This is a genomic window from Enteroscipio rubneri, assembly GCF_002899715.1.
Lineage (GTDB): Bacteria > Actinomycetota > Coriobacteriia > Coriobacteriales > Eggerthellaceae > Enteroscipio > Enteroscipio rubneri.
The window spans coordinates 1-57,671 of record NZ_PPEK01000009.1 but is presented as its reverse complement, the minus strand read 5'-3'; the positions used below and the strand labels follow the sequence as shown (position 1 = coordinate 57,671).

General features: G+C 61.5%; 48 protein-coding genes, 3 tRNA genes and 1 other RNA gene (1 of these 52 running past the window's edge). 40 read left to right on the top strand and 12 right to left on the bottom strand.

The window, feature by feature from the left end:
- The 16 genes from secA to C2L71_RS08090 form a co-directional block, all read left to right on the top strand.
- Window positions 1-2,280 carry the 3' portion of a preprotein translocase subunit SecA gene (secA, locus tag C2L71_RS08165; RefSeq protein WP_103265278.1) on the top strand. It extends 531 nt beyond the left edge of the window, so the window shows 2,280 of its 2,811 coding nt (coding positions 532-2,811); its start codon lies off the left edge, out of view; the stop codon is at window positions 2,278-2,280.
- A 7-nt stretch (window positions 2,281-2,287) separates the two neighbouring features.
- A complete protein-coding gene (prfB, locus tag C2L71_RS08160; protein WP_103265277.1) occupies window positions 2,288-3,382 on the top strand; it encodes a peptide chain release factor 2 in 1,095 nt (364 codons plus the stop codon).
- Window positions 3,383-3,396: 14 nt separating this feature from the next.
- Complete coding sequence (locus tag C2L71_RS08155) at window positions 3,397-4,236, top strand: transketolase (protein ID WP_103265276.1); 840 nt, start codon at window positions 3,397-3,399, stop codon at window positions 4,234-4,236.
- Window positions 4,229-5,203 carry a transketolase family protein gene (locus C2L71_RS08150; RefSeq protein WP_103265275.1) on the top strand — a complete coding sequence of 325 codons (975 nt, stop codon included), beginning with the start codon at window positions 4,229-4,231 and terminating at the stop codon, window positions 5,201-5,203. Before C2L71_RS08155 ends, C2L71_RS08150 begins: the two co-directional genes overlap by 8 nt.
- 47 nt (window positions 5,204-5,250) lie before the next feature.
- Complete coding sequence (gene ftsE, locus C2L71_RS08145) at window positions 5,251-6,093, top strand: cell division ATP-binding protein FtsE (RefSeq protein ID WP_103265274.1); 843 nt, start codon at window positions 5,251-5,253, stop codon at window positions 6,091-6,093.
- Complete coding sequence (ftsX, locus tag C2L71_RS08140) at window positions 6,086-6,991, top strand: permease-like cell division protein FtsX (RefSeq protein ID WP_103265273.1); 906 nt, start codon at window positions 6,086-6,088, stop codon at window positions 6,989-6,991. The genes ftsE and ftsX overlap by 8 nt, the downstream gene beginning before the upstream one ends.
- 15 nt (window positions 6,992-7,006) lie before the next feature.
- Window positions 7,007-8,290 (top strand): S41 family peptidase, encoded by a 1,284-nt coding sequence (locus tag C2L71_RS08135; RefSeq protein WP_103265272.1) that lies wholly within the window; start codon window positions 7,007-7,009, stop codon window positions 8,288-8,290.
- A 1-nt stretch (window position 8,291) separates the two neighbouring features.
- Window positions 8,292-10,463, top strand: coding sequence for a ribonuclease R family protein (locus tag C2L71_RS08130; protein WP_103265271.1), 2,172 nt, complete (start codon window positions 8,292-8,294; stop codon window positions 10,461-10,463).
- 102 nt (window positions 10,464-10,565) lie between these two features.
- Window positions 10,566-11,036, top strand: coding sequence for a MarR family winged helix-turn-helix transcriptional regulator (locus C2L71_RS08125; protein WP_103265270.1), 471 nt, complete (start codon window positions 10,566-10,568; stop codon window positions 11,034-11,036).
- 385 nt (window positions 11,037-11,421) lie between these two features.
- Window positions 11,422-11,640 (top strand): acyl carrier protein, encoded by a 219-nt coding sequence (locus C2L71_RS08120; protein ID WP_103265269.1) that lies wholly within the window; start codon window positions 11,422-11,424, stop codon window positions 11,638-11,640.
- Window positions 11,641-11,757: 117 nt separating this feature from the next.
- Window positions 11,758-12,729 (top strand): nitronate monooxygenase, encoded by a 972-nt coding sequence (locus C2L71_RS08115; protein ID WP_103265268.1) that lies wholly within the window; start codon window positions 11,758-11,760, stop codon window positions 12,727-12,729.
- A gap of 9 nt (window positions 12,730-12,738) precedes the next feature.
- A complete protein-coding gene (gene fabD / locus C2L71_RS08110) occupies window positions 12,739-13,821 on the top strand; it encodes an ACP S-malonyltransferase (RefSeq protein WP_476729635.1) in 1,083 nt (360 codons plus the stop codon).
- A gap of 14 nt (window positions 13,822-13,835) precedes the next feature.
- Window positions 13,836-14,600, top strand: a complete 765-nt coding sequence (gene fabG / locus C2L71_RS08105; RefSeq protein ID WP_103265267.1) for a 3-oxoacyl-[acyl-carrier-protein] reductase — start codon at window positions 13,836-13,838, stop codon at window positions 14,598-14,600.
- Window positions 14,597-15,886 (top strand): beta-ketoacyl-ACP synthase II, encoded by a 1,290-nt coding sequence (gene fabF / locus C2L71_RS08100; protein WP_103265266.1) that lies wholly within the window; start codon window positions 14,597-14,599, stop codon window positions 15,884-15,886. The genes fabG and fabF overlap by 4 nt, the downstream gene beginning before the upstream one ends.
- A 188-nt stretch (window positions 15,887-16,074) precedes the next feature.
- Complete coding sequence (gene fabZ / locus C2L71_RS08095) at window positions 16,075-16,524, top strand: 3-hydroxyacyl-ACP dehydratase FabZ (protein WP_103265319.1); 450 nt, start codon at window positions 16,075-16,077, stop codon at window positions 16,522-16,524.
- Between the two features lie 46 nt (window positions 16,525-16,570).
- Window positions 16,571-19,075, top strand: coding sequence for an acetyl-CoA carboxylase carboxyltransferase subunit alpha (locus tag C2L71_RS08090; protein ID WP_103265265.1), 2,505 nt, complete (start codon window positions 16,571-16,573; stop codon window positions 19,073-19,075).
- A gap of 91 nt (window positions 19,076-19,166) precedes the next feature.
- Here C2L71_RS08090 and C2L71_RS08085 read toward each other — a convergent pair whose 3' ends face one another.
- Entirely contained in the window at window positions 19,167-19,742 is a 576-nt protein-coding gene (locus C2L71_RS08085) for an NUDIX hydrolase (protein WP_103265264.1), read from the bottom strand.
- 546 nt (window positions 19,743-20,288) lie between these two features.
- On the opposite strand from C2L71_RS08085, the gene C2L71_RS08080 reads away from it, so the two are divergent.
- The 10 genes from C2L71_RS08080 to C2L71_RS08035 all read left to right on the top strand — a co-directional run bounded on the left by C2L71_RS08080 (window position 20,289) and on the right by C2L71_RS08035 (window position 30,476).
- Window positions 20,289-22,520 carry a CRISPR-associated helicase/endonuclease Cas3 gene (locus C2L71_RS08080; RefSeq protein WP_103265263.1) on the top strand — a complete coding sequence of 744 codons (2,232 nt, stop codon included), beginning with the start codon at window positions 20,289-20,291 and terminating at the stop codon, window positions 22,518-22,520.
- A 155-nt stretch (window positions 22,521-22,675) separates the two neighbouring features.
- Window positions 22,676-23,341: a type I-C CRISPR-associated protein Cas5c gene (gene cas5c / locus C2L71_RS08075; RefSeq protein WP_103265262.1), complete on the top strand. Its 666-nt coding sequence runs from the start codon at window positions 22,676-22,678 to the stop codon at window positions 23,339-23,341.
- Entirely contained in the window at window positions 23,338-25,125 is a 1,788-nt protein-coding gene (gene cas8c, locus C2L71_RS08070; RefSeq protein WP_103265261.1) for a type I-C CRISPR-associated protein Cas8c/Csd1, read from the top strand. Before cas5c ends, cas8c begins: the two co-directional genes overlap by 4 nt.
- A 2-nt stretch (window positions 25,126-25,127) precedes the next feature.
- Window positions 25,128-26,021 carry a type I-C CRISPR-associated protein Cas7/Csd2 gene (gene cas7c / locus C2L71_RS08065; protein ID WP_103265260.1) on the top strand — a complete coding sequence of 298 codons (894 nt, stop codon included), beginning with the start codon at window positions 25,128-25,130 and terminating at the stop codon, window positions 26,019-26,021.
- A 3-nt stretch (window positions 26,022-26,024) separates the two neighbouring features.
- On the top strand, window positions 26,025-26,687 hold the full coding sequence (gene cas4, locus C2L71_RS08060; protein WP_103265259.1) for a CRISPR-associated protein Cas4: 663 nt from the start codon (window positions 26,025-26,027) through the stop codon (window positions 26,685-26,687).
- A complete protein-coding gene (cas1, locus tag C2L71_RS08055; protein ID WP_239926522.1) occupies window positions 26,684-27,532 on the top strand; it encodes a CRISPR-associated endonuclease Cas1 in 849 nt (282 codons plus the stop codon). The genes cas4 and cas1 overlap by 4 nt, the downstream gene beginning before the upstream one ends.
- A gap of 189 nt (window positions 27,533-27,721) precedes the next feature.
- Complete coding sequence (cas2, locus tag C2L71_RS08050; protein WP_170042473.1) at window positions 27,722-28,012, top strand: CRISPR-associated endonuclease Cas2; 291 nt, start codon at window positions 27,722-27,724, stop codon at window positions 28,010-28,012.
- Between the two features lie 496 nt (window positions 28,013-28,508).
- On the top strand, window positions 28,509-29,546 hold the full coding sequence (locus C2L71_RS08045; protein ID WP_239926520.1) for a GNAT family N-acetyltransferase: 1,038 nt from the start codon (window positions 28,509-28,511) through the stop codon (window positions 29,544-29,546).
- The gene (locus C2L71_RS08040; protein WP_103265256.1) at window positions 29,536-30,045 is read left to right on the top strand and encodes a hypothetical protein; all 510 of its coding nucleotides are present in this window, start codon (window positions 29,536-29,538) and stop codon (window positions 30,043-30,045) included. The genes C2L71_RS08045 and C2L71_RS08040 overlap by 11 nt, the downstream gene beginning before the upstream one ends.
- Before the next feature lie 71 nt (window positions 30,046-30,116).
- Complete coding sequence (locus C2L71_RS08035; RefSeq protein ID WP_239926518.1) at window positions 30,117-30,476, top strand: GIY-YIG nuclease family protein; 360 nt, start codon at window positions 30,117-30,119, stop codon at window positions 30,474-30,476.
- 135 nt (window positions 30,477-30,611) lie between these two features.
- Here the strand turns inward: C2L71_RS08035 and C2L71_RS08030 are convergent, their stop codons facing one another.
- Entirely contained in the window at window positions 30,612-32,828 is a 2,217-nt protein-coding gene (locus tag C2L71_RS08030) for a bifunctional alpha,alpha-trehalose-phosphate synthase (UDP-forming)/trehalose-phosphatase (protein WP_103265255.1), read from the bottom strand.
- 209 nt (window positions 32,829-33,037) lie between these two features.
- Between C2L71_RS08030 and C2L71_RS08025 the strand changes: the two genes are divergently transcribed.
- The 4 genes from C2L71_RS08025 (at window position 33,038) to C2L71_RS08010 (ending at window position 36,094) form a co-directional block, all read left to right on the top strand.
- On the top strand, window positions 33,038-33,319 hold the full coding sequence (locus C2L71_RS08025; protein ID WP_103265254.1) for a hypothetical protein: 282 nt from the start codon (window positions 33,038-33,040) through the stop codon (window positions 33,317-33,319).
- 172 nt (window positions 33,320-33,491) lie between these two features.
- The gene (locus C2L71_RS08020) at window positions 33,492-34,658 is read left to right on the top strand and encodes a M42 family metallopeptidase (RefSeq protein WP_103265253.1); all 1,167 of its coding nucleotides are present in this window, start codon (window positions 33,492-33,494) and stop codon (window positions 34,656-34,658) included.
- Between the two features lie 6 nt (window positions 34,659-34,664).
- Entirely contained in the window at window positions 34,665-35,129 is a 465-nt protein-coding gene (gene smpB, locus C2L71_RS08015; RefSeq protein WP_103265252.1) for an SsrA-binding protein SmpB, read from the top strand.
- A 56-nt stretch (window positions 35,130-35,185) separates the two neighbouring features.
- Entirely contained in the window at window positions 35,186-36,094 is a 909-nt protein-coding gene (locus tag C2L71_RS08010; protein WP_103265251.1) for a hypothetical protein, read from the top strand.
- Window positions 36,095-36,190: 96 nt separating this feature from the next.
- Here C2L71_RS08010 and ssrA read toward each other — a convergent pair.
- Window positions 36,191-36,559, bottom strand: a transfer-messenger RNA (tmRNA) gene (ssrA, locus tag C2L71_RS08005).
- Between the two features lie 436 nt (window positions 36,560-36,995).
- Between ssrA and C2L71_RS08000 the strand changes: the two genes are divergently transcribed.
- Complete coding sequence (locus C2L71_RS08000; protein ID WP_239926516.1) at window positions 36,996-38,717, top strand: L,D-transpeptidase family protein; 1,722 nt, start codon at window positions 36,996-36,998, stop codon at window positions 38,715-38,717.
- Between the two features lies 1 nt (window position 38,718).
- Here the strand turns inward: C2L71_RS08000 and ybaK are convergent, their stop codons facing one another.
- Window positions 38,719-39,204: a Cys-tRNA(Pro) deacylase gene (gene ybaK, locus C2L71_RS07995; RefSeq protein ID WP_103265250.1), complete on the bottom strand. Its 486-nt coding sequence runs from the start codon at window positions 39,202-39,204 to the stop codon at window positions 38,719-38,721.
- 212 nt (window positions 39,205-39,416) lie between these two features.
- Here ybaK and murI point away from each other — a divergent pair, with 212 nt between their 5' ends.
- The 3 genes from murI to C2L71_RS07980 all read left to right on the top strand — a co-directional run bounded on the left by murI (window position 39,417) and on the right by C2L71_RS07980 (window position 41,105).
- Window positions 39,417-40,283, top strand: coding sequence for a glutamate racemase (gene murI, locus C2L71_RS07990; protein WP_338065896.1), 867 nt, complete (start codon window positions 39,417-39,419; stop codon window positions 40,281-40,283).
- Window positions 40,284-40,341: 58 nt separating this feature from the next.
- On the top strand, window positions 40,342-40,968 hold the full coding sequence (gene rdgB, locus C2L71_RS07985) for an RdgB/HAM1 family non-canonical purine NTP pyrophosphatase (protein ID WP_103265248.1): 627 nt from the start codon (window positions 40,342-40,344) through the stop codon (window positions 40,966-40,968).
- A gap of 60 nt (window positions 40,969-41,028) precedes the next feature.
- Window positions 41,029-41,105 (top strand) — tRNA-Pro (locus C2L71_RS07980).
- Window positions 41,106-41,221: 116 nt separating this feature from the next.
- Here the strand turns inward: C2L71_RS07980 and ligD are convergent.
- The 4 genes from ligD to C2L71_RS07955 form a co-directional block, all read right to left on the bottom strand.
- Window positions 41,222-43,930 carry a non-homologous end-joining DNA ligase gene (gene ligD / locus C2L71_RS12320; RefSeq protein ID WP_239926514.1) on the bottom strand — a complete coding sequence of 903 codons (2,709 nt, stop codon included), beginning with the start codon at window positions 43,928-43,930 and terminating at the stop codon, window positions 41,222-41,224.
- A gap of 330 nt (window positions 43,931-44,260) precedes the next feature.
- Window positions 44,261-44,334, bottom strand: a tRNA-Gly gene (locus C2L71_RS07965).
- Between the two features lie 225 nt (window positions 44,335-44,559).
- Complete coding sequence (locus tag C2L71_RS07960; RefSeq protein WP_103265247.1) at window positions 44,560-44,805, bottom strand: glutaredoxin family protein; 246 nt, start codon at window positions 44,803-44,805, stop codon at window positions 44,560-44,562.
- Window positions 44,806-45,088: 283 nt separating this feature from the next.
- Window positions 45,089-45,164, bottom strand: a tRNA-Arg gene (locus tag C2L71_RS07955).
- A gap of 549 nt (window positions 45,165-45,713) precedes the next feature.
- Between C2L71_RS07955 and arcA the strand changes: the two genes are divergently transcribed.
- From arcA to C2L71_RS07935, 4 genes are all read left to right on the top strand, one after another.
- Window positions 45,714-46,934, top strand: coding sequence for an arginine deiminase (gene arcA / locus C2L71_RS07950; protein WP_103265246.1), 1,221 nt, complete (start codon window positions 45,714-45,716; stop codon window positions 46,932-46,934).
- A gap of 170 nt (window positions 46,935-47,104) precedes the next feature.
- Complete coding sequence (gene argF, locus C2L71_RS07945) at window positions 47,105-48,100, top strand: ornithine carbamoyltransferase (RefSeq protein WP_103265245.1); 996 nt, start codon at window positions 47,105-47,107, stop codon at window positions 48,098-48,100.
- A 27-nt stretch (window positions 48,101-48,127) separates the two neighbouring features.
- Window positions 48,128-49,081, top strand: coding sequence for a carbamate kinase (gene arcC, locus C2L71_RS07940; RefSeq protein ID WP_103265244.1), 954 nt, complete (start codon window positions 48,128-48,130; stop codon window positions 49,079-49,081).
- Window positions 49,082-49,296: 215 nt separating this feature from the next.
- A complete protein-coding gene (locus tag C2L71_RS07935) occupies window positions 49,297-50,910 on the top strand; it encodes a YfcC family protein (protein WP_103265243.1) in 1,614 nt (537 codons plus the stop codon).
- A gap of 208 nt (window positions 50,911-51,118) precedes the next feature.
- Here the strand turns inward: C2L71_RS07935 and C2L71_RS07930 are convergent, their stop codons facing one another.
- Window positions 51,119-51,553, bottom strand: coding sequence for a GNAT family N-acetyltransferase (locus tag C2L71_RS07930; protein ID WP_103265242.1), 435 nt, complete (start codon window positions 51,551-51,553; stop codon window positions 51,119-51,121).
- 258 nt (window positions 51,554-51,811) lie between these two features.
- On the opposite strand from C2L71_RS07930, the gene argS reads away from it, so the two are divergent.
- Window positions 51,812-53,539, top strand: a complete 1,728-nt coding sequence (argS, locus tag C2L71_RS07925) for an arginine--tRNA ligase (protein ID WP_103265241.1) — start codon at window positions 51,812-51,814, stop codon at window positions 53,537-53,539.
- A gap of 180 nt (window positions 53,540-53,719) precedes the next feature.
- Here the strand turns inward: argS and C2L71_RS07920 are convergent, their stop codons facing one another.
- Entirely contained in the window at window positions 53,720-55,768 is a 2,049-nt protein-coding gene (locus C2L71_RS07920) for a Na+/H+ antiporter (protein WP_103265240.1), read from the bottom strand.
- 167 nt (window positions 55,769-55,935) lie between these two features.
- Window positions 55,936-56,469, bottom strand: a complete 534-nt coding sequence (locus C2L71_RS07915) for a DUF1836 domain-containing protein (RefSeq protein ID WP_103265239.1) — start codon at window positions 56,467-56,469, stop codon at window positions 55,936-55,938.
- A gap of 158 nt (window positions 56,470-56,627) precedes the next feature.
- On the opposite strand from C2L71_RS07915, the gene C2L71_RS07910 reads away from it, so the two are divergent.
- Complete coding sequence (locus tag C2L71_RS07910; RefSeq protein WP_103265238.1) at window positions 56,628-57,482, top strand: DegV family protein; 855 nt, start codon at window positions 56,628-56,630, stop codon at window positions 57,480-57,482.
- 20 nt (window positions 57,483-57,502) lie between these two features.
- On the opposite strand, the gene C2L71_RS12470 is transcribed toward C2L71_RS07910, so the two are convergent.
- Window positions 57,503-57,671, bottom strand: a 169-nt coding sequence (locus tag C2L71_RS12470) for an ATP-binding protein (protein ID WP_129588492.1), incomplete at its 5' end; no start/stop codon positions are given.

Below are 57,671 nucleotides of genomic sequence, written 5' to 3'. Positions count from 1 at the left end.
AATAGCGAATTCGGCTTCGACTACCTGCGCGACAACATGGTTACGCGCGCGGAGGCCCGCGTGCAGCGCGGCCACCATTTCGCCATCGTCGACGAGGTGGACTCCATCCTCATCGACGAGGCGCGCACCCCGCTTATCATCTCGGGCGCCGGCACGCAGGCGGCCGAGACGTACAACAAGTTTGCTCGCGTCATGCCCCGCCTGCGCCTCGACGAGGATTTCGAGATGGACGAGGCGAAGAAAACCATCAACGCCACCGAAAGCGGCTTGGAGAAGATCGAGGCGATGCTCGGCATCGACGACATCTACGCAGATCCGTCGGGCCAGTTGGCGAACCACCTCCAGCAGGCCCTGAAGGCGCAGTTCCTGTTCCATCGCGACGTGGACTATGTCGTGACGAACGGCGAAGTGAAGATCGTCGATGAGTTCACCGGGCGCATCATGGAAGGCCGGCGCTGGTCGGAGGGCTTACACCAGGCTGTGGAAGCCAAAGAAAAGGTGCTGGTGCGCGAAGAAAACCAAACGCTTGCTACCATCACGCTGCAGAACTACTTCCGTCTCTACGAAAAGCTTTCGGGTATGACGGGCACCGCCATGACCGAAGACGCCGAGTTCCGCCAGATCTATAAACTGCCGGTCGTGGCCATTCCGCCGAACCGGCCTGTAGCCCGTCGGGACGAGGACGACCTCATCTACCGCACCGTGGAAGCCAAGTTCAACGCCGTGGCTGACGATGTGGCTGAACGCAATGCGAAGGGCCAGCCCTGCCTCATCGGCACCGTTTCCATCGAGAGTTCCGAGAAGCTTTCGCGCCTGCTCGACAAGCGCGGTATCAAGCACGAGACCCTGAACGCGAAAAACCACGAGCGTGAAGCACACATCATCGCGCAGGCGGGACGCGTGGGGGCCGTGACCATCGCCACGAACATGGCCGGCCGCGGTACCGACATCCTTTTGGGAGGCAACCCCGACGTGCTGGCCGACGACGTGCTGCGCGCCCAGGGCTTCGATCCCGAACTCAAGGAGGACGCGGAGACCGAGGAAGGCGAAGCGTGCGCTCCGTCTGTGGACGACCGTGCCGCCGCGCTCGCCGAGGCGCAGCGCACGTGCGCCGACGAGCACGACCGGGTGATCGCCGCGGGTGGTCTCACGGTTATCGGCACCGAACGCCACGAGTCGCGCCGTATCGACAACCAGCTGCGCGGACGCGCCGGCCGCCAGGGCGATCCGGGCACCACCCAGTTCTATCTGTCTCTTGAGGACGATCTCATGCGCCTGTTCGGCGGCAATCGCATGGACTCCATCGCGCGCATGATGGAGAAGACCGATATGCCCGAAGACATGCCCATTCAGGCCGGCATGGTATCCAAGGCCATTGAAGGCGCCCAGCGCCAGGTCGAGAGTATGCACTTCGCAGCCCGTAAGAATGTGCTGGAGTACGATGACGTGATGAACCTGCAGCGCGTCGCCATCTACGACGAGCGCAATGCCATTCTCGACGGCAAGGACATGGACGAGCGCATCCCCGGGATCATCCGCGACGCGGTCGAGGCCGTCGTTGAGGAGAACTGCCCCGACAAGACGCCGAGCGACGACTGGGATCTCAAGGCGGTCGACGTCTGGGTCGCAAACATGACGGGCCGCTCGGACTTCTCTGCGGAAGCCGCCGATCATGAGGACGATCCGGTGCTCTTGGCCGATGCGGTCGTCGAGCATCTGGAGACCGTCTTTTCCGAGAAAGCCGAGCAGCTGGGCGAGCCGATCGTGAAAATGCTCGAGAGTCAGGTGATGCTGCGTATAATCGATACGCGCTGGATGGCGCACCTCTCCGAGATGGATTACCTCAAAGCCGGCATCGGTTTGCGTGCCTTCGGGCAGCGCGACCCGCTTGTCGAGTATAAGAACGAGGCGTACAACGCCTTCCAAAGCCTTACGGCCTCCATGTACGAGGACTATCTGCGCACGCTGCTTCGTCTGCAGGTAGCCGTCAAGCAGGAGCAGCCTGCGCTTGCCGAGGAGAAGAGCCCCCTCGACGGCAAGGTGAGCTATTCGTCTCCCGAGCAGGCGCTCGAGCAAACGGGAGTCGCTGCTGCGCGCGCCCAGGCACCTGCCCAGGCTTCGAATGCCGGCGCCGACCAGACGCCGCCGAAGCCGGCACCCGCGAAGCCTCAGACCTATGTCAAAGACAAGGACGATCCGTTCGCCAACGTGGGGCGCAACGATCCGTGCCCGTGTGGCTCCGGGCTGAAGTTCAAGAAGTGCCACGGAAGAGATATGTAGGTCGACGATGGCTGACAGGGACGAGAAGGATGTGGAGTCGGCGGCCCGGCGCGTGAGCGACGCCGGCGTCTTTCTGCATATCGAAGATAAAAGAGCCGCGCTTGCCGCGCTCGATAAGGAGATTGCAGCTCCCGGGTTCTGGGACGACGCTTCGCATGCGCAGAGCGTTTCGAAGCAGGCAAGCGTGCTGCGTGAGACCATCGCCGAATACGAGGACGCCGTGGCGCTCCTCGATGACGCACGCGCTGCCTTCGAGCTCGCGGACGAGGACGAGGCCTTCGCCGAAGAGGCGTCGAATGCGCTTGCACATCTCGACGGGCTGCTCGACTCCCTTGAGATCAGCTCGTGGTTCTCGGAGCGTTTCGACGGGGGCGACGCCATCCTTACGGTGAACCCCGGCTCAGGCGGCCTGGAAGCCCAGGATTGGACCGAGATGCTCTACCGCATGTACACGCGCTACGCCGAGAACAAGGGATGGAAGGTTCAGATCCTCGACGTGGTGCCCGGCGAGGGCATAGGCCTCGACAAGGCCACCATCCAGATCGAGGGCCGCAACGCCTTCGGCATGCTGAAGAGTGAGAACGGCGTGCACCGCCTCGTGCGCATCAGCCCCACCGACGACAAGAAGCGCCGCCACACCACGTTCGCGGGTGTGGAGGTGCTGCCGGTTCTGCCCGACGACATCGAAGTGGACCTCAATCCCGCCGACGTGCGCGTGGACGTGTACCGCTCGAGCGGCCCCGGCGGCCAGTGTGTGAACACCACCGACTCGGCCGTGCGCCTCACGCACATCCCCACGAACATCGTGGTGACGTGCCAGAACGAGAAGTCCCAGTTGCAGAACAAGGAAGCGGCGTTCCGCGTGCTCAAAGCCAAGCTCTATGAGCTTGAGGAGCAGAAGCGGGCGGAGGAGCTCGCGCAGCTGCGCGGCGAGCGCATGGACTCTACGTTCGGCAGCCAGATCCGCAACTACGTGCTGTATCCCTACCAGTTGGTAAAGGATGTGCGCAGCGGCGTGGAGACGGGCAATGTGGACGCCGTCCTCGACGGCGACCTGGAGGAGTTCGTGATAGGCTACCACAAATGGAGGGTGTCCCAATAATGGAAGGAACCGGTATGACCGAGCTTGAACGACGGGCGAACGAGATGCGCGTCGACATCGTGCGCATGATCGCGGAGGCGGGCAGCGGGCACCCGGGCGGGTCGCTATCGTGTGCCGACATCCTCTGCGCGCTGTACTTCGGAGGTGTGCTCGAGCACGATCCCGAGCGTCCCGACTGGGAAGAGCGCGATCGCTTCATCTTGGCCAAGGGGCATGCGGCGCCTGCGCTTTACGCCGTGCTCGCCGAGGCCGGCTACTTCCCGCGCGAAGAGCTGCTTACGCTGCGCAAGCTGGGCACGCGCCTGCAGGGCCATCCGGATTCCAACCAGCTGCCTGGCGTGGAAGTGTCCACGGGTTCGCTCGGTCAAGGGCTTTCCATCGCCGCGGGCGCTGCTGCCGGTCTCGAACTGGACGGAAAACCGCAGGCCGTGTTTGCGCTCCTTGGCGACGGCGAGTGCCAGGAGGGTCAGGTGTGGGAGGCGGCCATGTTCGCAGCCCATCGAGGCCTTGACAACCTCGTGGCCATCGTGGATCGCAACGGACTGCAGATTGACGGCTGCACTGCCGACGTGTGTGACCCCGGCGACATGCGTGCCAAGTTCGAGGCGTTCGGCTGGGACGTGCACGAGGTGGACGGCCACGATATTCCCGTTCTCGTTAAGACGCTCGCAGCGGCAAAAGCCGACCGTTCAGGTAGGCCGCATGCGGTTATCGCGCGCACGGTAAAAGGCAAGGGCGTGTCGTTTATGGAAAACCAGGCGGGCTGGCATGGCAAGGCGCCGAACGGGGAGCAAACCAAGGAGGCGCTCGCTGAGCTGGCTGGGCGCACGGGAGAGGAGGTCGGCCGTGATTAAGCTGGCAGACGAGAAGCAGGCTCAGGTTAAGCGCGCCACGCGCGCCGCCTTCGGCGCAACGCTCGCCGAGCTTGCCGCTGAGGGTGCGCCGGTGGTTGCAGTGGATGCCGACCTCACAGGGTCCACCACCACGAAGAAGCTCGCCGACGCTGGCTATCCGGATCGCCTGTTCAACTGCGGCATCGCCGAGCAGAACATGGTCGACGTGGCTGCGGGGCTGGCAGTTACCGGCCACGTGGCCTTCACCGGCTCCTTCGCCGTGTTCGGCACGGGACGCGCCTACGATCAGATACGAAACACCGTGTGCTACAGCAACCTGGACGTGAAGATAGCCCCCACGCACGCCGGCATCTCGGTGGGTCCGGACGGGGGCAGCCACCAGATGCTTGAGGACGTCTCCCTCATGCGGGGCCTTCCGAACATGCGCGTGCTCGTGCCGGCCGACTATGCGGCTGCCTGTGCCGCCATCCGCTTGGCTGCAGCAACGCCAGGCCCGTTGTATGTGCGCATGGGACGTGCGAGCGTGCCGGCGGTTTACGCCGACGATGTGGAGCTCGAGCTCGGTCGCGCCTACGTGCTGCGCGAGGGTGCCGACGTCACGATCGTCGCCTGCGGCGTAGAAGTGGAGCAGGCGCTTAAGGCCGCCGAAGCGCTGGCTGCCGAAGGCATAGAGGCCGAGGTGATCGACGCGTTCAGCGTGAAGCCGCTCGACGAGAGGACGATCGTCGCCTCTGCGCGCAAGACCGGATGCGTTGTCGCTGCCGAGGAGCACAGCGTGATGGGCGGCCTTGGATCAGCCGTTGCAGAGACGCTCGCGCGCGAACTGCCGACGCCTGTCGAGTTCGTGGGCATGCGCGATATGTTCGGCAAATCGGGCGAATTCGAGGAGCTCATGGGGTACTTTGCCCTCGATGCGAGCGCGATTGTCGAAGCTGTGAAGAACGTCATCGCCCGAAAGCAAGTCTGATAAAATTCGAACAGTCTCAGTACATCACTATTCGAACGGAGCATTCTGTGACGAACGACATCAGCCAAGGGGCTCCTGCGCGTCCTTCGCGGCGCGGCGGCGCTCATGCGGCCTCCGCGCGGCAGACGACGTCTCAGCTGTCTGCTTCGCTGCCGGTGCTGGAAGTCGAGGACATTCCCCAGCAGACGGGCACCCCTGTCATTACGTTTGACCATGTGACGAAAGTGTACCCGGCACAACCGAACAAGCCGGCTTTGAACGACATCTCTTTGCAGATCTACGCGGGCGAGTTCATCTTCCTCGTGGGCCATTCTGGCTCCGGCAAGTCCACGTTCATCCGCATGCTCATCCGCGAGGTGAAGCCTTCGCAGGGTCACATCTACGTGGCCGACGAGGATCTGACCACCATGCGCAACTGGCGCGTGCCCTATCTGCGCCGTAACATCGGCTGCGTGTTCCAGGACTTCAAACTGCTGCCGAACAAGACCGTGTTTGAGAACGTGGCGTTCGCGCTCGAGGTTATCGGCAAGAGCCGCCATGTCATCAAGACGCAAGTGCCCGAGGTTCTGCGGCTCGTCGGGCTCCAGGACAAGCTCAACAAGCGCCCTGACCAGCTGTCCGGCGGCGAGCAGCAGCGCGTATCCATCGCGCGCGCCATCGTGAACCGCCCGCCGCTGCTGGTGTGCGACGAGCCGACAGGCAACCTCGACCCGCAGACGTCGCGCGGCATCATGGACTTGCTCGAGCGCATCAACCGCACGGGAACAACGGTGCTCGTGGCCACGCACGACCGCGAGATGGTGGACAATATGCGCCGGCGCGTCATCGCGCTCGACCGCGGCAATCTGACCCGCGATCAGGACCGGGGGGTGTACGGCTTCGATGTCTAGTTTTGCGTACTTCATCAAGGAGTCTTTGACGGGCTTCACGCGCAACCTCTCGACGGCGCTCGGCTCCATCGTGACCATTTTTCTATCGCTGCTCATCATCGGAACCTTTCTTGTTGGCGGCTCCGTTGTGGAACGGGTGGTGTCGTCGGTGGAAAGCGAGGTTTCCATTACGGCATACGTCGCCGACGATGCTTCGCAAAACGATATCGACTCGGTCATGAGCTTCGTGCGGGGTCTCGAGGGCGTGCAGACGGTTTCGTTCACGACGAAGGACCAGGCGCTTGAGAAATTCTCCCAGTCGTCGGGTTCCGAGATCATCGATACGCTCGATGGGCAGAATCCGCTGCCGGCTTCTATCGACGTAGAGCTCTCTGATCCTCAGCTGGTCGAGCAGGTGGCTGATTCGCTGCGCGGCAACTCTACCTACGCGGGCATCGCCGATGACGACGATCCTTCCGAGTCGATCAAGTACGGGCAGAAATCAGTAGAGCGCTTGTTCACGCTTACAAACTACGTGCGCTATATCGGCATTGCGCTCATCGCGCTGCTCATCTTTATAGCGATGGTGTTCATAAACAACACCATCCGCCTGGCTATCCTCGCACGTCGCAAGGAGATTGCGATCATGCGCCTCGTGGGAGCGTCGAACGGCTTCATTCGCGGGCCCTTCCTTATGGAAGGCGCGCTGCATGCCGTGATCGGGGCGCTGCTGGCCGTGGGCGCGCTGGAGCTCTTGCGCAATCTTGTCTTGCCTCGGTTGCAGGAGGGTATCCCATTTCTGTCGTTCGATATCGGTGCGAGCACGTTTTTGCTCATATACGTGCTCTTGGCGGTTTCGGGCCTGTTAATCGGCCTGATCGGCTCGGCCTTTGCCATGCGCCGCTATCTCAAGGTGTAACGGCGCCGGAAGGCCATGGTCGCAAAGCATTGCGATAACAAGCAGGTTGCGGCATCCGCGCGTAAAGCGCGGACCCGCAACCTGCGTCTTCTCAAGGCATTCCTCGCCGTTATCGCGGTATGCGGCGCATTCGCGATAGGCTTCTTCGTGAGAGGGGACTCCCCGCTGCTCGAATCGCTTGGATTCTCCTCCCTCGTGGTCGATGTCGATCGCAATCCTGGCTCCACGACTTCGGGCGATACCTATAATTCGCTCGGCGCTCGCGTTGAGGAAGTCGAAGGCATTCTCGATGAGGAGAGCTTGGATTCCTACGATTTGGGCATGGCTACCTCCAGCGTGCTCGATGCGTTCTCAGACACGACCAAGGATCCATATCTGCGTTATTACGATTCGAGCCGCTATGCCGCTCTGCTCCAGGATAGTTCGGGCACCTATGCGGGAGTAGGGGTGCTTTTCTCCGAGTTCAACGGCCGCGCCTATGCCGTCGACGTGTTTGAGGGGTCTGCAGCGCAGGTTGCCGACGTGAGAACAGGCGATTTCGTCGTGGCGATCGACGGCGATCGCGAGCACGATTGGACGATGACGGAAGTGGTTTCCGCTCTCAAACGCGACGAGGGCGAGAGTGTCGTTATCACCTGGAGACGAGCCGAAACGCTCGACGACGAAGGTGGCGACGAGTTCACAACAACCCTCGAATGCTCTGACTACCAGGCTAGAAACGTAGAGTCGGAGCTGATAGACGAGGTGGGCTATATCCGGCTCAAGCAGATCACTCAGAACGCGGCGGGGCTGGTAAAGTCTGCCGTTTCGGATCTTGAATCGCAGGGCGCCAGCTCGTTCGTACTCGATATTCGCGACAATCCAGGCGGCTTCCTCACGCAGTCGGTGGATATCGCGAGCCTGTTCGTGAAAAGCGGCACGCTCGTGAAGATTCAGACGAAGGAAGCGGAGGATACGACGAAAACCGCAACGGGCGCAGTCGCGACGGATAAGCCGCTCGTTGTCCTCGTGAACGGCAACACCGCTGCTGCCGCCGAGGTTCTCGCAGCTGCGCTCCAGGACAACCAGCGCGCGACCCTTGTGGGGCAGACGACGCTCGGAAAGGGATCGGTGCAGGTGACGCGCGAGCTGAGCTTTGGCGGCGCGCTTCGATACACTGCGGCCTACTACAAGAGCCCGCTCGGCCATGATATCGACGGAGTGGGCGTCGCGCCCGATGTGGCCGTCGCGCTTTCCGAAGGCGTCGACAATCAGAAGACGTTGGCGGTCGAGACCGCCCAATCCTTCGTTCGGCAGTGACGTGCCGCGCTCGCGTTCGCATACGCGGCGAAGCCCGCGCAGCAACCCGCGCGGCGTACTGGACGTGCGGCCTGGAGGATTCGCCTTCGTTCGTACAGCGGAGGGCGAGTTTTACGTGCCCGAATCGAAGATGGCCGGTGCTTTCGACGGTGACCTCGTAGAGCTTGCGCTGTTGCCCGTGCAAAGCAAGCGCGGCAGTCGCGCGAACGGGAATTCGCATCGCCCGGACGAGAAGCCGGCTGCTCGGGTACTGCGCGTCATCGATCGTGCGCACGATACCCTGATCGGCCGCTACGAGGGGGCAGAACCTTTTGGCGTGGTGGTCCCTGAGGATCCGCGCATTCCCTACGATGTGTTCACGATGCGAGCTGATAGGCCCGATATCGAGGACGGGACGCTTGTGCGCGTGCGCATCTCGACGTTCCCCTCGCGCGCTTCCGCCGCAACCGGCGTCGTGGAGGAGGTGCTCGGACACGCCGACGACGAGCGTGCGCTCGTCGATCTCGTGATCGCGCGCCACAAGCTGGAGACGTCGTTTTCAGAAGGCGCCCTTGCTGAGGCGAGGGCCGCTGTACTCGATGTCGATGCGGCGCTCGAAGAGGGGTATTGCGATCTGCGGGGCCGTTTCACGTTCACCATCGACCCCGCTGATGCTCGTGATTTCGACGATGCCCTGTCGTTGGAGCGAGTTTCGGCTGGCGGCGGCGAGCATGGCATCTTCGGGGTCGAGGGCGAACGTTCTGCTGCTGGAGGATGTTTGAGCGGTTCAAAAACCGTGGATGTGCGCGGGATTTCGGCTGCGCGGTGGCGGCTTGGGGTGCATATCGCTGACGTGTCGCGGTATGTGCCGTGGAATTCCTCGATCGATCTCGACGCGCGCAGACGGGCGACGAGCGTCTATCTGGCGGATCGCGTGATCCCCATGCTGCCCGAGGAGCTATCGGGCGATCTGTGCTCGCTGCGGCCCAACGAGGATCGGCTGACGATGACGGCGGATCTGTACCTGGACAACGAGTCGCGGCTCGTGGGCTATGATTTGTATCCGGCCGTCATTCGCTCGGCCGCACGGCTTGCGTATGATGAGGCGCAGAACCTGCTCGACGAGTGCTCGGGCAATCCCGGACAGAGCGCTTCGGACGCGAGCTCGCAGGAATCCGCACAATGCCCGTACGCTGGGGATCATGCGGATTTCGGCAATCTCCACGACGGCCTTGCTTGGCGTCTCCAGCAGCTCTCGTTCCTTGCGCAAAGGCGCGCGGCGGCGCGCAAGGCGGCAGGCGGTTTGGACTTCGATACGGTTGAGGCGCGTGTGAAACTCGATGATGGCGATCATCCGATCGGCGTCGATCTGAGGCGCAAGACCGATGCGACCTCTCTTGTCGAAGAGGCGATGATTCTTGCGAACGAAACGGTGGCTGCGCACCTGTGCGGTGCCGGATTCCCGGGCATCTTCCGCGTGCACGAGCGGCCGGCGGCCGAGAGCCTTGAAGGGCTTGTGCCGGTGTTCCAGGAGTTTTCATGGTTCGATGCCGTCGATCGAAACAAGCTTATTGCTGGCGATCCGCGTGAGCTGCAGCGCATCCTCGCCGTCAGCGCGAACCGTTCCGAAGGCGAGCTTGTCTCATCGCTCGTGCTGCGCTCCATGAAACGCGCTGTATATCGGCCTGTATGCGATTCGCATTATGGGCTTGCGAGCGCCGCATATGCGCATTTCACTTCTCCGATTCGGCGCTATCCCGACCTTGTCGTGCATCGCATGCTCAAAGCGCAGATAGGCCGCCGCCCAGAGAAGTTCGACCAAGAGGTTTCGGCGCTGTCGTGGATCGCGGAGCACTCCTCGGATATGGAGCGCGAGGCCGAGAAGGCTGCGCGCGAATCGCAGGAAGTCAAGCTTGTCGAGTATATGGAGCAGTTCATAGGCCGGTCGTTTTCCGCGACGGTTTCGGGCGTGGCGGCATACGGGTTGTACGTGCGCCTCGACAATACGGTGGAGGGGCTGATTCCCGCGAAGAACCTCGGTGCCGAGTACTTCGCCTTCGACCCGGAACGGTATCGCCTGATCGGGCAGGATACCGGAACGACCTACCGTTTGGGCCAGCGAGTTCCCGTCGTGTTAACATTGGCCGATCCGCGTTCTCGTCGCCTTGACTTTCGGTTGGCGCGTGGCTGCTGACGGCTCTGCGGGACGACCTCGAAACAGAGAAAACCTTTGATTGTCTCACCGACTGCGATATGATGCGTGCGCTGGGAGCGGCAAGCGAGGAGAAGTGAGAGGATGGAAGGCATGGGCGAAGGCTCAAGTGCATCTCGGAAGAGACGCGAGGAGATTGATGGCTTGCTGTCCGGCACGTTCAACTCCATCCTGCGCATCGAGGAGCAGTCGCTCGACAACCGCCTGACGCATGGCCTGACCATCACCGAGGTGCATACCATCGTGGCCATCGGCCTGCATGAGCGCAACCCCATGAACGTGGTCGCCGCGCGCCTGAACGTGACGCTGGCAACTCTGACCACGGCGGTGAGCAAGCTGGCGAACAAGGGTTTCGTCGAGCGCACGCGCGCCGAGGACGACCGGCGCAAGGTGCTCGTGTCGCTCACCAAGAAGGGTAGGCAGGTGCTGCGTGCCCACAACCTGTTCCACCACCAGATGATCGACGAGGCGCTGGCCGATCTTTCCGAGGAAGAGGAGCGCGTGTTCGCCGAGGCGCTGTCGAAGGTGAAGGCGTTCTTCGACGCGCAGGCGTAGCGTGAGCGCGGCGCGCGCCGCGAGGCGCAGGGTGTTTGGGGCGCCTGGCGGGGAGTCGCGGGGTCCGGGGTGTGCAGGCGCGCAAGCTCGGTCGCACGGCGGCGTGGCGTGGGCGCGTTTCTCGCAGGACACAGGGCGGGCGCTCGTCGACCCGCGATGGGATGCCGATGTTTCACGTGAAACATAGGTACGCGCGAACGAATGTTTCACGTGAAACATTCGGGCGGGAACGCCGTGGGGCGGGGGCCGTCCGCAGCTTCTGGCGCGCAGAAATCGTGGAGGGCGTACGGGAGCCCTTGCATTCGGCGTCCCCCCACCATACCATTACTTCCGTAGAAATACTTTGATTATCAAACTAAATTGCACGACGCGAAAGGAACTGGCTATGGCTACCATCGACACCGTGAAGGACGTCCTCGTGGAGAACCTCGATCTCGAGGCCGACAAGATCACCGAGGAGGCCACACTCGAGTCGCTCGGCATTGACTCCCTCGACATGGTCGAGCTCATCTGCGACCTTGAGGAGAAGTGCGACGTCGAGTTCGGCGAGCCCGAGGGCATCGAGACGGTGGGCCAGCTGGTCGCGCACATCGACTCGCTGTAAAGGCGCGTTGACCGGGCCCCGTCACGGGGCCCGCTTGCTTGACGGGCCCTGCGCAGGCTCGTTTATAATGTTCGCCCGGCGGACTCGGGCGAGGTTCGAAGAAGAGAGAGCGGGAGCATGAAGACGCGGATAACGGAACTGCTGGGCATCGAGGTGCCCGTCGTGCAGGGCGCGATGGCGCGCATCGCCGACGCGAGCCTGGCCGGCGCGGTGAGCGAGGCTGGCGGCCTCGGCATCATCGCGTGCGGCGGCGCGCCGCTTGAGTGGGTGGAGGAGCAGGTGCGCATCGCCCGCTCGATGACCGACAAGCCCATCGGTGCGAACGTCATGCTCATGGATCCGAATGCGGGCGAGACGGCCGAGCTTCTGGCGAAGCTGCGCGTCGACGTCATCACGACGGGCGCGGGCAGCCCGGCGAACTACCTGCAGCTGTGGAAGGACGCCGGCATCAAGGTGGTGCCCGTGGTTGCCTCGAGCGCGCTGGCCGCGCGCATGGAGCGCCTCGGCGCCGATGCCGTGGTGGCCGAGGGCACCGAAGCCGGCGGCCACATCGGCGAGCTCACCACAATGGCGCTCATCCCCGCGGTGTGCGACGCCGTGTCCATCCCCGTGATCGCCGCCGGCGGCATCGCCGACGGGCGCGGCATGGCCGCAGCCTTCGCGCTGGGAGCCGAGGGTGTACAGGTGGGCACCCGCTTCCTCACGGTAGACGAGTGCACCATCGCCGACGCGTACAAGGACAAGGTCATCGCCGCCAAGGACGCCGACACCATCGTCACGGGCCGCGGCAGCGGGCATCCCGTGCGCTGCCTCAAGAACAAGTTCGCCCGCACCGTCCGCAAGCTCGAGGGCGACGTGGCGGCCAACGGCGACGAGCTGGAGGCCATGTACGCGGGCTCGCTCAAGCGCGCCGTGGACGGCGACGTGGACAACGGCACGATGATGGCAGGGCAGTCGGCGGCGCTCGTGCACGAGCGCGCGACGGCGGCCGAGGCGATCGCTCGGATGATCGATGAGGCCGAGGCCCTCGGCAGACTCGACCTGGAGGCCCTGGCGGAATCGAATGCTCGCCGTGGGCGCGTTCGCTAAGGGGGCAACGTGACCGAACTTCAACCTGCGGGAGGGCCGATCGGCGGCGCCCAGTCGCTCGGACAGTCCTCGCTTCGCTGCGGAACTCGCTTGGTGGACGCCGCCGATCGGCCCGGCTCCGCGTCGAATGTGCAACCGATTTCCGCTATCGCTTCCGGGGCTCCTGTGTTCATGTTCTCGGGTCAGGGCTCGCAGAAACCGGGGATGGGGGCCGATCTCTTCGCTGTGGAAGAGGTGCGTGCGACGTTCGAGTGTGCCTCCGACGTGCTGGGCTTCGACGTGGCCGACCTCGTGCTCAACGCCGATGCCGCCGAGCTCAACGACACGCGCAACGCCCAGCCGGCGCTGTGCGTGCTGTCGGTGGCCGTCGCCCGCGCGCTCATGGCGCGCGGCGTGCAGCCGGCGGCGGTGCTGGGCTTCTCGCTCGGCCAGGTGAGCGCGCTCGCCGTGTCGGGCATGCTCGGCGACGAGGCCACGTTCGCGCTCGTGAAGGCGCGCTCGGAGCTCATGGCCGAGGCCGCTGCGGCGCATCCCGGCGCGATGAGCGCGCTGCTGAAGGCCGACGAGGATGCCGTGCAGACGCTCTGCGACGAGTGCGCCGAAGGCGACGTGCTCGTGCCGGCGAACTTCAACTGCCCGGGGCAGATCGTCGTGGCGGGCACGCCGGAGGCCGTCGAGCGCGCCGAGGCGGCGTGGGCTGCGGCGGGGAAGCGCTCGTCGCGCCTGGCCACGTCGGGCGCGTTCCACAGCCCGCTCATGGCCTCGGCTGCCGAAGGGATGGCCGCCTATCTGGAGAACGTCGAGTTCTCGGAGCCGCGCGTGCCCCTCATCTGCAACGTCACCGCCGCGCCGCTGTCCGCCGCCGACGCGCGCGAGAGCCTCGTGCGCCATCTCACGAGCCCCGTGCGCTTCGACGCGAGCGTGGCCGCGCTCGCAGCCGTCGGTGCCGACACGTTCGTCGAAGTGGGCTTCGGCGGCGTGCTGGCCAACCTCGTGAAGCGCATCGACAAAACCGCGACGCGCGCCTGCGTCCAGGACCGCGCGAGCTTCGACGCGCTCCTCGCCGCCCAGGCCGCGCCCGATTCCGAATAGGAGCTTCTTCTCCCATGACCAACGAAACCGAAACCCCGCGCCGAAGCGCGGTCGTCACCGGCTCGAACCGCGGCATCGGCCGCGCCGTGGCCGAGGAGCTCGCGCGCGCGGGCTTCGACGTGTGCGTGAACTGCTCGAGCGAGCGCGGCCTCGTCGAGGCCCGCGCCTTCGCCGCCTCCCTCGAGGCCGACTGCGGCGTGCGCGCCATCGCGGTTGCCGCCAACGTGGCCGATGCCGCCGATGCCGCCGCGCTCATCGACGCCGCCCACGAGGAGTTCGGCCGCGTGGACGTGCTCGTGAACAACGCGGGCATCACGCGCGACGGCCTTCTGGCCCGCATGAAGGAAGAGGATTTCGACGCGGTGATCGACGTGAACCTCAAGGGCACGTTCAACTGCTGCAAGGCCGCGGCGCAACGCATGATGAAGCAGCGCTACGGGCGCATCGTCAACCTGTCGAGCGTCGTGGGCGTGGCGGGCAACGCGGGCCAGGCGAACTACGCCGCCTCGAAGGCCGGCGTGATCGGCCTCACGAAGTCCATCGCCCGCGAACTGGCCGCGCGCAACGTCACGGCGAACGCGGTGGCCCCCGGCTTCATCGCCACGGACATGACCGACGCGCTGTCGGAGAAGCAGCGCGAGGCCATCCTCGGCCGCATCGCCTCGAAGCGCCTCGGCGATCCCGAGGACGTGGCGAAGCTCGTGCGCTTTTTGGCGAGCGAGGAGGCCGGCTACATCACCGGACAGGTTATCTGCATCGACGGAGGTATGTCGCTATGAGCGAGAACAGCATGAGCACGGGCGATGCGCGCCGTGCGGACGGCACGCATCGCGTGGTCATCACCGGCATGGGCGCGGTATCGCCGGCCGGCGTGGGCGTGGGGGCGCTATGGGACGCGGTCATGGGCCGCGCGTGCTGCATCGGTCCGGTGACGCGCTTCGACACGTCCGACTTCGACGTGCACATCGCCGCCGAGGTGCGTGATTTCGACCCGTGCGAGCACGGCATCTCGAAGAAGGAGGCGCGCCGGTTCGAGCGCTTCGTGCAGTACGCCATCGTCGCGTCCGACGAGGCGCTGGCGCAGTCGGGCCTCGACCTCGAGGCCGAGGACACCACGCGCATCGCGTGCGTGTTCGGCACGGGCATCGGCGGCATCGACGAGCTGCAGAGCGGCTTCTTCACGCTGGCCGAGAAGGGGCCGAAGCGCGTGAGCCCGCTGTTCATCCCCACGATGATCGGCAACATCGCCGCCGGCAACCTCTCCATCCGCTACGGCTTGCGCGGCGAGTGCCTGAACGTCGTGACCGCATGCGCCACCGGAGCGCACTCCATCGGCGCGGCCGTGCGCGACATCCGCCACGGCTACATCGACGCGGCGCTGGCCGGCGGCTCGGAGGAGTCCGTGTCGCCCATCTGCCTGGCCGGGTTCTCGAATCTCGGCGCGCTGTCGAAGGCCGACGACCCCTCCCAGGCATCGCTGCCGTTCGACGCGCGCCGCGCCGGCTTCGTGGCGGGCGAGGGCGCGGGCGCCGTGGTCGTCGAGTCGCTCGAGCATGCGCTCGGCCGCGGTGCTGAGGTGCTTGCCGAGATCACGGGCTTCGGCTCAACCGGCGACGCCTACCACATGACGGCCCCCGAGCCCAGCGGCGAGGGCGTGGTGCGCGCCATGCGCCAGGCGCTCGAGGAGGGCGGCTTCTCGCCGGAGGACCTGGGGCACCTGAACGCCCACGGCACCGGCACGCCCGCCAACGACGCCACCGAGTCCAAGGCGCTGCTGGCGCTCGTCGGCGAGGAGGCCGGGCGCGCCGTGCCGGTGACGTCCGTGAAGGGCACGACGGGCCACACGCTGGGCGCCGCCGGCGCCATCGAGGCCATCGTCTGCGCCCTGTCCGTGATGAACGACTGCGTGCCGCCCACGGCCGGCTTCGCCGAGGCCGACCCGGAGTGCCCGGTCAACGTCGTCACGGAGGCGAAGACGAACTACCCGCAGAAAGTGGCGCTGTCGAACTCGCTGGGCTTCGGCGGCCACAACGCCTCCTTGGCGCTATCGCCGTATCACGGCTAGCGACCTGCGGGACGCGCGAGGAGGACGGTGCCGCCCAGTCGCTCGAACAGTCCTCGCTTCGCTGCGGAACTCGCTTGGTGGGCGGCACCGTCCTCCTCGCGCTCGTCGGAATTGCCGATATTACGGGAAAGCGCATCCGTTCGGTTGCAGAAGAAGCCGAGCGTGCGTCGATTGAAGAAGGAGTCAACATGGATATCGAATATCCTTGTGAGAGGGACGTCGTCGAGGCGGTGCTGCCGCATCGCGACCCGTTCTGCTGGGTGAGCCGCGTCGTCGCGTGCGAGCCGGGTGTCGAGGTGACGGCCGAGCTCGACGTCGACCCTGCGCTGCCGCTGTTCGCGGGCCACTTTCCGGGCCACCCCGTGCTGCCGGGCGTCATCATCATGGAGGCGCTCGCGCAGGCCGCCTCGTTCTGCATCCTCGTACAGCGCGGCGCCGAGGGATCCATCGGCTTCCTCACCGGCATCGACGGCGCGAAGTTCCGCCGCCAGGTGGAGCCGGGCGAGACGCTCACCCTCAAGGGGCGCATCGTGAAGTCCTCGTCGCGTTTGTGCGTGGCCGAGGTGGAGGCGAGCGTCGACGGCGCGGTGTGCGCGTCGGCCACGCAGAAGTACGTGCTGGCGAAGGCGGAAGCGTAGGCGTGGGACGCGTGTGCGTTCCGAGGCAAGAGGCAAGGACCATTCGATGAAGCAACGCAAGCAGAACTACATCACCCTAACAGTGGACGGGGAAGTGCTTTCCTGTGGAGGAGTGCAGGCCGCACCCGAACTTGAGCCCGCGCCTGCAGCGGCTGATGTCGCCTATCGACTTTCACGCGCTGCTGGAGAAGCCGCCGCTGCACTTCCCCTTGCGCCGAACGCGATCGACTCTGCGGACATGTCCGAATATACCGACGTCGCCGGTGGGCGCGGAGCGGCCGACGACGGGGCTCATCCCGTCGTTCTCGTGATGGCGCGCGCGAAGACGGCAAAAAAGATGCTGCCCGCCGCCGCTGAGGCGGGCTTTTCTACGTGCGCGGTCTACACGCAGGACCGCCGCCTTGAACCGCACCTCAAACTCGCACAGCAGGCAGTGTGCTTAGGCGAGCGCTACTCGGCGGCGCTGTTCTGTAACAGCTGCGCCGTCCTCGAGGCTGCTGAGACCTGCGGCGCTTCGGTTGTGCTCCTCTGCGACGAGGCGCTCCCTCTGGCCGAGGTGGACAGTTTCCTTGCCCGCGCAGCGGCTCGGAGCATACGGGTCTTTCGACCTCTGAACCAGGATATGCCCGCACTCGGCTGGGTGCTGTGCACCACCGAGAAACCCCCTTTCGACGGTGGCGCTTGGCGAGCCTGCCCCCATTGCGGCCTCAAGTTCGACGAGGCGAGCCTCGCATCCGGCCATTATGTATGCCCGACGTGCAGCGGCTATCTTCGCATGTCGTCTACCGAGCGCATCAACGACCTGCTGGATGCCGACAGCTTCGTAGAGTGGGATCGGTCGGTTGCCGAGACCGACCCGCTCGACTTTCCCGGTTATTTCGAAAAGCTTGAGGCAGCGCGTGCGAAGTCGGGACTTGAAGAAGCGGTTCGCACGGGCGAGGGTCGCATCGCAGGCCTGCGCTTTGCCATTGGCATCATGGATTCGCAGTTCTTTATGGGATCGATGGGCTCGGTGGTGGGCGAGAAGGTGTGCAGGCTCTTCGACCGAGCCGTCGAGGAACACCTGCCGGTCGTGGTCTTCACAGCATCGGGCGGCGCACGCATGCAGGAAGGGCTCGTGTCGCTTATGCAGATGGCGAAGGTGTCGTGCGCGATTGAGCGGCATGCCGAGGCGGGCCTGCCTTATATCTCGGTGCTTACCGATCCAACCACTGGCGGCGTGACCGCTTCGTTCGCCATGCAGGGCGATGTGATTCTGGCTGAACCGCGGGCTCTCATCGGCTTCGCCGGGCAGCGCGTTATACGCGACACCATCAGACAGGAACTGCCCGAAGGATTCCAAACCGCCGAGTTCGCTCTCGAGCACGGGCTGATCGACGCTATCGTGGAACGCGAGGAGCTGCGCGGGATGATCGCGCACATCCTGGCCATCCACCTTGCGACCGCCTCCGGACGCTTCGAGTCGGGTGATCGCGAGATTCTCGTTGACTATCAGTCGGTGCGCGAGAACCTTGAGCACGGCACCGATACGTACAATACGGTCACATACGGCGATATGGACGTTCCGATGCTGGCTGGAGAGTCGTCAGGGCGGAGTGCGCGACGGTTGAAGGAGCGACTTTCGGGTATCGTCGACCGCTTCGAGCGGTCGGGCTCCGTATCCGGAAAGCGGCTTGAGAAAGCGTTGGCGCGAGGGGAGTTTGATGCTGAGAACGGGGCGTCGCTTGACGATGCGAACGGGCATGCAGAAGTAGCAGGCGTGACGGCCGAAAACCGTGCATGGGAGAGCGTGCAGCTCGCCCGCAACGTGCACCGCCCGACTGCACTCGCTTATATTGATGCGCTTGTGGACGGCTTTATCGAATTGCACGGCGATCGTGCCTTCGGCGACGATGGAGCTATCGTAGGCGGTGTCGGGTGGATCGGCGGCCAGGCGGTTACGGTAATCGCGCAAGAGAAGGGAGCGGACTTGAAGGAGCGCATTCGACGTAACTTCGGTTGCCCCCAGCCCGAAGGATACCGTAAGAGCCTGCGTCTTATGCGCCAGGCCGAGAAGTTCGGTAGACCCGTTGTGTGCCTCGTGGACACGCAAGGCGCGTTTTGCGGTATGGAGGCCGAGGAACGCGGTCAAGGCAACGCTATCGCCGATAACCTCCTTGCGCTTGCCGGGCTGCGCGTTCCTGTGGTGAGTGTGCTTCTGGGCGAGGGAGGTAGCGGCGGCGCGTTGGCGCTCGCGCTCGCCGACCGCGTGGCCATGCAGGAGCATGCAGTGTACTCGGTGCTGTCGCCCGAGGGCTTCGCGTCGATTCTGTGGAAAGATCGCACGCGTGCACCCGAAGCTGCGGCCGTTATGAAAATGAGCGCTGCGGAGGCGCACGGTATGGGCATCGTGGACGCGGTACTCTCCGAGGGACCCGCGCCTGCTCACGAGAATCCCGACGTTGCTGCAAACAACGTTAAAACGTACGTGATGGCATCGCTCAACGAGCTGTGCGATGCGCCGACCGAGGAGCTGCTCCGGACCCGCCACGAGCGCTTCGCCACATTCTAAGCGAGATTTGATTGCGAACGAGAAGCGCCCCGCCCTTCGGCATGGTGCCTTCGCGCGGCGTCACGTTGTGATCGGCGCTCGATGGCTGTGCTTAGAAGGGGTTGGCGGCGCGCAGCTTGTCGAGGAGCTTGCGATAGACGCGATTGCGAATCCATGGCTCGGTTGATGCATCGAGCGCGTCGTTGAGATCGAACCAGCGCACGCCGCTGTTCTCGTCCGGCTTGATGCGCAGCGGCTCGTCCGGCGAGGCCACGGCCAGGTACGTCACATTGAGATGCAGATGTGAGCTCACGTACCGCCCGCGCTTATCGTGTCCGTCCACGGTGAGCACCTCGAGCGAAAAGATGTTCCCTGGCCCGCACGGCACGATCCGCGCGTTGATGACACCCGTTTCCTCCTCCAGCTCGCGCAGCGCAACTTGTGCCAGGTCGCGCTCGCCGTCGGCGTGCCCGCCGATCCAGCTCCACGAGCCGTACGTGGTATGGAACACCATGAGCGTCCTGGTAGCGGTGGGGTCGACCGTCCAGATCGAGCACGTCATGTGCGCGAGCGAGTCGCGGTCGAACACGTGTGGGTCGCACTCCAGCTGCCGCAGGATGACCGCGCGGTCCGCAGCCTCCTGCTTGTTGAAGGCCCGGTAAGCGCGTATGTCGTCGATAAGGGGCATGGGGGTTTTGTAGCCGATATGTGTTGGTTTCCATGGATCGAGCCATGCAGAATCAAGAAGAATTTATTTTACAACTCATTGAATTAGAATGTTCATGTCGCGTGAAACGCGTGGATTGAAACAATGAGTTGTACAAGGATGTTATAAGGATACAGCCGGCATCAGCCGGCTGTATCCTTATAACAAATCATTGAATGCTATTTATTGATATGTTACGATAAGAATCAAGGTCGCATATCTTTTGTAACAGGCTATTGCGACTTGCCGTGAACCTGCCGAGAAAGGAGGCGGTATGGAAAAGCTGGTAGGATTTGCGGAAAGGCTGGTAAAGCTGGTCAGAGAGATTGTTTTCCTCATTCAAGAATTCACGAATCTTCTCCGAACCAGCTAATCAGAAGTGGTGAAGACGGAGGTGGTAGCCTTCGTCTTCACCGAAGATTTCATTATAGCAGCTTATTTCTGGCGCATTGCTGCAAGTATGAGGCATTGACATATTGCCGATTTTCAGACTTGACCCACTCGATAAGTTGAACAGGAGGCTTGAACATGTACGTCTCCCATGTTTCCGAGGACGGACGCATCGAAAGAGTGGTCGACCATTTGCGCGAGGTGGCCGAGATGGCGGCGGAGTTCGCGCGCCCGTTCGGAGCTGAAAAGTGGGCGTACCTGGCGGGTATGGCCCACGATATCGGAAAGTACTCTGCGGAGTTCCAGAACCGCATCCTCCGCGAGGGACACAAGGTCGACCACTCCACGGCAGGGGCCTACGAACTCTACGAGCAGGCTGGATTGCTCCCGCTCTCTTTTTGTGTCGCCGGTCACCACGGCGGTTTGCCCGACGGCGGCTCGCTCGCCGAACTCGAAGGCCCGACGCTGATAGGACGCTTGCGCAAAGCGGAACATCACGAGCTTCCCGACTATCGCGCTTATGCACGCGAGATCGAGCTGCCCAAAGCGGAATCAGTCGTTTTCGACAACATGACCCACTTTGATCCCTTCTCGCTCGCCTTCCTGACGCGCATGGTGTTCTCGTGTCTGGTCGATGCCGACTTTCTCAGCACGGAGTGCTTCATGGCGGGGTCGCCGCGCGAGCTTATGGCCACCGATCCGCTCGAGGTGTTAAACGAGCGTCTTGAACGCAAGGTCCAATCGTTTTACCCTCCTCGAGGCGAGCTCAACAAAACGCGTTGTGCCATTTTGGATGCGTGCGCCGAAGCGGCATCGGATGCTCCGGGCGTTTTCTCGCTCACGGTTCCCACCGGCGGCGGGAAGACGTACGCGTCGCTGCGTTTCGCTCTGCGCCATGCCCTCGCCGAGGGCCACGACATGCGGCGCGTCATCTACGCGGTGCCCTTCACGTCGATCATCGAGCAGAACGCCGAGGTGTTTCGTGAAGTGGTCGGCGCGAACAACGTGCTCGAGCATCATGGCAACTTCGACTTCGACAATGCGGGCGAGGACGGCGGAATGCTGCGCCTCGCGACGGAGAACTGGGACGCGCCCATCGTGGTCACGACCAACGTCCAACTCTTCGAATCGCTGTATGCCAACAAGACGTCGCGTTGCCGCAAGCTGCACAATATCGCGAATAGTGTGATCGTACTTGATGAAGCGCAGATGCTCCCGACGAAGCAGCTGCTACCCTGCGTGCGGGCGTTGGCCGAGCTGGTCCACCGTTACGGATGCACGGTGGTGCTGTGCACGGCGACCCAGCCGTCACTCGGCGAGATGTTCGCCTCGTACGGATGTCCGGTGCGCGAGATCGCTCATGAGCCGCAAGCCCTGTACGAGCGTTTGCGTCGAACGGAGTATCGCTTCGTCGGAAAGATCGAAGACGAGGCGCTCGCCGACAGGTTAGCATCGCACAAGCAGGCGCTATGCGTCGTCAACAGCCGCAAGCAGGCGAAGGCCCTGTACGATTCGGCGCGCAGGGAGCTGGGCGACGACGGAGGCGTCTACCATCTGTCGACGCTCATGCATCCGGCGCATCGGGAAAGGGCGCTCGCTGCAATCCGTCGTCGGCTGGCCGCGGGGAAGGCTTGCAGGGTAATCGCCACGAGCTTGATCGAGGTCGGCGTCGACGTCGATTTTCCCGTCGTGTACCGCGCGCTCGCCGGCGTGGACAGCATGGTGCAGTGTGCCGGCCGGTGCAACCGCGAAGGGAAACGCCCTGCCTGCGAGAGCATCGTGTATCTGTTCGATCCGAAAACGTCGTACGGTATTCCGAACGACACCGCCCAGAAGTGCTCGATCGCCCGGTCCATACTGCTCGGGATAGGCGTCAGCCTTGAGAACGCTGGGGCCGAAAGCGAGGGCGTCCCGTGCGACATCGGCTCGCTTGAGGCGATCGCATCGTATTTCGATCAGCTGCACGAGCTGCGCGCCGACCGGCTCGATGCCGAAGGGGTACTCGGGGACCTTACGGAGATCGATCGAGCGGAGTTCCATAAGGACAGGCCGATCCCCCTCATCCCCTTCAAGGATGCCGCCGGCCGCTTCCGCATGATCGAGGACGGGTCCCATTCCGTCATCGTTCCCGACCCTGCGATATACCAGGAGCTTCGCGACCTCCGCGCAGGGACGGGCACGCGAGGGTCGATGCGCCGCGTGGCGCGTTATTCGGTGGGCTTGTACGACAACGACCTCAAAGTGCTGCAGCGCGCAGGTGCCGTCAGGCTGTTGGACGGGGATACCTACGAGCTGGTCGATCCGAGCCTGTATCGCGAGGACACGGGACTCGACGCATCGGATGCGGGAGGGAAGGGTCTTTTTTTCTGAAAAGTATTCCAAACCTGTACCGTAATCGTCTCTTGCAAAGCGTGATCGGCTGCTATGCTGCATATATGAGCACCTTGATAACGATATAGCGTCAAGAATCGCGTACGTCGAAAGCAAGCGAAGGACTTTGAGAAAGCAGAGGAAGGAGGTGTCCTATGGCTTACGGCATTCAAGTTGAGGTGTGGGGCGATCGGGCGCTGTTCACGCGTCCGGAGCTTTCGGTGGAGCGCGTGTCGTACGACGCGATGACCCCCAGCGCCGCAAGAGGGCTGCTCGAAAGCATCTACTGGCACCCGGGCATGCGCTACAGCATCGACCGCATCCACGTGCTCAATCCCATCCAATTCACGAACGTGCGTCGCAACGAGGTGAAATCGAAGGCGCTCGCCAGCACCATGCGCACGGCGGTGACCGGGGGCGGCAAGCTTCCCTATATCAATACGAAAGACGATATCCAGCAGAGAGCGTCGCTCATCCTCATCAACGTCCGCTACGTGATAGAGGCGCACTTTGATCTCACCGACAAGGCGATGCCCGAGGACAACCCTGGTAAGTTCAAGGATATCATCAGGCGAAGGCTCGAACGGGGCCAGTGCTACTCGATGCCCTATTTCGGAACGCGCGAGTTTCCGGCGCATTTCAAAGCGTGGGAGGGGCCGCAATCGCCCCAGGGCTGCTATGCGTCGGACGGCGAGAAGGATCTCGGCCTCATGTTGTACGACATGGATTACAGCGACCCGAAGAACATCACGCCGATGTTCTTCCGTGCGGTCATGCGCGGCGGCGTGATCGACGTGGCGGGAAGCGAGGTGTTCCGATGATTCTCCAAGCGTTGGTTGGTTTTTACGAGCAGCTCGCCGCGGAGCGTCCCGAAAAGATCGCCCGGGTCGGGTGGTGTTCGCGCCAGGTGGCGTTCATGCTCGAGCTGACGCCCGATGGCGAACTGGTCAACGTCATTCCGGCTGTGGAGAAGCGCGGTTGGGCGATGATGGTTCCCGAACAGGTGAAACGCACGGTTGGCGTAGCGGCGAACCTGCTGTGTGATAACGCGACCTACCTGCTCGGCATCGACGCCAAGGGCAAGCCCGAGCGTGCTCGGCAGTGCTTCGAGGCGGCGAAGGAGCGCCATCTGGCCTTCTTACGAGAGCTCGAGTCTCCTGCAGCTACGGCGATCAGGCGTTTCTTCGAGACGTGGGATCCTGGAGAGGCGCTCGAGCATGCAGCCGTCGCCGATGCGGGTGAGGTCTTGCTCGCGGGTGGCAACCTCGTCTTCCGGGTTGGCGGGAAGAACGCGCTCGACGATCCCGTCATCTGCTCGGCTTGGGAGAAGGCGTGCAGGGAGCCTTCGGAAGACGCTGCCGTCATGACCTGCCTCGTGTCCGGCGACAACGCTCCCATTGCTCGGCTGCATCCTGCCATCAAGGGCGTCGTGGGCGCGCAAGCTATGGGAGCTTCGCTTGTTGGTTTCAACGCGCGGGCATTTGAATCCTACGGGCACGACGAAGAGCAGGGCCTCAACGCGCCGGTGAGCGAGTATGCCGCGTTCGCTTATTCGACGGCGCTCAACTACCTGCTTTCCGATCGCAAGCATCATATGAGGGTAGGTGACACGACGGTGGTGTACTGGGCCGACAAGCACGACCAAGCCTGCGTCGACATCATGTCCGACTTTTTGAATCCTCAAACCGGAGACGGCGATGCTGAAGGTAGAAAAGGCGGCAAAGGCGACCCGGACCGCGCCATCGACGCGGTGATGCAGAGGCTTGCCAAGGGACTGCCGATCGCGGAGGTCGATCCTCATGCGAACTTCTACGTGCTCGGGCTTGCTCCGAACGCCGCCCGGCTGTCGGTGCGCTTTTTCCAACGCGATACGTTCGGTGCCATGCTCAACAACCTGTACCGGCACTACGAGCGGCTCGACATCGTGCGCGCTCCCTACGAGAAGAAGTACCTCGTGCCGTACCGCTTGCTGGCCGAGACCGAGAATCCGAATGCGAAGCAGCCGGCCGCCACGTCGCTGCTCGGCGGCGCCCTCCTTCGCTCCATCCTGGGAGACCAGCGCTACCCCGAAGCCCTGTTCGAGCAGACGATACTGCGCGTGCGGGCTTCGCAGGACGACGATGAGCGCCGCACGCACAAGGTGACGCGCGGGCGGGCGGCCATCATCAAGGCGTACCTGATAAGGAATTGCAAACGAAACGAGGAGGAGGAGGTCACGGTGGGACTGAACGAAGAGCGTTCCGACGCCCCCTATGTGCTGGGGAGGCTGTTCTCGGTGCTCGAGAGCATCCAGGAAGCCGCAAGCCCTGGCTTGAATTCGACCATCAAGAACAAGTACTACGATTCGGCCAGTGCCACGCCGAGCGTGATCTTCCCGATCGTGATCGGTCTGTGCGACAAGCATCTTGCCAAGCTCGCACGGGACAGCAAGGGGCTTGCCGTCCATTACGAGAAGATGCGCGGGGAGCTGCTCGACAAGCTTGACGCGTTCCCCAAGCGGCTCTCGCTCGAGGAGCAGGGCGATTTCATCTTGGGATACTACCATCAGAACCAAAAACGCTACGAGAAGCGCGATACCGAATCCGACCGGATGCAGGAGGCATAGCCATGAGAGACCCCATTAAGAACCGTTACGATTTCGTTGTGTACTTCGATGTTGAGAACGGAAACCCCAACGGAGACCCCGATGCGGGCAACATGCCGCGCATCGACCCGGAAACCGGGTACGGCATCGTGACCGACGTGTGCTTGAAGCGCAAGATCCGCAATTACGTGGAGACGGTGAAGGAAGACGAACCAGGCTTCGACATCTACATCAAGGACGGTGTCGCGCTCAACACGAGCGACAACCGCGCCTTCGAAGCGCTCGGCGTCGATGCGAAGGATATCAAGAAGCTCAAGAAGGACGACCCCAGCCTCGATGAGAAAATTCGCGACTTCATGTGCGGCACATTCTACGACGTGCGCACGTTCGGCGCGGTGATGACCACGTTCGTGAAAGGCGCCCTCAACTGCGGGCAGGTGCGCGGGCCGGTGCAGCTGACCTTTGCACGCAGCGTCGATCCCATCATCCCCCAGGAGGTCACCATTACGCGTGTGGCCATCACGACCGAGGCGGACGCCGAGAAGAAGGGCACCGAGATGGGCCGCAAGTACGTGGTGCCCTACGCGCTCTACCGCGGTGAGGGCTACGTTTCGGCGAACCTGGCGCGCAAGTCGACCGGCTTCTCGGAGGATGACCTTGCGCTTCTGTGGGAAGCTATCGTCAACATGTTCGAGCACGACCACTCGGCAGCACGCGGCAAGATGGCGGTGAGGGCGCTCGTGGTATTCAAGCACGATGGCGAGCTGGGCAACGCTCCGTCGTACAAGCTGTTCGATGCCGTGTCCACCAAGAAGAAGAAAGGCGTGGAGGCTCCGCGCTCGATCGACGACTACGAGGACATCACGGTCGACGAGAGCGTGGTTCCCGAGGGGGTCACGGTCCTGAGGATGGTGTAGACGGTGTACGACGAGGACGAGTTCCTCGCGCTGTCCGGCATCCAGCACTTCGCGTTCTGCCGTCGGCAGTGGGCGCTCATCCACATCGAGCAGGCGTGGGATGACAACGTGCTAACGGCGGAGGGCGAGTTCATGCACCGACGGGCCCATGACGAGGAGCTGCGCGAACGGCGGGGAGACACCATCGTCGTTCGCGGTTTGGCAGTGCATTCGCGGACGCTCGGCCTGTCGGGGAAGTGCGATGTTGTCGAGTTTCGCAAGGATTCGGGCGGCCATCCTCTCGCGGGGGAGGATGGCCTTTGGCGCGCTGTACCCGTGGAGTACAAGCGCGGTCGCAGCAAGGTGAGCGACGCCGATAGGTTGCAGTTGTGCGCTCAGGCGCTGTGCCTGGAGGAGATGCTTGGCGCCGATGTGCCCGAGGGGTGCCTGTTCTACGACGAGACGCGCTCGCGCGAGCGCGTGCCGATCGACGGGGCGTTGCGCGCGGCGGTGGTATCAATGGCTGAGGAGATGCACGATCTGTACAGGCGCCGGCGCACGCCGAAGGTGAAGCCGTTCGCGGCGTGCAGGTCGTGCTCGCTGTGCGATATTTGCCTGCCTCACGCGATCAACCGGGCTACGGTTGGGGAGTTCGTGGCGAAGCGGCTGGCCGAGGAGGCGCTATGAGGCATCTGCTCAATACCCTGTATGTGTTCACTGAGGATGCGTACCTGACGCTTGACGGCGAGAACGTCGTTGTTCGCAAGGATGGGTCGGAGCTCGGGCGTGTGCCGCTGCACACTCTTGAGGGCATTCTGTGCTTCTCGTATCGAGGTGCCAGCCCAGGCCTCATGGGCGCCTGTGCCGAACGCGGAGTGGCGCTCTCGTTCTTCGGTCGGAAAGGCCGCTTCCTTGCGGGCGTGCACGGTGAGCAGCGCGGCAATGTGCTGCTGAGGAAAACGCAGTACGCATGGTCGGAGGACGAGGGCAAGAGCTTGACCGTAGCGCGCAACTTCATCATCGGCAAGCTATACAACGGTCGCTGGGTCCTCGAGCGGGCCGTGCGCGATCACGCGTTGCGCATCGATGCAGAGGCGGTGAAAGCGGCTTCAACGAAGCTTGGCGCCTCCCTTCGTAGCGTGACGAGTTGCGAGACGATGGATTCCTTGCGCGGTATCGAGGGCGATGCGGCGGCGGAGTATTTTGGTGTTTTCGATCAATTGGTGCTGAGGGACAAAGAGACGTTTCGCTTCAGCGGCAGGGTGCGGCGGCCGCCTACCGATGCGATGAACGCTCTGTTGTCGCTGTTCTACACGGTACTAGCCTTCGACTGTGCGTCCGCACTCGAAGGTGTGGGCCTCGATCCTTTTGTTGGCTTCATGCATGCGGATAGGCCAGGACGGCGTTCCCTTGCTCTGGACTTGATGGAGGAGCTGCGGCCGGTGTTCGTCGACCGGTTCGTTCTCTCGGCCGTAAACAACCGGTGGATTCTTCGGCGTTCGAGCAGCGGGAATCGGGCGAGGTTCGCCTGACCGACGAGGGGAGAAGGATTCTGTTCGGCGCGTGGCAGGAGCGGAAGAAGGAAACCATCACGCATCCGTTCCTGAAGGAAAAAATGCCTCGCGGACTCGTGCCCCATGTTCAGGCTTTGTTGCTCGCCCGTTGCGTGCGAGGCGATTTGGACGGGTATCCTCCCTTTATGTGGAAGTGAGGTGCATGCCATGCTGACGGTGATTACGTACGACGTGAACACGGAGGATCCTGAAGGCCGGCGACGCTTGCGAAAAGTGGCTCGGCACTGCGTGAACTATGGACAGCGCGTTCAGAACTCGGTGTTCGAATGTGTGGCCGATGCGGCGACGATGGTCAAAATCAAAGGCGAGCTTGTTGATTTGATCGATCCCGATAAAGACAGCTTGCGCTTCTATTACCTAGGGAATAAATATCAAACGAAGGTGGAGCACATTGGTGCGAAGCCGAGCTACGAAGCCGAAGGGTTCTTGGCTTTATAATGACTGGTGCGAACATGAGGCTCGCAGACGTCACGAGGAAGGTTCGCACCGATTTCGGAGGGGCGGGCAAGCTGTCTTGGGTCAGTTTTCGATCTTCTGATTGTTATGTGCTAGATGTCGATGCGGACGGAGCGCTAGCACAAAATGTTGCGGTCACTCCCCACACGGGGAGTGCGGGTTGAAATGCGAGTACCGTGGAGCTCACGGCGCTCGATAAGCGTCACTCCCCATACGGTGAGTGCTGATTGAAAACAAGGCGAGAAAATCAACGAGAAAGGAGAAAAACAAGATAGCAAGCAGCATCTTCGTACTCATACCTGCGCTTCCCACGTCCTCACAACGACATGTCGGAGGCATGTCGTGTCGCATGAGCTTCTGAGCCATCACCGCGATGGAACGTTGCGCAGGATGTACCCGAATTTGGCGGATGGTACAATGCTCCTCATGGCAAACGATTACAAGGAAACGGACGGGTCTTAACGCGATGAAGATAGCCGTGAGCGCATGCTTATTGGGAGTGGGGTGCCGATACGATGGGGCTGCGAAGCCGTGTGAAGAGGTGCTGGCTCTTGGTGAAGAGCACGTGCTCATTCCTGTTTGCCCGGAAACCGACGGTGGCATTCGCGCACCGCATCCTCCGAATGAGATAGCCACGTTCGAGCGGGCGTTGCGGGTGATGGACGCGGAGGGGGCCGACAACACCGACGCTTTCTTGGCGGGAGCTCAAAAAACACTCGAGCGCGTGCGTGAAGAGGACTGTACGTTGGCTATCTTCAAGGCGAAAAGCCCCTCCTGCGGCAACGGCCGCATCTATGACGGCACCTTTACGGGAAGACTCGTTCCGGGCTATGGCGTGGCGGCTCGGCTGCTGCGCAGCGAAGGTATTCGCGTGCTCGATGAGCAACAAGTGCGAGTCTGCCTTGCCGTTAGCGCTGCAAGGCATCCGGGCATGCCGGCTGCCTTGCTCGCGGAAGCGTCCTCCAAATGCCCGACGCTCTCCACCGAGCGTCTTGTGCTGCGCCCATTTGTCGAGGATGACATTCAGGATGTGTTCGCATACTGCAGCGATCCCGACGTCGGACCGGATGCGGGCTGGGCACCTCACCGAACCCTTGAGGACGCACGCTTTTTCATCGAGGAAATCGCTTCGGTGCCACATGTATTCGGGGTGTTCGAGCGCGTCGCAGACGGTGGGTGCGGTCCTTGCGTCGGCTCGATCGGTCTCATCGGAGATCCTCAGCGGCGCAACGTCGATTGCCTCATGCTGGGCTACGCCCTCGCGAAGCAAGCGTGGGGGCACGGCTACATGACGGAGGCTTCTCGGGAAGTCATACGGTACGGTTTCGAAGAGCTGGGACTTTCGCTCATCACATGTACCCACTATGCTTTCAACGACCGTTCGGCTCGCGTCATCAAGAAATGTGGTTTCGAGTACGAGGGTGTGTTGCATGCGGCCGAAGCTTCTCCTGACGGCATCCTGCAGGATGCCGCGTTGTATCGGCTTACTGCCGAGGCTTGGCGACGTGGACGCTGATGGCTTATCGCCCGACGATGGCTCCGCAGCGTCTCGACTGCTCGAGGCGTTGGTCGCGTTCGTGCGATCGGCGGGAGAGCGGTGGAGCGTGCAGCGTATAGCGGAGTTTGCGGCTATCGCGGTAGGCGATCGGGCGGAGGTGGGCGATGCTTCGCAATACGTCTTTCACCGGGCGCGTCGCGAAGGCTATGATCTTCCCCCGTTTCCCTTGGCCGGCTGCGGAGAGATCCGCCGCTTCCTTGTCGATGAAGGTGTGAGGAATCTGCCTGAGTGGTATGCGAAGATCGGCATCGAAGGCGAGGCGTATGTACGTCTGCACGAGAAAACGCTCGTGTCGGTTCGCAGTTCGACGGGCATGCGCACCGTGCTCCTCATCGACGGGCTTCTGTATGACCGTCAGGCGGGATTCGTGCCCTTAGCAGAAAGTGATCTGGTGCGACGCTTGGACGAGGAGGAACTCATGTCGCTCATGGAATTCGTGCTGTCAGGTGTCAGGTGAGCGCGATGTTTGATGAGGGGCCTTGTGGGGGAGGGTTCGCCGGCGGATTGAGCGACGACGGTCAGCGATCGATGTTTAAGAATTCGAGCATCGCCGATCCCGCTATGCCACGGTATTTTATGTATGTGCTGTCGTGCGCTGACGGCACTCTTTACACAGGCTATACGGTCGATGTCGAGAAGCGCGTCGCCGCGCACAACGCCGGCAAAGGCGCGAAGTACACACGTAGTCGTACGCCCGTCGAGCTCATCGCGTGCGCCCGGTTCGAAACCAAGCATGAAGCTATGAGCGCCGAATACCGTTTCAAGTGTCTGACGCGTCCCCAAAAGGATCGTCTCGTGCGTTGCGCTGCGGTCGATCCGTTCGAGGAAGTGCTCCGCACCCTCATGCCCGGGGAATGCCCCGGAGACGAACTCGCAGAGAACGGGTAGCACGCTCGGCCGGGTTCATCGTCCGGCTGCGCCCGATGCACGGCTCCCTGATGCGTATGCCGATCACTAAGCTCTGCTGAGTTGTCACATCTGCCAAACGAACGTATGGCGCGTCCGCATCCAGCATTGCTCGCCCTATACCTCCGCCAACGCCTCGAGAAGTCCACGCATTTCGCGGCAGTCCTTCAGGGTGTAGCGCGCATGGGTGGGGCCTCCTCCTACTTTGATTGTCCAGGCTGTTTCCGGTGCGGCTTCGAACACGTCTTCGTCGGTACGGTCGTCTCCGGCCGCCAGCAAAAAGTCGTACATCGGATTGCGAAACCAACGATGAGCTGCATGTCCTTTGTCGACTCCGCGCGGTTTTATTTCCAGTACCTTGTTTCCATCCATGAGCGCAAGCCCCTGGTCGGCCAGCCCGTCGCTCAAGGCGTTCTTGATTTCTATCACGCGCCGCTCCGCCAGCTCCTGGCTGCACGTGCGGTAATGCCACACCAGCGAGAAATCCTTCTCCTCAAGCAGCGATCCCGGCGTGCGATCGACGAAATCGCAAAGTACCGGCCGCAGGGCCTCTTTCCACCCATCGCTCAAGGGTTCTTCGAGCATCCAGGCGTCTTCCGCTTTCCTGCGGAACCACACGCCATGCTCGGCCACAAGATCGACGGACAGCGCGCCAAGCCACGTTTCGAGCGTGTTCCGATCCCTGCCCGACACGACCACGATATCGGTCTCCTCCGAGGAGAGTCGCTCGAGCAATTCCAAAAGGCGGCTGTCCGGCACGACTCGTCCCGGATCGTCCGAGAACGGCATGAGCGTTCCGTCGTAGTCGAGCATGAGCGCGCGCCGACCCGATCCGCGGAACGCATCCAACAGCCTGACCGCTGTCGTCGGGCCCAGTAACCGCGCGCTCATACCGGCCTGCCTCTGTTTCACGCCATGCGCGGCGTCCAAAAACTCGCGAGCCCACTTTTCCGATGTGTAGCGGGCGAGTCGCTGCTGCATCGGAGCGTTGCGACGCCGCTGCTCGTCGGTACCCATGGTAAGCGCCCGTTCCATGGCCCCCACCACATCTTCCAGGTCGAAGGGGTTCACGCGCAAAGCCTCATGCAGTTCGTACGATGCTCCGGCCATCTCGGAGAGCACGAGGACGCCTCCGCCTCCATCGTGGCAGGCAAGGTACTCTTTGCAGACGAGGTTCATCCCGTCGCGCAGGGGCGTCACGAGCATGACGTCACTGACGGCATAGAGGCTTGCCAGTCGATCGAACGAAAGCGATCGATAGTAGTAGTCCACCGGGGACCAGTCCATTGTGGAATGCTTGCCGTTGATGAGGCCAACCAGCTCGTCGATCTGCTTCTTGAGCGCCCGGTACGATGCAACATTTTCGCGTGAGGGCACGGTGACGAGCACGAGCACTACGCGTCCCTCCCATTCGGGATGGCGGTCCAGGAAAATGTCGAAGGCGTGCAGGCGGTTCGGGATGCCTTTCGAGTAGTCCAGGCGCTCCACCGACAGCATCACCTTGCAGCCCTCGTGACCCTTCTCTTCGGCAAAGGCTGCGGCCGCCCTTTGCACTTCGGGTTTGCGGGCCGCCTGTCGATAGCGCTCGTAGTCGATTCCGAGCGGGAACGCGTCGACCTGGGTGAGACGTCCGTCCACTGTCAGGGCTCCGCTCGTATTCTCTACGCCTGCTATGCGCCGACAGCTTGAAAGGAAGTGCCGGACATAGTCGTACGCATGGAACCCTATGAGATCGGCTCCCAACACGCCTCGCACGATATCTTCGCGCCATGGCAGCATACGGAATGTCTCGTAGTCGGGAAACGGTATATGCAGGAAAAAGCCGATGGTCGCATCGGGCAGCTTGGCGCGCAGCAGGGTTGGTAAGAGCATGAGGTGATAGTCTTGCACCCACACCACATCTCCCGGGCGGGCTACGGCTACGATCTCGTCGCAGAATCGCTCATTGACGCGGCGGTAGGCTTCCCATTCTGCTTCGTCGAAACGAACGAACTGCGGGAATCCGTGGAACAGCGGCCAAAGGGCCGAGTTCGAAAGCCCTTCGTAGTATGCTTCGGCATCCGCGGGATCCAGAAGAACGGGTAGGCAACCGCATGCGGCCAGTCTTGCGGCCACATCGGCCTGTTCCGCCTCGTCGAAGTCTGCCGTATCGCCCATCCACCCTATCCACAAGTTGCCGTCCTGCTCATGCAGGGGTCCCAGGCCCGATGCCAGACCCCCGACGCTGCGTTCGAGTGTGATATGCCCTTCGGCATCGTGCGACGCGCGATAGGGGAGGCGGTTCGATACGATAATAAGGCGCTCTTGGGCGCTGCGGTCCAGTTCCGTTTCCATGGGTTCGCTTTCGTCTGACGTTTTTGTCATTGTAGGAAACCTCGACGGCCGGTCGCAATCCGGTTGGAGCCTTGTTGCGCGTCCGTAGCGTGTCCGTGAAGCGTCGCGTTTGCGGCTTGCATTCTGAGTCGGCGGTCGAGCAGGGCGCGCGCCGATCGTCGTGGTATCATGGGCCGCATCAGCCTTGCTCGTGGAATTCGGAAGAGGATATGCAGACCTACATCGCACATTACCGATCGCCCGCAGCCTCGGACGCCCGTGCTACAGGCCTGTTCGAGTTCGAAAGCGATGCGCGCGCCGGGTCGAAAGGCAATCTCCGCGACGCGCGGCTCAAGATGCTGGAGCTTTACGGCAAAGACGCGGTGTCGTGGACGATAGATCGCGTCGAGCGCAAACGTGCGACCAAGCAGGTGCAGGACGGCCAGCTGGAGCTTGATTTCAGACCGCCGAAAGCCGAGCGCAAGCGCGCCAAGAAAAAGGAGTGGTGGTAGGGATTCATGATGCTCCGGTGACAGCTTCGGCACGGTGCAGAAAGAGGCGAACCGTCTTTCGTGCGAAGGCGCTATAATGAGGCCCGATATCAGAAACGCTCCAACGTCCGATTTTGGCCTTCGCCGGCCGCGTCGGACGAAGGGCGCACGATTGACAGGATTCAGAAGCGACATGAAGAAAAAGCAGGTTAAATTCCTCAAGCGACTGCTCGAAACCCCATCCGCGACCGGCACCGAGATTGCTGTCGCATCGGTTCTGCGCGAGCGATTGGCCGGCGCGGCCGATGAGATTCGAACCGACGTCATGGGTTCGGTGCACGCGCGCTTAGCTGGGCGCGGCGACGGCCCCTCGTTCATGCTAGCGGCTCATATGGACGAGATCGGCCTGATGGTTACGTATATCTCGGATGACGGCTTCTTGTCGGTTGCTGCCGTGGGCGGTGTGGATGCCGCCATCCTTCCCGGCCTGCGCGTTGACGTGCACGCGTCGAACTCCCTTGAGCCTCTTCGCGGCATCGTGGGCCGCAAGCCTATCCATCTCATCGCGCCCGACGAGCGCAAGAGCGTCACTCCCATAGACAAGCTGGTCATTGATCTTGGTCTTCCCGGCAAGCAGGTGAAGAAGCTCGTGAGGGTGGGCGATGTCATCACCTTCGGCGTAGGGTTCGAGCGCTTCGGGAAAGGCATGGCCGTCTCCCGTGCTTTCGATGATAAGGCGGGCGTATGGGTGGCTGTCCGCGTTTTAGAGACGCTTGCCGAGGCGGGCCGCGCTCCTGGAGACTTCATAGCAGCGGCGACCGTGCAGGAGGAGATTGGCACGCGCGGGGCGATTACTTCGGCCTACGGCGTGAATCCTGATGTGGCGGTGGCCTTCGATGTAACGCATGCTACCGACTATCCCGGTATCGAAAAGTCCAAGCACGGCGACATCGTGTGCGGGGGCGGCCCCGTGATCGCGCGTGGACCGAACATCAACCCCGAGGTGTTCGAGCGTCTCGTGACGGCGGCCGAAGCCGAAGGCCTGCCGTACCAGATCGAGGCTGAACCGAGCGTGACCGGCACGGATGCGCGGTCAATTCAGATCACCCGCGCGGGCATACCCACGGGCCTTGTATCCGTGGCGCTGCGCTACATGCATACGCCTACCGAGGTGGTATGCCTTGACGACATGGAAGCTACGGTGCGCCTCCTTGCGCGTTTCGCACAGGATCTCGATAAGAGTGCGTGCTTCGTGCCCGGCATGGAGGACTCGATCGTGGACGATGGAGCTGGGATCGCTCCGATCGACGAACATGAGACGGCGGCGCAGATTCAATTCGACGAGACCGGCGTGGAGTAGGGAGTTATGAAGCGCGAAGCGAAAACTATAGCGAGGAATCGTAAGGCGTCCCATGAGTACGAGCTCATGGAGCGTTTCGAGGCCGGCATTGAACTCACGGGCACCGAGGTTCGCTCGCTGCGCGAGAACAACTGTCAGCTCACGGACTGCTTCGCGATCATCCGCGGAGGGGAAGTGTGGTTACACAACGTGCACATCCCCCCGTTTTCACAGGGAAATATCGCTAACGTTGATCCCGATCGCAAGCGTAAGCTCCTGCTGCACAAAAAGGAGATACGCATGTTGCAGGAAAAGACGCGCGAGAAGGGCATGGCGCTCGTGCCCACTAAAATGTACTTCAAGGAGAACGCGCTCGTGAAAGTGGAGTTGGCGCTTGCCCGCGGCAAGAAGACCTATGACAAGCGTGCGAGCATGGCTGAACGCGACTCGCGCCGCGAGATCGAGCGGGCTCTCAAGGAGCGCAGCCGTTAACCGCGCTTTCCAAACGACGATCTCGACGCTTCGTGCGCTTGAGATGAGGAGGCATCATGGATCTTGACGAAGAGCTAACAGACCTCGAAGACGGCCGGCAGACCGATGCCGAGCAGATAGACGAAGAGTCCGAGATCGAAGACGTTGCCGAGTTCCAAGACGATGAAGAATTCGAGCCTGAGGCCGACGAGGAAGACCTTGAGCAAGCCTACGACGATTTCTTCTTCGCAGGAGAGGGGCCAGAGGGAGAAGGCGACGTTGACGATGAGGGCAACGACGGTGGCCTCGCAGCTGCGGCTTTGGAGGCGGAGGGTATCGATCTATCCGAGGAGGGCTTTCACATTGTCGATGAAAATGAGGCGGCTTCGCTTGCGGACGATCTTGGCGGGCATGTAGCTGTTTACGGTGATGGCGAGCCGTACGAAGATGAAGGATCCATTGACGCTGCCGACGCCGAGGAGCTTGAAGATGCTCCCGGCGTCGCCGAAGGCCGTATCGGCGATAGAGAAGAGGCTGACGTCATCGAAGATCTTGAGGGAGGCCAGCTGGCGGATGCGCAAGACGCTGCTGAGGAAGCCGAGAATGCAGAGGATGCCGAAGCTGATGACACGGAGGATGTGCTGCTCGTCGAGTCTTCCGAAGAAGACGACGGCTACGAACTTGTTGAGTTAGAGCTCGATGAGGATGCTATCGTGCGCTACATCGAGGATGACGATGGGGAGCGTATCGGATTCGTCCTCATGGAGGACGGCGAGGAGGCGGAATACTTCTACGTCGCTGAAGATGATGACGATGAGGACAGCGACGATGAGTTCGATTTCGGCATAACCAAGGAGGGCGTCGCCGAAGTCACTGGCGACATGAACGCCATCTACAAGGACGGGATAGCCGTGGCCGCCGAATTGAAAGGTGCGTTCGACGACATCAAGAGCGCGCTCGACTTCGGTTCCGTTCTCAAGAAGTAACAAGGACGCCTTATCGCTCCAAAAGCGGTGGAGTTGACCTTGTCGCCTGAAAGAACGAGCGCCCCCATCGGAATCCGAAGGGGGCGCGATCACGTGTGGTGGAGGCGCGGAGAATCGAACTCCGGTCCATACTACATCGTCCATGAGGCCCTACAAGCTTAGTCGGCGATCAGCATTCGGTCGCGCGCGGTCCGCCGACGGGCGTTGCGCTTCCTAGCCGGTTCGATCTTTGCCCGAGCCATACCGGCTACGTGCTCGAGCGCATTCCCCTAGGTTGATGCCGGACCAAAGGGCGGGGAAATCCTAAGGCCGACAGCCTGGTGCTATTAAGCAGCCATGGCGAGCGCCGGAGCGCTCTGAGTCTTAGCTTTGCCAATTAAATTGACGGTACCCCTGTTTTACGTGGCGAGGAGACCACGGCCTGCTCCTCATTTCGGACGTACCATGTCGAAACCAGTCGCCCCCTTGCAATGCAAGGCGAGCTCGTCGAGGGACGAGCTGTGCGGGTCGAAGGCCCCACCTTGTCAAAGTCCGAACGCCAAAAACCATCCGGCAGGCCGCCAAACGGCGAACATCCATTCTAACCGCGTCCGCTCGTTTGTCAAGCCGCGCGCAGGCAACGACGTTGTTCGGGGAGTCCGAGGAGCCGCTTTCGACCGGGAACGAGCAACGGGCGCACGACAGGCCGATGAGCCTGGCGCAAGAGGGCGTGGTATGCTTGCGCCTTTCAAAAGCGCTCTTGTCGGGAGTTAAGATACGTCGCCGTCGGTTCGCGATATGAAGCGCTCGTGGCGATATTGTGGCGCTCGTAGCAAGAGGGGCTTCGCTCGTCCTTTTGTTTGCCGTTGCTTTGCCGCATCTTGCTACAATGGAAACGAGCACCCGAGCAATGAGAGCGAGTATGAACAAGAAAAAGAACACGGCTCCGCAGGGCCGTCATGCGATCGGGCCTTCAACGGCCGACTCATCAAAGAAGGCTTTCGATCAAGGAAGCGGGACTGCGCCGTCTTCTTCCTCGGCTCGTGGCCAGGCAGCGCGTTCCGGCCTTGCAGGAAAGCCCGCTCCATCGCGGGTTCCCGACGCGACGATAGCCATGCCGCCGGCGAAGCGCGGTACAAAGCCCCCGAAAAGCACTGTTGCCGCCAGCAAGCAAAGCGCTCCGTCTCCGGGCGTGCGGCCCGTCGATGCCTCGAAGGCGAGCAAGCGCTCGCGCAAGAACAAGCCGCTCAAGGTGGTCGGGATTACGCTCGGCGTCATCTTGGGCCTGCTTGTTGCCGTTTACGCCGGGATCGCCGTCTACTTCACCGATCGATTCATGCCGAATTCCAACGTTGGAGATATCGACGTATCGCTCATGTCCGCGGCGGACGCGGAGAAGGCGCTTGTCGAAGCTATCGATGACTATACGCTCTCGATCGGCGGCGACGGCTTTTCGCTTACGCTCTCCTCGTCCGATGCTGCGCTATCGATAGACGAGGCGTCGGTCATTCGTGACATGCTGGACGACACGAACCCCTGGCTTTGGCCGCTCGAAGTGCGCAACGACCACGACGAGACGGACAAGCTCGTCGCGGTTTCGAATGGGACGGGCCTCGAGGACGCCATACGTTCAGCGGTGGAGGAGTTCAACGCGTCGGCCGAGCAGCCTGTGAACGCCACCATCGCCTACGATCCCGACCAAGGGGCGTTCGCTGTCCAGCCTGAATCGGCCGGCACTGCGCTCGATGCCGATCAGATCGTCCGCAAGGCCGATGAAGCGCTGGCGGTTCTTAATCCGAAGGTAACCCTCACAGCCGAAGATCTGCTGAAGCCTACTGTGCTCTCCACCGATGCGGCGCTTGCCACGGCAACTGCGAATGCGAACACCATGATCGCGGCCGAGCTCGTTCTGACCATGGCCGGTGACACGGCGGCGACGCTCGACGCGGGCCTCATATCGCAATGGGTTGTTCTCGGTGAGGATCTGTCTGCGACGCTTGACGATGGAGCTCTCACAGCATGGGTCGAGCAGCTTGCGTCCGACTGCAACACGGTGGGGACGCAGCGGTCCTACACGCGTCCCGATGGCAAGTCGATCACGGTGTCCGGCGGGGCGTACGGCTGGACGGTGGACTCTGAGGCGCTGCTCGCTACGGTTAAGGACGCCGTAGCCAATGGCACGCAGGCTACCGTAGAGATACCATGCTCCACGTCGGGCAAGGCCTACAACGGTGCGGGAGGACAGGACTGGGGCGCGCGCTACTGCGATATCGACCTGTCGGAGCAATATGTGCGGTTCTATGACGAATCCGGGGCGCTCGTGTGGGAATCCCCGTGCGTATCAGGCCTGCCCAACGGCAAACGCGATACGCCAACCGGCGTGTACTGGCTCAACCAGAAGGCGAGTCCGTCCACGCTTATCGGCTACGAGAACGGGAAGAAGACTTACGAGACCCCGGTACAGTACTGGATGCCGTTTGTCGGTAACAGCGTTGGCCTGCATGACGCTAATTGGCAGTCCTCGTTCGGAGGCACGCGCTACAAGACCAATGGAAGCCACGGATGCGTGAACCTGCCGCCGTCGGCTGCAGGCGAACTGTACGGTATCATCCAGGCGGGCGACGTAGTGGTGTGTCACTGGTAGTTCAGGTGATCGTGAGATCGGCCGCTTTTATCGGCACGATGCCTCTCAGGTCTTCGAGCGAGACCTCCACCTGGCAGCCGATGCGGCCGCCCGAGAATACGATGCGCTCGTGTAGGAGCGCTGTTTCGTCGATAAATGTAGGGAAGAGCTTCTTCATGCCGATGGGCGAGCACCCGCCGTGCACGTATCCCGTAAGCGGCAGGAGCTCGCGTGCCTTGATCATGGCAATGGACTTTTCGCCGGTCGTTGCTGCCGCCTTCTTCAAGCTGAGTTCGCGACCTGCGGGGATCATGAACACGTAGTAGCCGCCCGACCGTCCTTGCGTAACGAGTGTTTTGAATACGCGGTCCTGGTCGATTCCGAGTCGGCGCGCCGACTCGACGCCCGAGAGCGCGATAGGCGTCTCGAAGAACCATGAGCGGTAATCGATTCTCGCGGCGTCGAGCACGCGGATGGCGTTGGTCTTGCGATCGCGTTCTTTCGTCATCCAGTCCTTCCTATCTATTCGACTTGGGCTCCGTTGCGTCTTGCTGGCCACTCGATCGTACCGATCATGGATCGCGCAAGGACTCGAAGCATCCGAGTGTCTCGGTGAAGAATGCTTGCAGTATACTGGCAAGCATGAACGATAGTATACCAAGCGCACCGAACCAAACTTCTTCCCTCCGGTTTCCGACGCACGGACCCGCGGGCGCTCTCTTGTCGGGCGTGAGCCCCTGCGCGCCCATAGGCGTGTTTGATTCCGGCTTCGGTGGGCTCACGGTCGCGCGCGAAATTGCGAAAGCACTGCCGCAAGAGTCCATCGTGTATGTGGGGGACTCTGCGCGATGCCCCTACGGGCCGCGCGACCTAGCAGAAGTGGATGGATTCGTACAGCAGATTGGCGCCTGGCTTGTAGAGCGCGGGGTGAAGCTCATCGTCATCGCCTGTAACACAGCGACTGCGGCAGGACTTGCGCATGCACAGAGGACGTTCCCCGTCCCGGTCATCGGCGTTGTGGAGCCGGGTGCTCGCGCGGCTGCTCATGCGACGCAGAACCGTCGCGTAGGCGTCGTGGCTACGAAGGCCACGGTGGAATCGGATGCTTACACGCGCGCCATCCGCCATCTCGACGCCGGTATTACGGTATTCTCCACAGCTACGCCGCGCTTCGTGGAAATTGCCGAACAGGGCATCCGTATGGCAGAGGGGCCCATTGAGAATTACACATCGCTTGCATCGAAGGTCTATATTCGCCCTGCGTTCGAGGAGATTGCGCGCGAGTACCTGGAACCCCTCCGTCGTTGCGATATTGACACGCTCGTGCTTGGTTGCACGCATTTCCCTCTGCTCAAAGCGCTTATCGGCGGAGTCGTCGGGCGTGGCGTCACGCTGATTTCGTCGGCGAGGGAAGCGGCGCTGGACGTCGCCGAGATTCTTGCGCGACGCGATGCTCTGGCTCCATCCGATAATGGACCTTGCTACGAGTTCTTCACGACGGGCGAGGACGTGAGCGAATTCGCGAGCTTCGGCAGCCGCGTGTTCCGCGCGCCTATCGACACGGTTGCTCGTGTGGAGCTGGCTTGAGGGCGGCTGGGTCGCAAGAGGCGGGAACTGGAAGAATATGCCGAAGGAAGGCGGAGGCATGAAAACGGTAGTGCTCGCAACGAACAATGCGCACAAGGCTGCGGAGATCGCAACGGCGCTTGACTTCCCCGGCTGGGAGTTCCGTACGTTGCGCGAGCTGGGACTTGAGTCTGATCCGGAGGAGCTTGCTGATTCCTTCGAAGGAAATGCTCGCATCAAAGCGCGCGCTGCGCACGAGGTATCTGGCGGGCTCGCGTCACTTGCCGACGACTCCGGTCTTGAGGTGGATGCGCTCGACGGAGCTCCCGGAGTGCGCTCGGCCCGGTTCGCCGGCGAGCCGTGCGATGACTTCGCGAATAATCAAAAGTTGCTGGCTGCGCTTGCCGACATGCCGGATGGAGAGCGCACAGCGCGCTTCGTGAGCACGTTGGTTTTTATCAACGAGGACGGTACCGAGACGGTCGCACGGGGAACGATCGGAGGCTGCATCGGTCGTGAAGAGCAGGGGGAAGGCGGCTTCGGATACGATCCGCTGTTCTTTCCGGACGTGTTTGGCGGCAAGCGCACGCTCGCCGAGGTGAGCCAAGGCGAGAAGAACGCGGTGTCTCATCGCGGCAATGCGCTGCGCGACCTTCGCGAGCAGCTGGAAGCCTCCCTGCATTTCCTCGGCGATCCCGAGGGGTAGCGCGAAGCCGTCATCACTTCGACAAGGCTTCTGGTATAATACCCATTGCCGTTTCGGCGTCGGGGCGTGGCGCAGTTTGGTAGCGCGCCTGCTTTGGGAGCAGGATGTCGCAGGTTCGAATCCTGTCGCCCCGACCATCATATTCCGACTACGGTTTGATCGCGCACTTCGTGTCTTCGCCGGAATGCATCCGTTTGCCCAGGCGCCGCGTTCGGAAGAACGCTTGCTTTGCAGCGCGCGAGGTTGTGCATAGCTACGATTGCTTTAATGCCTGCTCCACGTCGAAGAAGCCCTTCCAAGGATCGCTGTGCGAACCGATGCGCTCAAGGGCGTCAGCCATCGTCACGGCATCGGGCGCAACGTGGCCGAGTTCGTCCCACGACAGAGGCGTTGACACGCGGGCCCCGTGGCGGGCGCGCAGTGAATATGGGGCGATGCTTGTGGCGCCTCGACCGTTGCGCTGCCAATCGATGAAGATACGGCCCTTGCGCTTCGCCTTGCGTATGTTGTTGGTATACCGGTCGGGCCAACGCTGCGCCATCACGTCGGCGATGCGCCGCGCGAAGCTATGGAACGCCTCCCATGAGGCCGAGGGTTCGAACGGAACGACCACATGGTAGCCTTTACCGCCGCTTGTCTTGAGAAACGACGTCAGCGACAGCTCGTCGAGCATCCCTTTCAAGTCGCGCACGCCTTGGCGTATCTGCTCAAGACCAAGGCCCTCGTCGGGATCAAGATCGAATACCATCATGTCGGGCTGCTCGAGCGTTTCCACACGACTGCCCCATACATGGAATTCGAGCGTGTCCATCTGCGCTTCCGTGACGATGCCTCGGACGTCGTCCACGTAGAAGTACTCCTCCGGCGTGCCATCGCTTGACGGCACGGTTACCGTTACGACGCCTGCGGCGCCCGGACCGGGATGCTTCTTGAAAAAGCATGCGGATTCAATGCCGCGCGGACAGCGTACGATGCTCAAGATGCGCCCGCTCGCATAGGGCAGCAGGGCTTCGGCGGCTTGCGCGTAATAGCGTACGACGTCGGCCTTGGTCACGTCGGGATCGGTGAACAAGAGCTTGTCCGGGCTCGTGATGCGGACGCCATCCACCACGAGTCCGTCAGTCGCGGCGGTTCCGCGGGGGCTCTTCGGACGGGGCGAGCGCTCGCCCGGCTCGGCAGCGCGTCGCTTTGAGCTTGGCGGGTCGGAGGCGCGCTCGAGCCCGTTCTTCGAGTCGCTCGATTCCGCCAAGGCATGCGCGGCTCCGGTGTTCTCGGTGGTCATGCGATGCTCCGTTCTATTTGTGCTCGATGCGTTGCGTTCGGGGGAGGCGATGCGGGAAGCGGGTTCGCTCTGCTTCGCAGCGCGTCGAGTCGTATCGTCGGTGTCGTTGCTTGCGGCACTGGGTCGAGGCGCGCCGGCGGCATCCTCGCGATGAACGTCTCGGGGTTCTTTGTCGGCGCGTAAGCCCTGGTAGCTTGGATGGCGGAGTTGGCCGTCCTCGGTCCATTCGGAAAAACGCACCTGAACCACAAGCTCAGGCTTGAGCCATGTAAGGCACTCTCCCGTTCGAGCGCGAGGCGGGTTCGAGAACGGGGGGTCGCAGCGTTCAAGGCCCCGAAACCGCTCGAGCAGCTCATGCGCATCATCTGCCGAGATGCCCGACCCCGCACGCCCTGCGTATTCAAAAACGCCGTTCTCAAAGGTGCCCAGTAGAAGAGCGCTTACGCCGGCACGGGCTTTCTCGGTGCAGGTGTAGCCTCCCACGACGAACTCCTGGCTGCGGTCGCATTTCAGCTTGATCCAATCGCCGGTGCGCCTTCCACGATAGCGAGAGTCTCTTCGTTTGCCGACGATGCCTTCTAAGCCTAGTTCGCACGCGGCGCGGAAGCTCTCTTCCCCCTGCTCTGAGACGTGCGCACTGAAGCGAACAGCCAGTGGCGCATCATGTACGAGTTCCTCGAGGAGGCGCTTACGCTCGACAAGGGGTTGATCGCGTAGATCCTCGCCGTCGAGCGCGAGGAGATCGAACACGATGTAGGCGGGTCGCTTGCCTTCGGGACTTCGAAGAAAGCTCTGGAGCGCCTGGAAGTCGGACCGTCCGTCCTCGTCCGTCACCACGAGTTCTCCGTCGAGGACCATCGCACGACCATCTGACCAGCGAGAAAGCGAGGCGGCTATATCGGGAAAACGATCGGTGTAGTCAAGTCCATTGCGCGTCGTAAGGCGCGTTCGCCCGCCTTCGACGTATGCGACGATGCGATAGCCATCGTATTTTACTTCGTATAGCCAGTTGCGGCCTGTAGGGACGTCAGTTACAAGCTTGGCTAGCTGGACCGGCGTTTCCTTGAAGGGATTGCGCTCTCCATGTTCGGCTGCTTCTTGCGCAATCTCTTCCATCGTGCGTCCGGTTTCAATGCTCGTCGTGAACGGCGAAATCGCGTTTTCGGATTGAGCGAATTCGTCGCGCTCCTTGATCAGAAGCCAATTGTCGCCGCGTTCGCCGGGTTTTTGCCTAAGCTTGACCAGCACCCAAGCTCCTTTGAGCCGCTGCCCGTATAGCTTGAACTTCAGCTCTCCATTGCGGAGGCTTTCGTCGACGTCGCCGAGCGGCGTCCAAAATCCCTCGTCCCACAGCATCACGGTGCCGCCGCCGTACTCGCCTTTCGGTATGGTTCCCTCGAACGAGCGGTACTCGAGGGGATGGTTCTCAACGTGCACAGCCAACCGCTTGTCACGTGGATCGAAGGATGGCCCTTTCGGAACGGCCCAGCTCAAAAGCGCGCCGTTCCACTCGAGACGCAGATCGTAATGGTCGCGCCGTGCTACGTGGTGCTGTACGCCGAACCTGAGACGGTCGGAAGGATCGACCGTAGGAGAACCCGATCCGCTTTCGATCCCCTTGGGCTCGGGTGTGCGGTCGAAGCTCCTCTTTCGGTTGTACGCTTCGAGTTGTGCGTTCATGGTCGTATCGGTCCGTCCTCCGCTTCGGGTGCTGCCGGCTCGCGTTGGCTGACGACGCGACTGTACTGCTTCGAAAGCGATGCCTGGCTTGGGATGGTGGCTTCGGCAATACGACGTCAATGTGCTTTGGTATCGCCGTTACCCAGCGGACGGGAGTTTTTCGGATCGACGTCTTTGCAGTGGGAAGCGCACGTGCGATACGGCGGCTTGTGTATTGCGGGCAACTCGCGCATAGGCCTCGATGAAGCCGGGCTGTACGTCTGTGTAGTAGGGGAGGCCGACGGGATGTGAAAAGGCCGAAGGCAAGGTGCCCTCGGCCTGGCAATCGGATGGAGCGGGTGACGGGAATCGAACCCGCGTCATGAGCTTGGAAGGCTCAGGTTCTACCATTGAACCACACCCGCGTTTTGCGCGACGCTCATTGTACCGCAAATTTGTCGCATGCGCACGAGATTCTCGTGCACAAAAGGGCCGCAGCCTGCGCCTGCAACGGCTATGGTCCTTATCGAAGAGGGCAGTCCCGGCGAGTAAGGGTACTCGCGAGAGAACGTACTCCAATGTAGCGGGTTCCATGCACGTCTTTCTCGCGGATGATCTTGAGCGTAGCGCGCTATCGTTGAGCGTACAGGTTATTGTGGCACCTGTGTCCTGAGATATTCGACGATGTCGTCCGATTCATACAACGGTTTGCCGTTGACGACCAGACAGGGAACCTGCTTTTTGCCTCCTACGCGCACAAGGTCGTTCTGAATGCCCGGCTGCAGCGTATCGCGCGTATCCATCATGATCTTTCGATCGTCCATGAACCGAAGAACTTTCTGACAATAAGGGCAGGATTTCTTGTAGTACAACGTGTGATTTTCTAGATAGGGCATTGGCGTTGCTCCTTTCGACGCTCGTCGACGAGAGGTGAGCGCACGGCGATTGAGCTTTCTATGATAAAGGAGGGTGCCATCAAAACGGCGCATCCAAACGAACCGTTGCCAATCGGTTTACCGAAGGATTACAAGGAAGCGCTGAGAACTACGCCTTGTCTTCAAAGTGCCAAAAAAGCAATAATGTCTATTGCCATACTATTATAAATATGACATCATAAAAAGTTTAATTTTTAGAAAATTAAAAAGGCCGTCCTTGTTGAGCCGGACGACCTTCGAATTCTGGTGCGCCCAGCAGGATTCGAACCTGCAACCGACGGATTAGAAGTCCGTTGCTCTATCCATTGAGCCATGGGCGCCTTTCGGAAAGCACCGATATTATACCGTAAAACTACTGCGCGAGAACAAAGGATGCGACAAAGGGGTCGAGAGGGCCGAGTCTGTGAGGATATCAGCAAGTAACAGGGGTTATGCGACAATCGCTCGGTTTCAATTCCACAGGTAAGCAGATCGCAAACGGCCTGTTTGACCGCTATCTATAAGACGCTTGCATCGGAATTGCATCTTTTCGAATGTTTATGCATTCACATTAATAAAGACTTGGCTGCTTCGAGCTTGAAACGCGTTTCTTTTGCCGCAAAACAAGGGATCGAAGTGCATGCGAACCGCTACAGTGCTTTATCGTAAAAAAGTAAATTTGTCGAAAATATGGAGAAATGCACAAAAGAATGACTCCGTTCGCCGAAAAACCACGAGGCATTTTGACGTGTTCAGATTTGTTTCAGTTTTGTGGTTGCAATTTGACCTGAAGCATGAGATTTTGGCGATATCGGACGGACGCCTGGTGCGCAACGGGCGGTTCCGAATGGCGAAAATCTGGAAAATGCATACAGAAAAGGAGGGTTGCAATGGCTGGTGTGAACGTCAAAAGCGAAATCAAGCCTTTGAAAAAAGTTCTGCTCCACCGCCCGGGTCGAGAGCTTCTGAACCTGACGCCGAACACGCTCGAGGAGCTGCTGTTCGACGATATCCCGTTCTTGAAGGTCGCCCAGGAAGAGCACGACGCCTTCGCGCAGATTCTGCGCGACAACGGCGTTGAGGTCGTGTACCTCGAAAAGCTCATGGCCGAAGTACTCGATCAGAACCCCGAGCTGCGTGAAAAATTCCTCAAGCAGTTCATCGAAGAGGCCGGAATTCGCACCGAGCGCTACCAGAAGATCATCTACGATTACCTTAACGACAACTATCCCGACAACTACGACCTCGTCCTTAAGACGATGGAGGGCATCAACCTCACCGAACTGCACACCGACAAGTCGAACTCTCTTGTCGACCTGGTGAGCGATTCGTCGAAGATGGTGGTTGCCCCTATGCCGAACCTGTACTTCACCCGCGATCCGTTCGCGATGATCGGCAACGGCGTGTCCATAAATCGTATGTACTCCGTCACGCGCAACCGCGAGACCATCTACGGAGAGTACATCTTCACGTATCACCCCGAGTTCAAGGACGTCCCTGAGTACTACAGCCGTTACAACACGTTCCACATCGAGGGCGGCGACATCCTCAATATCAACGACAAGGTGTTGGCCATCGGCATTTCGCAGCGTACCGAGCCTGATGCGATCGACGCTATCGCGAAGAACATCTTCGAGGATTCCACCAGTCCCATCGAGACGATCCTTGCGTTCAATATCCCGAACTCCCGTGCGTTCATGCACCTCGACACGGTGTTCACTCAAATCGACGTCGACAAGTTCACGGTGCACCCGGGCATCCTTGGCCCTCTGACCGTGTTCGAGATCACTCCTGACGGCCAGGGCGGCATCCACGTCAAGGAGATCAACGACACGCTCGAGGATATCCTTGAGAAGTATGTGGGTCATCCTGTTGAGCTCATCCCCTGCGGCGGCGGCGACCGCATTGCGGCCGAGCGCGAGCAGTGGAACGACGGCTCGAACACGCTGTGCATCGCACCGGGCACCATCGTGGTGTACGAGCGCAACGACGTCACAAACGCCGTGCTCAAGGAAAAGGGCCTCAAGGTTCTCGAGATGCCCTCTGCAGAGCTCTCCCGCGGTCGTGGAGGTCCACGCTGCATGAGCATGCCCATCTGGCGCGAGGACTAGGCGCTCAGCTTTTAACTCCCGGGCGAGGCGAGACCCGCTGTCGCCCGAACGTGGGGGATCCGAACGGATCCCCCACGGAAGCGGTAATCTGCGGGCGGTTTACTTGGCGTCGCCCGCTTTGTTGGACATCGATGAAAAACTTGGCAACGTACGACGAAAGGAATTGAATCATGCCCACGAGCCTCTCCGGACGCAACTTCCTGAAGCTGCTGGATTTCACCCCCGAGGAAATCCGCTATCTTATCAGGCTGTCCAAAGAATTCAAGAACCTCAAGCTGACGGGTACCCCCCATCGTTACCTCGAAGGTAAGAACATCGTGCTCCTGTTCGAAAAAACCTCCACGCGCACCCGCTGCTCGTTCGAGGTTGCCGGCATGGATCTGGGTATGGGCGTCACCTATCTCGATCCCGGCAGCTCGCAGATGGGCAAGAAGGAGTCCATCGAGGATACCGCGCGCGTGCTCGGCCGCATGTACGACGGCATCGAGTATCGCGGCTTTGCCCAGGAGATCGTCGAGGATTTGGCCGCAAACGCCGGCGTGCCGGTGTGGAACGGCCTGACCACTGAGTTCCATCCCACACAGATGATCGCTGACATGCTCACGGTTGAGGAGAACTTCCCTCAGGGTCTCAAGGGTCTCAAGTTCGTGTTCATGGGTGACGCCGAGAACAACGTGGCGAACTCTCTCATGGTCGTGTGCGCGAAGCTGGGTCTGCACTTTGTGGCTTGCGGCCCGAAGGCGCGTATGCCGAAGGCTGAGCTCGTCGAGGAGTGCAAGAAAGTAGCGGCCGAGACCGGCGCTTCCATCACCCTGACCGAGGACGTGAAGGAGGCCTGCACGGGCGCCAACGTCATCTACACCGACATCTGGGTGTCCATGGGCGAGCCGGACGACATCTGGGCCGAGCGTATCAAGCTTCTCGAGCCCTATCGCGTGACGAAAGAGGTCATGGACATGGCTTCCGATGACGCTATCTTCATGCATTGCCTGCCCTCGTTCCATGATACCAAGACCACCATCGGCGCCGAGATCGCTGAGAAGTTCGGCGTCACCGAGATGGAGGTCGAGGATGCCGTGTTCGAGTCGACCCAGTCCAAGGTGTTCGACGAGGCCGAGAACCGCATGCACACCATCAAGGCCGTCATGTACGCCACGCTCTCCTAGTCGTAATCAGAAGAAAGGGGACGAACTATGGCATACCAGAAAGGCGAAGGCAAGTCCGTGGTCATCGCTCTTGGCGGCAACGCCTTGGGCGACACGCCGCAGGAGCAGCTGGAGCTGGTGAAGAACACGGCCGAGCACATCGTTGATATGGTGGCCGAGGGAATCAACGTCGTGGTCTCCCACGGCAACGGCCCGCAGGTCGGCATGATCAATAACGCATTCGACTACGCTTCCACGCATGACGGCAAGACGCCGGCTATGCCGTTTCCCGAGTGCGGAGCTATGAGCCAGGGCTATATCGGCTATCAGCTGTCGCAGGCCATCCTGAACGAGATGAAGCGTCGTGGCATCATGCGCTCCACGGCATGCGTCATCACGCAGACGGTGGTCTACCCGGAGGATCCGGCATTCCAGAACCCGACGAAGCCCGTAGGCGCCTTCCTTACCGAGGAAGAGGCCATGAAGCGCGCCGAGGAGACCGGCTACACCTATAAAGAGGACGCCGGCCGCGGTTGGCGTCAGGTGGTGCCTTCCCCGAAGCCGCAGCGCATCGTGGAATTCGATGCCATCAAGGATCTCATGGACGATGGCTATATTGTCGTTTCCACGGGCGGCGGCGGCGTTCCGGTCGTCGAGAAGGACGACTCCTACCACGGTGTGCCGGCGGTTATCGACAAGGATCGCTCGAGCGCCAAGCTTGCAGCCGACTTCCGTGCCGACATGCTGGTTATCCTCACGGCGGTCGAGAAGGTGTGCATCAACTTCAACACGCCGGAGCAGCAGGAGCTGAATGCTATGACGGTGGCCGAGGCCAGAAAGTACATCGACGAGGGCCAGTTCGCTCCCGGTTCGATGCTGCCGAAGGTCGAAGCCTGCATCGAGTTCGTCGAGCAGCATCCCGAAGGGCGTGCGCTCATCACCTCTCTTGAGTGTGCTGCCGACGGCTTGAAGGGCAAGACGGGTACGGTCATCACGGCGTAGGGGACGCTCGCTGTACGGCTTCCTCCTGCCGCCGCCCGCTCCGCATTCGAACGGGCGGCGGCGGATGCGCCGCACGAAGAAGGCGTCTTTCGCCTTGTGGACCTTGCACGTCTTTAGGGGTGCTCGCGGGCCGCGCGGTTATGCTTCCGGCCGGTTCGCTCGCAGGTTCTTGAACGCACCACGCAACTATCAATCCTCTGGTAAGGAGGGGTCTTATGACCGCGAAAGAAAAAAGCAGAAAGAAACGATCTATTTCTTCGTTTACCATTTTGCTGATTATCCTCGTTGTGCTTGCCGTCGTCACCGTGGTGATGTCGCTTGCAGGCGTCGAAGGAGTTGAGGGAGCGACGATCGCCAATGTGACGACCGCTCCCGTCAAGGGCTTTACCGATGCGCTTCCTGTATGTCTCTTCGTCCTCATTTTGGGCGGATTCCTGGGAATCGTGACCGAGACGGGCGCTCTTGATGCAGGCATCGCTGCGCTGGTGAAGAAGCTGAAGGGTAACGAGCTTGTGCTCATCCCCATCCTCATGTTCATCTTCTCCATCGGCGGCACCACGTATGGTATGTGCGAAGAAACCGTGCCGTTCTACCTGCTGCTCGCAGCAACCATGGTCGCTGCCGGCTTCGACAGCGTCGTCGGTGCGGCTGTTGTGCTTTTGGGCGCCGGCTGCGGTGTGCTGGGCTCGACGGTGAACCCGTTCGCTGTCGGTGCGGCTGTTGACTCGCTGTCCGGCACCGGTATCGCCATCAATCAGGGCACCATCATCATGCTCGGCGTCGTGCTGTGGCTGGTAACGCTCGTCATCTCCATTCTGTTTGTCATGCGTTACGCGAAGAAGGTCAAAGCCAACAAGGGTTCGACCATCCTCTCGCTGCAGGAGCAGGAGGTTATGAAGGAAGAGTTCGGCGAGGCTCAGCAAGAGGCTGTCGAAGCCGAGGCCAACCCGAACGAGAAACTGATGACGGCGCGTCAGAAGTGGTCGTTGATCGTGTTCGCCCTGACGTTCGTTGTCATGATTGTCAGCTTTATCCCGTGGGAAGATTTCGGCGTAGATATCTTCAACGCGGGTGCGGCTACCGAGGAAGTTACCGAGCAAGTTTCCGGCGACGATATCTCGGCTGCCTGGACCGACAATGAGGTCGGCGGAGAGCTTTCGTTCACCGGCGACGTCGAGGGTACGGTGACGACCGAGGAGCAGATCTCCGAAGGTTGGTCCGCGTTCCTGACGGGCGTTCCGCTGGGGCAGTGGTACTTCGACGAGGCATCGACTTGGTTCCTGCTCATGGCTCTGGTCATCGGCGTTATCGGCGGTGTGTCTGAGAGCCGGTTTGTGAAAGCGTTCATCAATGGCGCGGCGGACATGATGAGCGTTGTGCTGATCATCGCGCTTGCCCGCTCCATCACGGTGCTCATGGGCGAGACCGGTCTGGATATGTGGATTCTCGAGAACGCGGCAGCGGCACTCTCAGGCATGTCGGCCGTTATCTTCGCTCCGTTGTCGTTCCTGCTCTATATCGTGCTGTCGTTCCTCATCCCGTCGTCGTCCGGCATGGCGACCGTGTCCATGCCCATCATGGGCCCGCTGGCGAATTCGCTTGGATTCTCGCCTGACGTCATGATCATGATTTATAGCGCTGGCAACGGTCTGGTGAACCTGTTCACCCCGACAAGCGGCGCCATCATGGGCGGCTTGGCTCTTGCAAAGATCGAGTACTCCACATGGCTGAAGTTCGGTGGCGTGCTGTTTATCATCCTCGGCGTCGTGTGCGCGGTTATTCTTACGGCAGCGATGCTAATCATCCCAGGCGCAGGAGGAGCAGTGTAACCGAGCGTCTCGGACAGCGTGCTTCCCGGACAGGTTTTTGAAGGGGCATCGCAGTACACAAAGGCCCCCGCGCATTGAGTCGCGGGGGCCTTTGCATGTATCGGCCTGAGGCTGGCGGACGAGGAAGGCCGCCGAAAACGATAGGGACAAAGCGGCGGTCTTCACCGGGTCAGCCGGAGCGTTTGTCCCGAGACGTGGGTGAAGCGGGCTAGAGCGGCTTTTTCATCCAGATGTGAGGAACGTGCTCGTCCAGCTCTTCGGTGCCGTACCGCTCGTATCCGGCGCGTTCGTAAAGCCCGGTTACGTGACACTGAGAATGCAGATGCATCTCGGTCGCGCCGGCTTCGCGCGCCACACGCTCCGACTCCGCTAAGAGCGCGGCGCCGAGGCCGCTCTTGCGCGACTCGGGCAGTACGGCCAAACGGCCGAACACCCAGCGTCCCGGATCATCGGCATGTTTCGGATCGGGGAACGTTCGCGCACAACCGACGAGTCTCCCGTCGCGGTACAGCGTGAGATGAACGGTTGTAGGATCATCATCGATCTCGTCGAATTCGTTTTTGAATCCTTGCTCTATCATGAAGACGCGCGTTCGCACGAAACGCGCGTCTTCGAAACGCCCCTGCTCGAACGTTAGGCCCATGGCGTACCACCTTTCATTGCGTGACTGCATCGACCGCGTCGCGTATGCCTGCCAACTGCCTACAATACCATAGTCTCTAGGTACGCGGATCTTCAGAAGCGCGCAATGGTTTGAGTCTTGCACGAGGTCATGTGTACGTTTTCTGCATAACGGCCAAAGTCGCGCCCATCGCTGGATCGATACGGCTGCATCTTGCGAAAAGGTGGTAAAATCATTCGACATATACACTCCCGAGATCCACGAGGAAAGACGTTCACCATGCAAATTCGCGAACAACTTGAAGAAGTCTTCGACCAAGCTATTGCTGCGGCAGTCGAAGACGGATCGCTCGAGCTCGAGCAGGCTCCCGAGGCGGCGCTCGAGCGTCCGCGCGACGAGGCCAACGGCGACTGGGCGTCCACCGTGGCCATGCGCTCGGCCAAGCTCGCCAAGAAGAACCCGCGCGAGATCGCCCAGATCATCGTCGACCACCTGCCGGAGAACGATCTCGTGCAGAGCGTGGACATCGCCGGTCCCGGCTTTATCAACATTCGCCTGGCCCCGTCGGCCCTGCAGGGCGTGGCCGCCCAGGTGCGCGCCGAGAAGGGCGACTTCGGCCGCGGCACCATCCCGGAGGGCGAGCGCAAGATCAACCTGGAGTACATATCGGCGAATCCGACCGGCCCCCTGCACGTGGGTCACGGCCGCTGGGCCGCGCTCGGTGACGCCACGGCGCGCGTCATGCGCCACGCGGGCTACGACGTGTTCGAGGAGTTCTACATCAACGACGCCGGCACGCAGATGGACAACTTCGGCGAGTCGGTGGCCGTGCGCTACCAGCAGCTGCTCGGCCGCGACGTGGAGATGCCCGAGGCGTGCTACGCCGGCTCCTACGTGAAGGACATCGCGCAGACCATCATCGACGAGGACGGCGACGTGTGGCTCGACGCCGACCCGAAGGAGCGCATGGAGAACTTCCGCGAGCGTGCCTACGCCTACGAGCTGGCCGAGCAGCACCGCGTCACCGAGCGCTTCGGCACCACATTCGAGTGCTGGTTCTCCGAGCGCAGCCTGTACGTGCCCGACGAGACCGGCAAGAGCGCGGTCGACCGCAGTCTCGAGGCCATGGACGAGAAGGGCTACATCTACGTCGAGGACGGCGCCACCTGGTTCAAGTCGAGCGCGTTCGGCGACGAGAAGGACCGCGTGCTCATCAAGGCCAACGGCGAGATGACGTACTTCATGAGCGACGTGGCCTACCACTACAACAAGATGGAGCGCGGCTTCGATCACCTCATCAACATCTGGGGCGCCGACCACCACGGCTACATCGCCCGCTGTGAGGCCATGCTCGCGGCCTGGGGCTGGCCCGGCGCGCTCGAGATCATGCTCGGCCAGCTGGTGAACCTGTTCCGCGACGGCGAGGCCGTGCGCATGTCCAAGCGCACCGGCGAGATGATCACGTTCGAGGAGCTCATCGACGAGGTGGGCGTGGACGCGACCCGCTACCTCATGCTGGCGAAGTCCTCCGACCAGCCCATCGACTTCGACATCGAGGTGGCGAAGAAGAAGGACGCGTCGAACCCGGTGTACTACGTGCAGTACGCGCATGCGCGCATCTGCTCCATCCTGCGCAAGGCAGCCGACCCGGCCGACGCCGCGGCCGCCGAGGCCGGCGAGATGAGCATGGACGAGCTGGCTGCGAAGGTGATTCCCGCCGACGTGGACCTCTCGCCGCTCACGCACGAGTCTGAGCTTGCTCTCATGCGCAAGATGGACGACTTCGGTCCGCTTGTGGCCCAGGCCGCCCGCGACCGCGCCGCGTTCCGCCTGACGCACTACGCGCAGGACTTGGCAGCGCTGTTCCACTCCTTCTACACGAACTGTCACGTCATCGGCGAGGAACTGGCTGTGCGCGATGCGCGTCTCGCGCTGGTGGACGCCACCCGCATCGTGCTGGCGAAGTCGCTCGATTTGTTGGGCGTGAGCGCACCGGCGAAGATGTAGAGGAGACTCGGCGCTTAGGAAAGTGCCGGAAAGCCTATAATCCTCTGGTTGACAGATGCCTTTCAAAGTGGCCGCTCGACTCGATGTCGAGCGGCCACTGCGCTTCTTTGCGACGGACGCTGCTGTCAGGTTGCGCCTATAATTCGCGAAGTTCGGCGCAACCGAGAAAGGTTCATCCTGTCACACGTTGTCTTCGAGATCGAGCTGCATCAGGTTTACGTTCTCGCGCATCCGCTTTGCCTCCGCGCGGCAAAGGTCTCCTTCCTCGTAGCGCGATTGGATCTGCTCGAGTTCCAGCTGCAAGCCCAACCGCTCAATCTCGATCGCTTTGTCAGCTGTCCTTGTGAATGCCGTAATGGAGGGATTCGCGCTGCGCAGCATGGAAACCGTGCGTTGGTATTCCATCACAAGCGAGCTCACGTTCTCGGCCGGCTCATCGCATTCCGGCGAGGTGAGCATGGTCTGGAGCTTCCCGATAACGTACTCGGTGCCAGCAAGTTGGAGTTGGCGGCTTTCCTGCGCGTGGTCGGTGGGGGAGAAACCTGGCAGGCCGCTGAGGATGCGATGCCAGGTTGAGCGCAGTAGGATCCGCAGGCGATGCGAGGAGTGTTGGAGCGAAAAACGTCCAGCATGGTGCTCGATGAGGTTTTCAGCATGCGAAAGTCGTCCCAGGTACTGATAGCCTACCAGGGGGCTCGTCTTTCCGCTCTCGATGAGGTCGAGTACGTATTCGCGCTCCCAGTCGATCGCTTTGAGGCGCAGCCCCGTGATGGGTTCGTCCTCTATGTCGTGATGATCTTTGATGCGGGCTATGCGCTCGTTATAGGAGTGGATGACGGTCTGGGTGGCCGCGCGGTTTTCGATAGTCTGGCGTGCGGCCAGCTCTTCGATGACCGTGCGCAGGATGTCAAGCCTCACTTGCGTTTCGTCGCAGGGCTCGTCGGCTTCTGCGGATTCGTTTCGGGAGGCGATGAGGGGAACGATGAACGTGGCGATGAGCAGCGTGACGACGATAACTCCACAAGCGAGGAAGATTATGAGGTCACGCTGGGGAAAGCGCACGACCGCGAGCGGGTCGCCGTAGGAGATGGTGTAGGGGATGGTAAGGACGACGGCGAGCGTGATGGTGCCCTTTGGCCCGCCGAGCGTCATGATCAGCCAGGAACGCAAGCTTTTGCGCCAGTTTGTGCGCTCGTCCTGCGGCAGCTTGCGGTTGCGCAAGCGATCCATCACGCAGAGCCAAACGAAACGTACGATGTAGGATATGAGCACGATGAGAAGCACGTAGCCGATAAGCACGCCGTTGTTAATGCTCACGTCGTCCCATGACTGCTGCATCACACGAGGAAGCTGGGTTCCAAGGAGCACAAATACGAATCCGTTCAAAGCGAATGACACCACGCGCCACACGCTTGACGAGACGATGTTCATGCGCGAGATGGAAGGGCTCATTGCGCGCGGAGAAACGACGTTCAGAATGCCTGCCGCTACGACTGCGATGATGCCACTCGTGCCGAGTGTGTTCGCCACAAGATAGACGATAAAGGGAACGAACAACTCGAACAGCACATGAAACGTCGTGTTCTCAAGACCCCAGGAGCGCACGCGTCGCACGAAGACATTGCCGAGCAGTCCGAGTGCGACGCCGATCAGGATGCCTCCTAAAAAACTGATCGCAAAGTTTGCCGAAGCGTTCAGAAGCGAAAAGGTGCCCGTAGTCACGGCGGCTAGGGCGAACTGGAACGAGACGATGCCCGATGCGTCGTTGAGGATGGATTCGGCCTCGAGGATGCTCTTGTCGCGCGGAGCGATGTTCGCATCTTTCGGTAGAGACGCGACAGCGATCGCATCGGTTGGCCCGATGGCTGCTCCGAGTGCGAAGGCGGCGGCGAGCGGGATCGAAGGCTCAAGCCAGTGTACGGAGAACCCTACGATCAAAGCCGTGACCATCACCAGGCCTATGGCGAGCGACAGGACGGGGCTTCGGTTCGCCCAGAGAGCCTTCTTGTCAATGTTTTTCGCTTCGTCGAAAAGCAGCGGCGCGATGAACAGCACGAGGAACAGGTCGGGATCAAGGTTGATCTGGATTTGTGACGGCGCGAATAAAGCGATCAGCAAGCCGAGCGCAATCTGGATGAGAGGAGAGGATATCTTCGGGACAAGCTGGTCGATGACGGAAGAAAGAAGGATTGCGGCAAGCATGAGCAAGGCAAGTACGAGCGCTTCCACCTAGGCGTTCCTCCTTCGCTGTCCTTCGGCCGTCCGATTGATGTATTGTACCCGACGAGAACCCCGCTGATGCTCGGGATGATTGAGAGTTTCGAAGAGGAAACAAAGACGTGTCCCCGACCGCGCTCGGAACGATATGCTGGTTGGGCGCTGCTGCTCGAGCGAGTCTAAATCGAGCGCAGCAGCGCGATGCTTGTCTTGATGTAGAGCGTGTAGGCGACAGAGGCGGTCGAGGCGAGGACGAGGTCGCGCTCGAAATCGCCCTTGGACGAGCCACCGACAAGGCCGCGGGGGCTTGTGGGGTTCGGCGAGAACAGCGCGCGCAAGGCGTCTTCCAGCGCATCGCAGAAATAGTCGTATGCCACCTGGGTGTCGAAGCTCGCGATCTGAGCATGGATAAGACGTTCTATCTCGCCGATGGAAAAGGTCTGCTTGAGCGTGCCGATGACGACGAGGTAGGCGACATGCGAGCGCGTGTAGCGCTTTGAGCTTACGGCTGGCAGGACGCCTTGCTTCACGTAGTTGTTCACCATCGAGCGCGTGAGCGCTTTCTCGTCAGGCCCGTAAAGCGGCGCAAGCGCGTCTTCGAGCAGACCGACGAGCTGATCCATGTAGAGGTCGATGTGCGGAATCTCGTGGAAGCGGGGTAGATGCAGCGAGGCAAGCTCTTGTGCTCTCGCCGATGCGCTTATGTCGTCCATGGTTGATCATCCTCCATCCGAGCTGCTTGCGATCGCACACGATCATACCAAGAGAGGTTTTGTGCGTCAATTTCAATAAACTCTTGACAAGGTTATCAACAATTTATAAGTTGGTTTTAAATACGAGGAAACCTCGTGATCGAAAGCAAGGATAGCCCATGGACGCCAATCGCATCGCGCTTATCGTAGACTCATGCACAGATGTGCCGCCGGAGGATATCGATCGGTACGGTATGTACGTTGTTCCCCTGCAAGTGAACTATGCGAACGAGAGCTTTCTCGACAAGGTGACTATCACGCCTCAGCAAGTGTACGATCGATTCGCGGACGAGGTGCCTTCGACGTCCACGCCTACTCCCGCAGTTGCTCGGGACGTGCTCAACCAGGTGGTTGCCGACGGATACCGCGAAGCGGTGATCGTGACCATATCGAGCGGCTTATCGGCGACCTATGACCTCATGCGCTCGGAGACGGCCGGTATGGCATCGCTCACATGCGAAGTCGTGGATACGAAGAATATTGGCATGGGGGCGGGGCTCGTGGCACTCGCGCTGGCGAGGCTGCTGGCCGAGGGGGCGTCGCTTGATGATGTCCGCAGGGAGGCTGCGAGTATCGTAGAGAATACCAAGGTGTTCTTCTGCGTGGACACGTTGGAGTACCTGCATAAAGGCGGGCGCATCGGGAACGTGACGTACGCCGTGGGCAGCATGCTGGACATGCGCCCGGTCATCACCTGCAACGATCAGGGCGTGTACGTGACGGTGTCGAAGGCGAAGGGCCGCCGCCAGTCGCTCAAGAAGGCTATGGGCGCAGCCGAGAAGTTCGCCTCCCGATTCGAGCGCGTCACCATGGCTGTAGTGAACGGCGACGCGGCCGCGGAGGCCGCCGAGGTGCGCGCCGAGCTGGGCGGGCGCGTGGCGCACGCGGACGCCTGGTACGAAGGGCAGATCAGCCCCGTGCTGGTGGTGCACACCGGCCCGGGCCTTATCGGCATCGGCGTGCAGGGCGTGTAGCGGCGCGGGTACAGGCCCTGCTACGCCAGCGGCAGCGCGATCTCCACGGCGAAGCCCTCGCCGGGCGCGCCCTCCAGCGCGAGCGCGCCGCCATGGGCGCGGGCGATGCGGTCCACCAGCACGAGGCCCAGGCCGTGCTCGGAGGCGGCGCTGGAGTCGAAAGCCCCCGCGGCGCAGACCGCCGCACTC

Coding starts and splice junctions, on each gene's coding strand:
- C2L71_RS07910 (WP_103265238.1), top strand. CDS start 56,628: ATGGACGCCAATCGCATCGCGCTTATCGTAGACTCATGCACAGATGTG.
- C2L71_RS07960 (WP_103265247.1), bottom strand. CDS start 44,805: ATGCCCTATCTAGAAAATCACACGTTGTACTACAAGAAATCCTGCCCT.
- fabZ (WP_103265319.1), top strand. CDS start 16,075: ATGGATATCGAATATCCTTGTGAGAGGGACGTCGTCGAGGCGGTGCTG.
- fabG (WP_103265267.1), top strand. CDS start 13,836: ATGACCAACGAAACCGAAACCCCGCGCCGAAGCGCGGTCGTCACCGGC.
- arcC (WP_103265244.1), top strand. CDS start 48,128: ATGGCATACCAGAAAGGCGAAGGCAAGTCCGTGGTCATCGCTCTTGGC.
- argS (WP_103265241.1), top strand. CDS start 51,812: ATGCAAATTCGCGAACAACTTGAAGAAGTCTTCGACCAAGCTATTGCT.
- ligD (WP_239926514.1), bottom strand. CDS start 43,930: ATGAACGCACAACTCGAAGCGTACAACCGAAAGAGGAGCTTCGACCGC.
- C2L71_RS08090 (WP_103265265.1), top strand. CDS start 16,571: ATGAAGCAACGCAAGCAGAACTACATCACCCTAACAGTGGACGGGGAA.
- C2L71_RS08020 (WP_103265253.1), top strand. CDS start 33,492: ATGAAGAAAAAGCAGGTTAAATTCCTCAAGCGACTGCTCGAAACCCCA.
- C2L71_RS08155 (WP_103265276.1), top strand. CDS start 3,397: ATGACCGAGCTTGAACGACGGGCGAACGAGATGCGCGTCGACATCGTG.
- ybaK (WP_103265250.1), bottom strand. CDS start 39,204: ATGACGAAAGAACGCGATCGCAAGACCAACGCCATCCGCGTGCTCGAC.
- prfB (WP_103265277.1), top strand. CDS start 2,288: ATGGCTGACAGGGACGAGAAGGATGTGGAGTCGGCGGCCCGGCGCGTG.
- C2L71_RS08135 (WP_103265272.1), top strand. CDS start 7,007: ATGGTCGCAAAGCATTGCGATAACAAGCAGGTTGCGGCATCCGCGCGT.
- rdgB (WP_103265248.1), top strand. CDS start 40,342: ATGAAAACGGTAGTGCTCGCAACGAACAATGCGCACAAGGCTGCGGAG.
- C2L71_RS08125 (WP_103265270.1), top strand. CDS start 10,566: ATGGAAGGCATGGGCGAAGGCTCAAGTGCATCTCGGAAGAGACGCGAG.
- C2L71_RS08030 (WP_103265255.1), bottom strand. CDS start 32,828: ATGGAAACGGAACTGGACCGCAGCGCCCAAGAGCGCCTTATTATCGTA.
- C2L71_RS08035 (WP_239926518.1), top strand. CDS start 30,117: ATGTTTAAGAATTCGAGCATCGCCGATCCCGCTATGCCACGGTATTTT.
- ftsX (WP_103265273.1), top strand. CDS start 6,086: ATGTCTAGTTTTGCGTACTTCATCAAGGAGTCTTTGACGGGCTTCACG.
- C2L71_RS08080 (WP_103265263.1), top strand. CDS start 20,289: ATGTACGTCTCCCATGTTTCCGAGGACGGACGCATCGAAAGAGTGGTC.
- C2L71_RS07935 (WP_103265243.1), top strand. CDS start 49,297: ATGACCGCGAAAGAAAAAAGCAGAAAGAAACGATCTATTTCTTCGTTT.
- C2L71_RS08085 (WP_103265264.1), bottom strand. CDS start 19,742: ATGCCCCTTATCGACGACATACGCGCTTACCGGGCCTTCAACAAGCAG.
- C2L71_RS08025 (WP_103265254.1), top strand. CDS start 33,038: ATGCAGACCTACATCGCACATTACCGATCGCCCGCAGCCTCGGACGCC.
- fabF (WP_103265266.1), top strand. CDS start 14,597: ATGAGCGAGAACAGCATGAGCACGGGCGATGCGCGCCGTGCGGACGGC.
- C2L71_RS07930 (WP_103265242.1), bottom strand. CDS start 51,553: ATGGGCCTAACGTTCGAGCAGGGGCGTTTCGAAGACGCGCGTTTCGTG.
- C2L71_RS08115 (WP_103265268.1), top strand. CDS start 11,758: ATGAAGACGCGGATAACGGAACTGCTGGGCATCGAGGTGCCCGTCGTG.
- cas8c (WP_103265261.1), top strand. CDS start 23,338: ATGATTCTCCAAGCGTTGGTTGGTTTTTACGAGCAGCTCGCCGCGGAG.
- cas7c (WP_103265260.1), top strand. CDS start 25,128: ATGAGAGACCCCATTAAGAACCGTTACGATTTCGTTGTGTACTTCGAT.
- arcA (WP_103265246.1), top strand. CDS start 45,714: ATGGCTGGTGTGAACGTCAAAAGCGAAATCAAGCCTTTGAAAAAAGTT.
- C2L71_RS08120 (WP_103265269.1), top strand. CDS start 11,422: ATGGCTACCATCGACACCGTGAAGGACGTCCTCGTGGAGAACCTCGAT.
- C2L71_RS08010 (WP_103265251.1), top strand. CDS start 35,186: ATGGATCTTGACGAAGAGCTAACAGACCTCGAAGACGGCCGGCAGACC.
- C2L71_RS08000 (WP_239926516.1), top strand. CDS start 36,996: ATGAACAAGAAAAAGAACACGGCTCCGCAGGGCCGTCATGCGATCGGG.
- C2L71_RS07915 (WP_103265239.1), bottom strand. CDS start 56,469: ATGGACGACATAAGCGCATCGGCGAGAGCACAAGAGCTTGCCTCGCTG.
- cas1 (WP_239926522.1), top strand. CDS start 26,684: ATGAGGCATCTGCTCAATACCCTGTATGTGTTCACTGAGGATGCGTAC.
- argF (WP_103265245.1), top strand. CDS start 47,105: ATGCCCACGAGCCTCTCCGGACGCAACTTCCTGAAGCTGCTGGATTTC.
- cas2 (WP_170042473.1), top strand. CDS start 27,722: ATGCTGACGGTGATTACGTACGACGTGAACACGGAGGATCCTGAAGGC.
- smpB (WP_103265252.1), top strand. CDS start 34,665: ATGAAGCGCGAAGCGAAAACTATAGCGAGGAATCGTAAGGCGTCCCAT.
- cas5c (WP_103265262.1), top strand. CDS start 22,676: ATGGCTTACGGCATTCAAGTTGAGGTGTGGGGCGATCGGGCGCTGTTC.